This window comes from Geomicrobium sediminis, from assembly GCF_016908595.1.
In the GTDB taxonomy this organism is placed as follows: Bacteria; Bacillota; Bacilli; order Bacillales; family Marinococcaceae; genus Geomicrobium_A; species Geomicrobium_A sediminis.
Genome location: NZ_JAFBEC010000005.1, coordinates 229349 through 281348 on the forward strand (window position 1 = coordinate 229349; position 52000 = coordinate 281348).

At 41.6% G+C, this 52000-nt stretch carries 55 protein-coding genes and 1 pseudogene; 25 read left to right on the forward strand and 31 right to left on the reverse strand.

What is annotated here, in order from left to right:
* Window positions 1–270: 270 nt before the first annotated feature.
* Window positions 271–1407: a M28 family peptidase gene (locus JOD17_RS10195; protein ID WP_204697495.1), complete on the forward strand. Its 1137-nt coding sequence runs from the start codon at window positions 271–273 to the stop codon at window positions 1405–1407.
* Between the two features lie 123 nt (window positions 1408–1530).
* On the opposite strand, the gene JOD17_RS10200 is transcribed toward JOD17_RS10195, so the two are convergent.
* The 9 genes from JOD17_RS10200 to JOD17_RS10240 all read right to left on the reverse strand — a co-directional run bounded on the left by JOD17_RS10200 (window position 1531) and on the right by JOD17_RS10240 (window position 10045).
* Window positions 1531–2310 carry an MBL fold metallo-hydrolase gene (locus JOD17_RS10200; RefSeq protein WP_204697496.1) on the reverse strand — a complete coding sequence of 260 codons (780 nt, stop codon included), beginning with the start codon at window positions 2308–2310 and terminating at the stop codon, window positions 1531–1533.
* A 170-nt stretch (window positions 2311–2480) separates the two neighbouring features.
* Window positions 2481–3176 (reverse strand): metallophosphoesterase family protein, encoded by a 696-nt coding sequence (locus tag JOD17_RS10205; protein ID WP_204697497.1) that lies wholly within the window; start codon window positions 3174–3176, stop codon window positions 2481–2483.
* A 247-nt stretch (window positions 3177–3423) separates the two neighbouring features.
* Window positions 3424–4437, reverse strand: coding sequence for an NAD-dependent epimerase/dehydratase family protein (locus JOD17_RS10210; RefSeq protein WP_204697498.1), 1014 nt, complete (start codon window positions 4435–4437; stop codon window positions 3424–3426).
* A gap of 1465 nt (window positions 4438–5902) precedes the next feature.
* Window positions 5903–6694 carry an SDR family oxidoreductase gene (locus tag JOD17_RS10215; protein ID WP_204697499.1) on the reverse strand — a complete coding sequence of 264 codons (792 nt, stop codon included), beginning with the start codon at window positions 6692–6694 and terminating at the stop codon, window positions 5903–5905.
* A 12-nt stretch (window positions 6695–6706) separates the two neighbouring features.
* A complete protein-coding gene (locus JOD17_RS10220; RefSeq protein ID WP_204697502.1) occupies window positions 6707–7588 on the reverse strand; it encodes a fumarylacetoacetate hydrolase family protein in 882 nt (293 codons plus the stop codon).
* Window positions 7589–7610: 22 nt separating this feature from the next.
* Window positions 7611–8630, reverse strand: a complete 1020-nt coding sequence (locus JOD17_RS10225; RefSeq protein ID WP_204697504.1) for a homoserine dehydrogenase — start codon at window positions 8628–8630, stop codon at window positions 7611–7613.
* A gap of 12 nt (window positions 8631–8642) precedes the next feature.
* Window positions 8643–9374: a hypothetical protein gene (locus tag JOD17_RS10230; protein WP_204697506.1), complete on the reverse strand. Its 732-nt coding sequence runs from the start codon at window positions 9372–9374 to the stop codon at window positions 8643–8645.
* Between the two features lie 15 nt (window positions 9375–9389).
* Window positions 9390–9659, reverse strand: coding sequence for an SDR family NAD(P)-dependent oxidoreductase (locus JOD17_RS10235; RefSeq protein WP_204697507.1), 270 nt, complete (start codon window positions 9657–9659; stop codon window positions 9390–9392).
* Window positions 9656–10045, reverse strand: coding sequence for a Rid family hydrolase (locus tag JOD17_RS10240; protein WP_204697508.1), 390 nt, complete (start codon window positions 10043–10045; stop codon window positions 9656–9658). Before JOD17_RS10240 ends, JOD17_RS10235 begins: the two co-directional genes overlap by 4 nt.
* Window positions 10046–10199: 154 nt before the next feature.
* On the opposite strand from JOD17_RS10240, the gene JOD17_RS10245 reads away from it, so the two are divergent.
* Together JOD17_RS10245 and JOD17_RS10250 are read left to right on the forward strand one after the other, a co-directional pair.
* Window positions 10200–10607 carry an RrF2 family transcriptional regulator gene (locus JOD17_RS10245; RefSeq protein ID WP_204697509.1) on the forward strand — a complete coding sequence of 136 codons (408 nt, stop codon included), beginning with the start codon at window positions 10200–10202 and terminating at the stop codon, window positions 10605–10607.
* A gap of 70 nt (window positions 10608–10677) precedes the next feature.
* The gene (locus JOD17_RS10250) at window positions 10678–11577 is read left to right on the forward strand and encodes an NAD(P)/FAD-dependent oxidoreductase (protein WP_204697510.1); all 900 of its coding nucleotides are present in this window, start codon (window positions 10678–10680) and stop codon (window positions 11575–11577) included.
* On the opposite strand, the gene JOD17_RS10255 is transcribed toward JOD17_RS10250, so the two are convergent.
* Both JOD17_RS10255 and JOD17_RS10260 read right to left on the reverse strand, forming a co-directional pair.
* The gene (locus JOD17_RS10255) at window positions 11574–11951 is read right to left on the reverse strand and encodes a hypothetical protein (RefSeq protein WP_239575414.1); all 378 of its coding nucleotides are present in this window, start codon (window positions 11949–11951) and stop codon (window positions 11574–11576) included. The two genes, JOD17_RS10250 and JOD17_RS10255, sit on opposite strands and share 4 nt — an antisense overlap.
* Before the next feature lie 277 nt (window positions 11952–12228).
* Window positions 12229–13305: a response regulator aspartate phosphatase gene (locus tag JOD17_RS10260; RefSeq protein WP_204697511.1), complete on the reverse strand. Its 1077-nt coding sequence runs from the start codon at window positions 13303–13305 to the stop codon at window positions 12229–12231.
* A 237-nt stretch (window positions 13306–13542) separates the two neighbouring features.
* Between JOD17_RS10260 and JOD17_RS10265 the strand changes: the two genes are divergently transcribed.
* On the forward strand, window positions 13543–13914 hold the full coding sequence (locus JOD17_RS10265; RefSeq protein ID WP_204697512.1) for a hypothetical protein: 372 nt from the start codon (window positions 13543–13545) through the stop codon (window positions 13912–13914).
* 72 nt (window positions 13915–13986) lie between these two features.
* On the opposite strand, the gene JOD17_RS10270 is transcribed toward JOD17_RS10265, so the two are convergent.
* Window positions 13987–16077, reverse strand: coding sequence for an SH3 domain-containing protein (locus tag JOD17_RS10270; RefSeq protein WP_204697514.1), 2091 nt, complete (start codon window positions 16075–16077; stop codon window positions 13987–13989).
* 273 nt (window positions 16078–16350) lie between these two features.
* Between JOD17_RS10270 and JOD17_RS10275 the strand changes: the two genes are divergently transcribed.
* Complete coding sequence (locus tag JOD17_RS10275) at window positions 16351–17220, forward strand: M23 family metallopeptidase (RefSeq protein WP_204697516.1); 870 nt, start codon at window positions 16351–16353, stop codon at window positions 17218–17220.
* Here the strand turns inward: JOD17_RS10275 and JOD17_RS10280 are convergent.
* The 4 genes from JOD17_RS10280 to JOD17_RS10295 all read right to left on the reverse strand — a co-directional run bounded on the left by JOD17_RS10280 (window position 17192) and on the right by JOD17_RS10295 (window position 20385).
* A complete protein-coding gene (locus tag JOD17_RS10280) occupies window positions 17192–18013 on the reverse strand; it encodes an AAC(3) family N-acetyltransferase (protein WP_204697518.1) in 822 nt (273 codons plus the stop codon). The genes JOD17_RS10275 and JOD17_RS10280 overlap by 29 nt on opposite strands.
* Before the next feature lie 38 nt (window positions 18014–18051).
* The gene (locus tag JOD17_RS10285) at window positions 18052–18552 is read right to left on the reverse strand and encodes an ECF transporter S component (RefSeq protein ID WP_204697520.1); all 501 of its coding nucleotides are present in this window, start codon (window positions 18550–18552) and stop codon (window positions 18052–18054) included.
* A gap of 10 nt (window positions 18553–18562) precedes the next feature.
* On the reverse strand, window positions 18563–19126 hold the full coding sequence (locus JOD17_RS10290; protein WP_204697590.1) for a TIGR00730 family Rossman fold protein: 564 nt from the start codon (window positions 19124–19126) through the stop codon (window positions 18563–18565).
* A 77-nt stretch (window positions 19127–19203) separates the two neighbouring features.
* The gene (locus tag JOD17_RS10295; RefSeq protein WP_204697522.1) at window positions 19204–20385 is read right to left on the reverse strand and encodes a globin domain-containing protein; all 1182 of its coding nucleotides are present in this window, start codon (window positions 20383–20385) and stop codon (window positions 19204–19206) included.
* A gap of 193 nt (window positions 20386–20578) precedes the next feature.
* Between JOD17_RS10295 and JOD17_RS10300 the strand changes: the two genes are divergently transcribed.
* Entirely contained in the window at window positions 20579–20908 is a 330-nt protein-coding gene (locus JOD17_RS10300; RefSeq protein WP_169965213.1) for a DHCW motif cupin fold protein, read from the forward strand.
* Between the two features lie 222 nt (window positions 20909–21130).
* On the opposite strand, the gene JOD17_RS10305 is transcribed toward JOD17_RS10300, so the two are convergent.
* Window positions 21131–22951: a YhgE/Pip domain-containing protein gene (locus JOD17_RS10305; protein ID WP_204697524.1), complete on the reverse strand. Its 1821-nt coding sequence runs from the start codon at window positions 22949–22951 to the stop codon at window positions 21131–21133.
* On the reverse strand, window positions 22948–25005 hold the full coding sequence (locus JOD17_RS10310; RefSeq protein WP_204697526.1) for an efflux RND transporter permease subunit: 2058 nt from the start codon (window positions 25003–25005) through the stop codon (window positions 22948–22950). The genes JOD17_RS10305 and JOD17_RS10310 overlap by 4 nt, the downstream gene beginning before the upstream one ends.
* A 154-nt stretch (window positions 25006–25159) precedes the next feature.
* Between JOD17_RS10310 and JOD17_RS10315 the strand changes: the two genes are divergently transcribed.
* Entirely contained in the window at window positions 25160–25726 is a 567-nt protein-coding gene (locus tag JOD17_RS10315) for a TetR/AcrR family transcriptional regulator (protein ID WP_204697528.1), read from the forward strand.
* On the opposite strand, the gene JOD17_RS10320 is transcribed toward JOD17_RS10315, so the two are convergent.
* Window positions 25718–26338, reverse strand: a complete 621-nt coding sequence (locus JOD17_RS10320; protein ID WP_204697531.1) for a LysE/ArgO family amino acid transporter — start codon at window positions 26336–26338, stop codon at window positions 25718–25720. The genes JOD17_RS10315 and JOD17_RS10320 overlap by 9 nt on opposite strands.
* A gap of 103 nt (window positions 26339–26441) precedes the next feature.
* Here JOD17_RS10320 and JOD17_RS10325 point away from each other — a divergent pair, with 103 nt between their 5' ends.
* Complete coding sequence (locus JOD17_RS10325) at window positions 26442–27836, forward strand: aminotransferase-like domain-containing protein (RefSeq protein ID WP_204697533.1); 1395 nt, start codon at window positions 26442–26444, stop codon at window positions 27834–27836.
* On the opposite strand, the gene JOD17_RS10330 is transcribed toward JOD17_RS10325, so the two are convergent.
* A complete protein-coding gene (locus JOD17_RS10330; protein WP_204697535.1) occupies window positions 27833–29095 on the reverse strand; it encodes a cytosine permease in 1263 nt (420 codons plus the stop codon). The two genes, JOD17_RS10325 and JOD17_RS10330, sit on opposite strands and share 4 nt — an antisense overlap.
* A gap of 224 nt (window positions 29096–29319) precedes the next feature.
* Between JOD17_RS10330 and JOD17_RS10335 the strand changes: the two genes are divergently transcribed.
* The 6 genes from JOD17_RS10335 (at window position 29320) to JOD17_RS10360 (ending at window position 33171) form a co-directional block, all read left to right on the forward strand.
* On the forward strand, window positions 29320–29976 hold the full coding sequence (locus tag JOD17_RS10335) for a GntR family transcriptional regulator (RefSeq protein WP_204697537.1): 657 nt from the start codon (window positions 29320–29322) through the stop codon (window positions 29974–29976).
* 2 nt (window positions 29977–29978) lie between these two features.
* On the forward strand, window positions 29979–30680 hold the full coding sequence (gene biuH / locus JOD17_RS10340; protein ID WP_204697538.1) for a biuret amidohydrolase: 702 nt from the start codon (window positions 29979–29981) through the stop codon (window positions 30678–30680).
* A complete protein-coding gene (locus tag JOD17_RS10345; protein WP_204697539.1) occupies window positions 30677–31093 on the forward strand; it encodes a cupin domain-containing protein in 417 nt (138 codons plus the stop codon). The genes biuH and JOD17_RS10345 overlap by 4 nt, the downstream gene beginning before the upstream one ends.
* Window positions 31086–31763: an isochorismatase family protein gene (locus JOD17_RS10350; protein WP_204697540.1), complete on the forward strand. Its 678-nt coding sequence runs from the start codon at window positions 31086–31088 to the stop codon at window positions 31761–31763. The genes JOD17_RS10345 and JOD17_RS10350 overlap by 8 nt, the downstream gene beginning before the upstream one ends.
* 121 nt (window positions 31764–31884) lie before the next feature.
* Window positions 31885–32190 carry an ArsR/SmtB family transcription factor gene (locus JOD17_RS10355; RefSeq protein ID WP_169965195.1) on the forward strand — a complete coding sequence of 102 codons (306 nt, stop codon included), beginning with the start codon at window positions 31885–31887 and terminating at the stop codon, window positions 32188–32190.
* Window positions 32191–32271: 81 nt separating this feature from the next.
* Window positions 32272–33171, forward strand: a complete 900-nt coding sequence (locus tag JOD17_RS10360) for a cation diffusion facilitator family transporter (RefSeq protein ID WP_204697541.1) — start codon at window positions 32272–32274, stop codon at window positions 33169–33171.
* A gap of 181 nt (window positions 33172–33352) precedes the next feature.
* Here JOD17_RS10360 and JOD17_RS10365 read toward each other — a convergent pair whose 3' ends face one another.
* The 5 genes from JOD17_RS10365 to JOD17_RS10385 all read right to left on the reverse strand — a co-directional run bounded on the left by JOD17_RS10365 (window position 33353) and on the right by JOD17_RS10385 (window position 37581).
* Complete coding sequence (locus tag JOD17_RS10365; RefSeq protein ID WP_204697542.1) at window positions 33353–33838, reverse strand: winged helix DNA-binding protein; 486 nt, start codon at window positions 33836–33838, stop codon at window positions 33353–33355.
* A 17-nt stretch (window positions 33839–33855) separates the two neighbouring features.
* Complete coding sequence (locus JOD17_RS10370; protein WP_204697543.1) at window positions 33856–34656, reverse strand: N-acyl homoserine lactonase family protein; 801 nt, start codon at window positions 34654–34656, stop codon at window positions 33856–33858.
* Between the two features lie 295 nt (window positions 34657–34951).
* Window positions 34952–35881 carry a YitT family protein gene (locus JOD17_RS10375; RefSeq protein WP_204697545.1) on the reverse strand — a complete coding sequence of 310 codons (930 nt, stop codon included), beginning with the start codon at window positions 35879–35881 and terminating at the stop codon, window positions 34952–34954.
* Between the two features lie 30 nt (window positions 35882–35911).
* Window positions 35912–36826 carry a YitT family protein gene (locus tag JOD17_RS10380; RefSeq protein WP_204697547.1) on the reverse strand — a complete coding sequence of 305 codons (915 nt, stop codon included), beginning with the start codon at window positions 36824–36826 and terminating at the stop codon, window positions 35912–35914.
* A gap of 101 nt (window positions 36827–36927) precedes the next feature.
* On the reverse strand, window positions 36928–37581 hold the full coding sequence (locus tag JOD17_RS10385; RefSeq protein ID WP_204697549.1) for a TetR/AcrR family transcriptional regulator: 654 nt from the start codon (window positions 37579–37581) through the stop codon (window positions 36928–36930).
* Between the two features lie 128 nt (window positions 37582–37709).
* Between JOD17_RS10385 and JOD17_RS10390 the strand changes: the two genes are divergently transcribed.
* The 3 genes from JOD17_RS10390 to JOD17_RS10400 all read left to right on the forward strand — a co-directional run bounded on the left by JOD17_RS10390 (window position 37710) and on the right by JOD17_RS10400 (window position 39656).
* Window positions 37710–38450, forward strand: a complete 741-nt coding sequence (locus JOD17_RS10390) for an SDR family NAD(P)-dependent oxidoreductase (RefSeq protein ID WP_204697551.1) — start codon at window positions 37710–37712, stop codon at window positions 38448–38450.
* Window positions 38451–38730: 280 nt separating this feature from the next.
* Window positions 38731–38895: a hypothetical protein gene (locus tag JOD17_RS10395; RefSeq protein ID WP_204697553.1), complete on the forward strand. Its 165-nt coding sequence runs from the start codon at window positions 38731–38733 to the stop codon at window positions 38893–38895.
* Window positions 38896–38924: 29 nt separating this feature from the next.
* Complete coding sequence (locus tag JOD17_RS10400) at window positions 38925–39656, forward strand: class I SAM-dependent methyltransferase (RefSeq protein WP_204697555.1); 732 nt, start codon at window positions 38925–38927, stop codon at window positions 39654–39656.
* On the opposite strand, the gene JOD17_RS10405 is transcribed toward JOD17_RS10400, so the two are convergent.
* The gene (locus JOD17_RS10405) at window positions 39653–40375 is read right to left on the reverse strand and encodes a gamma-glutamyl-gamma-aminobutyrate hydrolase family protein (RefSeq protein WP_204697557.1); all 723 of its coding nucleotides are present in this window, start codon (window positions 40373–40375) and stop codon (window positions 39653–39655) included. The genes JOD17_RS10400 and JOD17_RS10405 overlap by 4 nt on opposite strands.
* A gap of 91 nt (window positions 40376–40466) precedes the next feature.
* Between JOD17_RS10405 and JOD17_RS10410 the strand changes: the two genes are divergently transcribed.
* On the forward strand, window positions 40467–41921 hold the full coding sequence (locus JOD17_RS10410; protein WP_204697559.1) for a phospholipase D-like domain-containing protein: 1455 nt from the start codon (window positions 40467–40469) through the stop codon (window positions 41919–41921).
* A 107-nt stretch (window positions 41922–42028) separates the two neighbouring features.
* Complete coding sequence (locus JOD17_RS10415; protein ID WP_204697560.1) at window positions 42029–42502, forward strand: hypothetical protein; 474 nt, start codon at window positions 42029–42031, stop codon at window positions 42500–42502.
* A 148-nt stretch (window positions 42503–42650) separates the two neighbouring features.
* Here the strand turns inward: JOD17_RS10415 and tatC are convergent, their stop codons facing one another.
* From tatC to JOD17_RS10430, 3 genes and pseudogenes are all read right to left on the reverse strand, one after another.
* Window positions 42651–43403 (reverse strand): twin-arginine translocase subunit TatC, encoded by a 753-nt coding sequence (gene tatC / locus JOD17_RS10420; protein ID WP_204697562.1) that lies wholly within the window; start codon window positions 43401–43403, stop codon window positions 42651–42653.
* A 443-nt stretch (window positions 43404–43846) separates the two neighbouring features.
* Window positions 43847–44080 carry a twin-arginine translocase TatA/TatE family subunit gene (gene tatA, locus JOD17_RS10425; RefSeq protein ID WP_204697564.1) on the reverse strand — a complete coding sequence of 78 codons (234 nt, stop codon included), beginning with the start codon at window positions 44078–44080 and terminating at the stop codon, window positions 43847–43849.
* A 13-nt stretch (window positions 44081–44093) separates the two neighbouring features.
* Window positions 44094–44370 (reverse strand): annotated as a pseudogene (locus JOD17_RS10430) (GMC family oxidoreductase); the annotation flags it as partial.
* A gap of 268 nt (window positions 44371–44638) precedes the next feature.
* Between JOD17_RS10430 and JOD17_RS10435 the strand changes: the two are divergent.
* The 6 genes from JOD17_RS10435 to JOD17_RS10460 all read left to right on the forward strand — a co-directional run bounded on the left by JOD17_RS10435 (window position 44639) and on the right by JOD17_RS10460 (window position 49521).
* A complete protein-coding gene (locus tag JOD17_RS10435) occupies window positions 44639–44911 on the forward strand; it encodes a hypothetical protein (RefSeq protein ID WP_204697565.1) in 273 nt (90 codons plus the stop codon).
* A 44-nt stretch (window positions 44912–44955) separates the two neighbouring features.
* Window positions 44956–45168 carry a hypothetical protein gene (locus JOD17_RS10440; RefSeq protein WP_204697566.1) on the forward strand — a complete coding sequence of 71 codons (213 nt, stop codon included), beginning with the start codon at window positions 44956–44958 and terminating at the stop codon, window positions 45166–45168.
* 433 nt (window positions 45169–45601) lie between these two features.
* Window positions 45602–46660 carry an iron-siderophore ABC transporter substrate-binding protein gene (locus tag JOD17_RS10445; protein ID WP_204697567.1) on the forward strand — a complete coding sequence of 353 codons (1059 nt, stop codon included), beginning with the start codon at window positions 45602–45604 and terminating at the stop codon, window positions 46658–46660.
* Window positions 46653–47690, forward strand: a complete 1038-nt coding sequence (locus JOD17_RS10450; RefSeq protein WP_204697568.1) for a FecCD family ABC transporter permease — start codon at window positions 46653–46655, stop codon at window positions 47688–47690. The genes JOD17_RS10445 and JOD17_RS10450 overlap by 8 nt, the downstream gene beginning before the upstream one ends.
* Complete coding sequence (locus tag JOD17_RS10455; RefSeq protein ID WP_204697569.1) at window positions 47687–48718, forward strand: FecCD family ABC transporter permease; 1032 nt, start codon at window positions 47687–47689, stop codon at window positions 48716–48718. Before JOD17_RS10450 ends, JOD17_RS10455 begins: the two co-directional genes overlap by 4 nt.
* A complete protein-coding gene (locus tag JOD17_RS10460; RefSeq protein WP_204697592.1) occupies window positions 48718–49521 on the forward strand; it encodes an ATP-binding cassette domain-containing protein in 804 nt (267 codons plus the stop codon). Before JOD17_RS10455 ends, JOD17_RS10460 begins: the two co-directional genes overlap by 1 nt.
* 723 nt (window positions 49522–50244) lie before the next feature.
* On the opposite strand, the gene JOD17_RS10465 is transcribed toward JOD17_RS10460, so the two are convergent.
* Together JOD17_RS10465 and JOD17_RS10470 are read right to left on the reverse strand one after the other, a co-directional pair.
* Window positions 50245–50946 carry a LysE family translocator gene (locus JOD17_RS10465; RefSeq protein WP_204697570.1) on the reverse strand — a complete coding sequence of 234 codons (702 nt, stop codon included), beginning with the start codon at window positions 50944–50946 and terminating at the stop codon, window positions 50245–50247.
* A gap of 290 nt (window positions 50947–51236) precedes the next feature.
* Window positions 51237–51716 (reverse strand): DinB family protein, encoded by a 480-nt coding sequence (locus JOD17_RS10470; RefSeq protein WP_204697571.1) that lies wholly within the window; start codon window positions 51714–51716, stop codon window positions 51237–51239.
* Window positions 51717–52000: the final 284 nt, after the last annotated feature.

Here is a 52000-nt window from a genome sequence, read left to right on the forward strand (position 1 = left end):
GAGTACTCGTTTCATAGATAGTCATAAAGTACGCAATAACAGCAACATATCCCTAGAAAGGATTTTCTCAACATGATTTTAGACCTTCTCCTACAGATCCTATGACCCTATTGAATGTTCTACCTTTAGTCTTTTTAAGATATTTTGACATAGTCTCTTACTCATACTTTTGTCATTCAACCCCTCCTTTCTCAAGTGCCAAATGATTGATATGGTACGATTTAATTACTCAAAATTCTAATAATTATAAAAGAGGGAGTTGTTCTTTACATGAAAATGTTTTCACGTTTAGCAATGATTGTCTTAGCCGGGGGCTTGATGACGACCACTCCTAGTTATGCAGCTGAAGATTCTCCGTATACCGCTTCAGAGCTCCAATCGTTGATTACTGATTTAGAAGCTGAGGGTCATTTTGATTCTAGTCACGTATACCGTCAGCTCTCTGTGCATGCGACAACACTCTCACATTATGAAAACCAAGGGAGTAATGAAAAGCTCGTTCGTCACACTGGTGGGTTCCATAACTTGCTCCATCACCAAAAAGATGCGATCTCTGATCATGCTTTCGAACTGCTATTTCATCACGGTGAATCGTTAAGAGCAGCATACTTACCATTTGATGAAGATCTTGCGCTGGAACATATCGAACACTTAAGTGTAGAAATCGGTCCGCGTGTCGCTGGTAGCTTAGAAGAAGTTGAGGCCGCAGAATACATTGAAGATATTTTTATTGACCTTGGCTACGAAACGGCCATCGAATACTTCGATATCAGAAACGGTACTGAAGAATCACAAAATGTCATTGCCATTAAAGAAGCTGAGGGCGTTGAGGACCCAGAGATTGTCTATTTGACGGCTCATTATGATAGTGTTCCAAATGCCCCTGGTGCAAATGACAACGGTTCCGGCACGGCAGCATTACTAGAACTGGCACGTGTCATGCAAGACATTCCTGTTGATAAGGAAGTCCGATTTGTCGCTCTTGGCGCTGAGGAAATCGGTCTCGTTGGGGCCTATCGTTATGCAGAGACACTCACTGAAGAAGAAATCAACCGCAGCTTCGGAAACTTTAATATGGATATGGTCGCAACCAATTGGGAACCTGCAGACACACTGTATGTAAATGTCGTCGATGGACAAGCAAATAACGTGTGGCATCAGGCACACGCTGCCTCAAACACGTTAAACAATGACATCTTGTTCCTATTCCAACGTGGCGCGTCCGATCACGTTGCCTTCCACCAAGTCGGCATCGATGCAGCCAACTTTATTTGGAGAGAACCAGGCACACATAGCTTAGAGCCATGGTACCACACGCCAGAGGATACCATCGATAAAATCAGCACCGAGAAACTTAAAATGGTCGGCGACTTGATTTATACATCTGTGACAGAATTGGATTATTAGAGAGTCATGCAGGATCCCTCTGAGCTGGTTAAGGAACACGCACTATTATGAGCAACGTTCTTAAGTGACAACCTTTATGTTTGATTGATAGGGGTTGTCTTTTTTTTGCTAAAACTAATAATCCTAAAACCGAATTTCTACCAAACCATATGTATGTACACCTGTCCCAAAATGCGCCAAGTCTTTTTCACGCAAATCGCGAACAGCTTCGGTTACGTCGGTCCAAATGTTATTTGGTATGCTCAAAGTGTTGTGTGAACCATATACGTTGTTAATGTTCGGAATACGAGAGACGTACGCCAGCGAATCGAGCAGTTTCACTGGATCCGTCGTCGGATAAAACGCATATATCGGAGATTCGATATACAATAAGTCGCCTGTGAATAACAAGCCATTTGTCAGATCTTCAACAACTAGGTGACCTGGTGAATGGCCAGGCGTATGATGAACGACAAGCGTGCGACCGCCAAGATCAAGTCGATCTTTGTGTTCTAGAAGTCCTGTCGGTTTGCCAGTAAAGGGCGTATACGTGTCTGGATTGAAAGATGGTGGTGGGCTCTTTGTTAAATCTCGTCCAATATCTTTTCGAATTTGATCGAGTGTTAAGCCTTTAATTCCTTCTTCCAACCAATCTGCTTCTTCTGAATGGACGTACAATCGTTCGAACTCCCCATGACCCCCAATGTGATCAACGTGAACATGCGTAGTGATCACATCGATTGGCAAATCTGTTAATTGATCCGTCATTCGCTTAATTGAATCAATGCCAAGACCCGTATCAATTAATGATGCTCGCCTCTCTCCAATTAGTAAAAAAGAATGCACCTTTTCCCAATGTCCGTATTCACTTATGGCATATGTATTCGGATGAAGTTCTTGAACGGAAAACCATAGATCGTGCATCGTAAAACCTCCTCAGTAGCTAATCAACTCACTTGATTTCTTTCTTTACTACGATGCGAAATCCTTTATTTTTTATTAATTTCTCTCGATTAACAGACTGACTTGTTTTGCAATGGAATACGTAGATTCATAAAGTAATTCTATCTAGATAATAGTAGGCGCTTAACTTTTTATGGTCCCTGAAATGGAGGGTTTCTGACATGGGCTGCAAACTCTTCTTTGTGCGGTGCGTTCTCCTGAAGAATCTCTTTAGCTGCAAGTTCCACATCATATTCTGTCATTCGCAATTCGATCTCCTTTGAATTCATACATAACCAGCAAGCGCCTCGTAATCGACTCTGAAGGCCTACACTTCCTGCATTAATGATGTTTTTCGAAGCAATCATTCGCTTAAATTGAATGTGCGTATGACCACACACAATCGTCGATTGCTTCGTTTTACTTATCATCTGTTCCACTTCGTTAGCAGGTGTGTCGATTCTTATCGCTTCAACATCGCTTCTCGGCGAACCATGTACAAACAGGACGTCTTCTTCACCATGAGAAAATCCAAACGAACCTAACCACTCCAATTGCTCATCCGATAATTGCTCAATACACCATTGATTTACTTCTTCTGCCATCGTATGAATAGCTCGAGGAGGTATTTTGTATTGCTCATAAATCTCTCGATCACTATTTCCCATAACAAAATGATACTCATCTTTCTTAGCATAAAGTCGTTCCACTACTTGCCTCGGCTGCGGTCCCCAAGCTATGTCTCCTCCCACAATCACTTTATCGACCTTCTCTTTCTCGATTACGTGTAAGACAGCCTCTAGCGCCCGAAAGTTCCCATGAATATCATAGATCGCAGCAATTTTCATTTGGTTACCCTCCTAATCACTTCAACAATCATAGACTAAGGCACTCACAAACTGCTAAGTTTTGTGAGCAAACCGGTACAAATTACTAACATGTCAGCCTGTTCTGCCACCATAACTAACGTTTTGTGTGCAGAACGCTTCATTATGTGAGTAGAAGCCCTCATTGCGTTCACTTTTTGTGCTACGCTGCTCACAAACTGACGGATTTGTGAGCAGCGCTAAACAGCGATCACCTATTTATTAACAACTACTTCGCATTCCACGCTGAAATGACCTCTAGTTCCCTTTCTTTACTCATTCCTGCCTTAAGATTGGAAAGTGTCAAATTTTCAACGGTACTTAACCAATCATGTGTGTCTTGAATGGTCTTATTTAAAGGTGAAAATGACAACCCTTTGTTGATCGCTTTTTCATTATTCGCTGAAGCTGCGCCGCTTAATGACGATGGCAACCAAAAAGGGAGCTCTTCCCACGGCAATACGTGTTTATCAATCAGAAATCCATCATCGATCCAGACAAAATTTGCGTTGTTGTTGCAGACACGGTTGCATGCCTTTAATACGTCTTCCATCGTCATCACGTGCGATGGACCGGTAACATTATAGATCCCAGTAACTTGCTGCTCTACACTACTGACGATCCACCTTGCCAAGTCTCGCACGTCGATAAACTGGACTTGTTGCTTTGGATTTCCAGGCGCAATCACATCGCCACCTTGTTTTATTCTCAGAAGCCAATAAGGCAATCGGTCGCTATAATCATTCGGTCCAACGACTAAGCCAGCTCGAATGATTAGTGTACGGCCTGGTATATTTCTTTCTGCAACGATCTCACCCGCTGCTTTTAATCCCCCATAGTGCGGTCCGTAAATAGGCCCTGCCGTTCCTTTTGTTAACTCTGTGATTTCACCCTCCAAAAGTTGCTTTGTCGCATCTTCTTCTGTTAAGCCCACCTTCGAGAAGTCCTCATAAACGGAAATGCTAGAAATGTACGTGTAATGAGCAACAACCTGAGCTAAACGTGCACTTGCTTTATCAACCGTCCTCGGAATATAACCAGAAACATCAATCGCGGCATCCCACGTTCTACCTTTTAGAGCGTCTAAATCACCGTCTCGATCACCAATTAATTGCTCAACATTTGAAGATGTATACGAATGATTTCCGCGATTCAAGACGGTAACGGTATGACCATGATGAAGTAAGTGATCAACGATGTGCTTTCCTATAAACCTTGATCCTCCGAGCACTAATACGTTCATGACAAATCATCTCCTTCAATTATTTAGCCTTTGCTATTTGCTATAACGAAAGAAACGTTTATAAAGATACGCCCTTCACCAAAAAAAGGCGTACCCTGGTTAACAAGGAACGCCTTTGGAGGTTTAATTTCCATACAGAGAATGAGACAGAAATCACCTCAACTTTACCACTAGGCATTTGATACGCGGATACGATTCGCACGTTTTCCTAAGCTCCTTTCGCTCATCTGTTGACAACTGCATTTGCGTTTTTCTCTTTATCAAATTACATGATTTACTGCCTTACCTAATTTGCTACAATCTGCTCCATCTGCTACACTACACGTATAATGAATCGAGAATTCGCATAATTTAAAAGCACTCCTGGATGCTGATACATCCAAGAGCGCTACAGAACAAGTCCCTTTTGGGGCGATGTTCACCAGTGACGGTGACTACCCGCTAGTTTGGAAGCCAGGGGTGGTCACTTTTTTGTGTTGTTCGCGTCTTTTGCGATCATATATACGAAGGTTGCCACAAGTACGATTAACGTAGCAGCTTCGTAAGTGAGATACATAAACGCCTCACCCCCTCCCAGTCGTCAGCACCGACGAATAAACCTTAGACGTGACGAGAGGAATAAAGGTGAACAACCACCCCTGAAACTTATTCTGTTCGTTTCACTATATCATATTGAAACTTCAAACTTATCTGCCATTTGCACTAAGACGTTCTACCACTGAAAAACAGCTTTTTGCTCCTAAAAGACCAGAGCATATAAAAAAACAGATGCACATCTCCATATGATTTTAGAATTTCTTTGAAATTTATAACCACATTAACTTGAGAATTCGTTTAATGTTCACCGTCAATATGGCAAAAGCATCCTTCAACTCCATACTTAAGAGTCCCGAGAATGAAGCGATTTCATACCCGTATTGGTGCTTGAGTTCAAGGTACTTGCCGATGGAATACCGCTTCGTATGGTGCCATCCCTAGAAAGTACTTAAACGACATGTCATATTTCAATTGACAAGGTTAACGTCAGACAACGGATAGATAAGTATTTGAACATTCGTATGGGGGGCGATGACTGAACGCCCATAAATCAAGCTATACGTTCATGACGAACACCGCTTTTTTCGGTTATTTATTTTATGACCTCTGTGCGTCACCGAGCTCTTCTTCTAACAAACACCCTTGATTGGAACGGAAGGCGGTGACGCCTGCGGAAAGGGGGCGAGACGAGACCCGAATGGCGAAGCCTGAGGAGGCTCGGCCGTTCCTCCGCGGCATAGAAAACACGGTGACTGCGAAGCAGGAGCCGATGTTGCCCTTATGCCAGGGGTGCAAGCATCCGCCTGCAGTGGAAATCATGACTCTAGTATAGTTTATCAAAAAAGAACGTACGCTCGAAAATTCAAGGGTACGTTCTTTAGTCAAAGACTATTTCAGCGGTCCAATTTGATTAGAGGGGGTTTCGACATTAAAGGGCTTTAACTAAGCCACCATCAACGAGCAATGATTGTCCGGTAACATACGTATTGGCACCTGAGCATAGGAATACCGCTTGTTTTGCGAATTCTTCTGGTTGGCCGTAGCGTCCCATCGGGATGCTCTTCTCGGAGTTCTCTTTCACTTGATCATATGAGAGACCAACTTTGTCGGCTTTAATCTTGTCTAGACTTTCAACTCTGCCTGTAGCGATCCGTCCTGGGCCAAGTGTATTAATTAAAATATTGTCTTCCGCTAATTCTTGAGAGAGACTTTTCGCAAGTCCGACGATGCCTGCTCTGAATGTGTTGGACAGCAGCAAATTATCGAGCGTTTGTTTGATGGAAGAAGATGCGAAATTAAGAATATGTCCACCGCCTTGTTTACGCATGTGCGGTAACACTTCACGTATTGCTCGAACGAAACTTAATAAGTTCAGTTCAAATGCATTCTGCCATTGTTCATCTGAAAATTTATCGAACCCGCCGGCTGGAGGTCCGCCAGCATTATTAATGAGCACGTCAACCGTGCCGTACTGATCGGCCGCTGACTGGACGAGGTTTTTAATGTCGTCGCCTTTGGTGATGTCACATACTTTATACATGACACTTGCAGATGGTGCTGCTTCTTGGATGTGTTCAACGGCACGTTGCAATTCTTCTTCGTTGCGACTTGAAATGACAACGTTAGCCCCTTCTTTTGCGAATTCTAAGGCTGTTGCTTTACCTAATCCTTGGCTTGCAGCCATAACGATCACTGTTTTGTTTGTTAAATTCAAATCCATTGGTTCCACCTCTTATGCATGAGTTTTAATTTTCAAATCTTGACACTTATTTTTCAACGATGCGAAACCGTTAATCTGGCATTCGACTTCGTCACCTTCATGAATGTGTACCGCACCTGGCGTACCTGTTGAAATCAGATCTCCAGGTAAAAGAGACATGACTTTGGAGTGAAACGACACGAGGTTAAACGGTGTAAATGTCATATGATCGACGGTGTTCTTACGGTGTAGCTTCCCGTTGATCACTGTGCTAACTTCTAGTTTCATCACGTCTTCCACTTCATCTTTCGTAACAAACTGAGGTCCGAAGCTAAAGAACGTATCAAAGCTTTTAGAACGTGTTAAGTACCGTGGGTTCTTTTCCAAAATATCTTCTGCGGTCATATCAATAATCGTTGTGTATCCTGCAATATAATCAAGCACATCCGCTTCTTCGACATCTTTACACGGCTTTCCAATAATCACACCTAGCTCAGCTTCAGCTGTCGTACGTTCTGATTGCAAAGGGATCTGAATCGTATCCCCACTGCCGATGATTGTCGTATCAGGCTTCATAAAACTCGCAGGTTCTGTATTCGGAGCTACTTCACTTAAATCAGCTGCATGTTCCACATAGTTTAGACCAATGCCCCAAATCTTGCTCGGATGACGGTATAGTGGCTTTACGACATAATCCGTAACAAACGCATACTCTCCATTTTCAATCGCTGATAAGCCCGTCTCATTGTACCAAGTCGTTAACGCTTCGAGCTTACCACTTCGCAGAAGTTCGAGCAATTCTGTTGCATAAGCTCCCCCGACTTTTTCATTCACTTCTTCGACGAGCACTAGACCTTTCTCTGTTATGATGGCGAGTGTTTCCTTCTCATTCAATGCAATGGTTGATAAACGCATGACAATCACCTCTTTTACGAATTTAGAAGTTCGCTTGTACTAGATTAATCATGTCTTTCAGAGCAGCTCCCGCTGCTCCAACGGGGCTTGATGCACCGCCTATGACCGCTACTCTTCCCATTTCTTCTGTGTAAAAGCAAATCCCTTTTTCTTTTGGAGCAAGATTTGCGAGCGGATGAGCCGTCGGTATTGATGTCGGTTGAACGTTCATATGAATCGTTTGCTTGTCCAAAACGGCAGATGCTAAAAGAACAATTTTATGATCAGACGCTTTGGCATCTGCGATTTGTTCTTTTGTGACAGCCATAATTCCTGTCACATCAACGTCTTGAATGTGGTTATTCAGGCTAAAAAAACGATACGCTAGTAAGAGGAGTTTATTCGCACTATCTTTCCCACTAACGTCCATCTCTGGGTCTTTTTCTGCAATACCAGCTTCTTGAGCACGTTGCAAAGACATCGAAAGGTCCGTGTCCTGTTCATGCATATCGTCAAGGATATAACTCGTTGTTCCATTTAATACCCCTTCAAAACGAGTAAGTGTCATACCTGCAAGGCTATATTCTCCAACATCCAGTGTTGGTAACGCCGCAGCTGTCGCTCCACTAAATTTAATTCTTCGATTAACAGATTTACTTAACTGCATAAGTTCCTCGTAATGATGAACGAGCGCACCTTTTGAGATTGAAACGACATCCATGTGCGACGTTAACGCTTGCTTGATATACGAGTAAGCAGGCTCTCCGTCATTGCCATTCGTAGATGTCGCTTCAACAAGCACATGACCGCTCATCTGATCAATTGGTTGAATTGGGTAATGTGAATCTTTCGCATAATCTTTAATCGCCATCGTCCCAACACCATAGTCAAGTAATCGCGGAAGATCTAAGCCATCTTCACTTTGAACGATCCCTTCTCGGATGATAATTCCTTTGATTTTCGGTTTGATCGTATACCGAGATGCAATCGTTTCTGCTTTATCGTGGATTAGTTGCACAAATTCTTTTGCGACAACACCGTAACCACTTATGTAGATGTCCAACTGATCCACTCCTTACTTTGCTTTCATCTTCTGAACAGGCAAATCTTGAACCGTTGCCATTTGCCAGGGCTCGACGACACCGTTCACTTTGTTTATTAAAACGAGAGGAATTAGCCCTGTTACAACGAGCGACGTCGCTTCATAATCTGATGTAACAGTCAGTTGCCGTTCTGACTTGGTCCGTTTTTGATTGCGCAATCCTGTTAGTTCTACAAAGAGTGTCGCTTCTTCTGATTGGTCGGGGCGATGCTTTGCAAATCGCGCAAATAAATGACGGTACTTCGGCAAAGCCCGAAGAGCAATTAACGTCGAAACGAGCTTATTAAATGGTGCTATATCCCAAGACGTCCAATAGTGACTCGTCGCCTTATTAAATACGTTTTTCATAACGGCTTGCTCCGAATGATTAATCTTTCGTAGAGTTAAAGACTTTCTTCCGTTAGTGAATACTCGTTTTTCTTTAAATCCCCTATGCCCATTCGGAAGTTTCGAAGAAGCTATCTCGAGCATGTCCGCTGCACCTTGTGCACCTGCCAAAGCATTCGCGCTTTGTAAAAACCCTACGTGTACTTCGTCTACGATGCTTAATTCCTTAGCGGCTTCAATTGCCAAGATGACAGATAAACCAGGAAGTAATCCTGCCATCATTACATTCGTCGTACCCTGTTGATTGTCTAATTCCTTCACTCGCTCGGCAAAAGTATTAAATGCATTCACGTCAATGGTCGGAACATTGACTTTCATACAGATGTACTGTATTTAGGGTTCGCGTTGTGAAACAGCAATGATTACAAGATCAGCATGTGATACAACATTGGCAATGTCATCTTCACTCGTAACATCTAGTTTCATAAATTCGCAATGAAATCCTTGACTCTTCCATCGCTCAGCAACCCGTTCCCCCCGTCCTACTTTATAGTCTGTAACAATATAATTGAACGTTTCATTATACGTAGACATCACATGGTGACAAACGAGTTGACCGAGTGTTCCAGTTGCCCCAATAATAGCAATTGTCGGTTGATTCATTCGTTAGGGGCAAATGCTTCAGCGTCGATTTCCACTTTAAATTGTGGTGCCGCAAGTGCAGCAACATAGAGTAATGTCGTACACGGCAAACCATCTCCTACATAACCTTGAATCACATCGCGACGTTCTGACAATGGAAATTCACCAACAAGATAGAACGTTAACTTGGTAAGGTGAGAGCGATTCATATTCGCTTCTTGTAAATTATAATCGATGTTTTGCAAGGCCAACTTCAATTGCTCCATCGGCTGTTCTGGAACTTCTCCGTTTTGTTGCATACCGAGTTGTCCCGAAAGAATTAATCGCCGTCCAGGTTCATTCACTTCAATTTGATGGACATAAGGTGCGACCGGTTGATGAACAAGCTCTGGGTTTCTTTTCTCCACGTCACCTCCACCTTTCTAAAAAGAGGGAATTTACGAACATTTTATTTCTCTCTTAGTTTAGCATATCAGTGAAAATCTAGAAAAAGAGAATGCTTGACTCTCTTGATCAACGTTGCTATTATAGACACACATTATCTATAATAGGTGATTCGTTATGAAACTATCGAAATCTACACATTATGCACTTCACACGATGCTCCATTTAACATTAAGTCATGCCGAGGGACACACGAGTGTTTCAAAACTTGCAGGTCATCAACAAGTGTCAACGACATACTTATCCAAAATCTTAACGAAGTTAGTTAAAGCTGGATTAATCGTGTCCGTTCCTGGCGCAAACGGTGGTTACAAGTTGAAGGCAAATTGGAAAGAGACGACATTGCTTGATGTAATTCAAGCGGTAGAAGGTCTTCCGCCAATCTTTGATTACTGCGAAGACCATAACCCAAGTTGCATTATTCAACAGTCCATCCAAAAAGCTGAAAAGAATTTTCTTGAAGAATTAGGCACGATGAAGATTGCTGATCTTGCAGAGGACGCAAGAAACGTACCACATCATTAATTGTGGTGCTTTTCTTCACACCTATTATAGATATAAAGAATCCATGATAGAGATAAAAGGAGACGATACGATGAATTTTGATGTGGTTGTTATTGGTGGAGGAGCTGCAGGGTTGCAAGCAACCCTTACACTAGCCCGTTCCCGCCAACACGTTGCTTTGTTTGATAATGACACGAATCGAAATCGCGTGACTGAGGAATCTCACAATTTCATTACACAAGACGGAACTTCACCGACTGAATTTAGAGCAATCGCAAACGAAGACCTCTCTCGTTATCCGCATGTCACGAGAAAAGCAGAGACCGTTGCAACAATTGAAGAGACTGGAGAATATTTTACTGTGACAACAAAAAGTGGCGCCACACACACGAGTCGTCGCATTCTGTTAGCAACTGGAATTCAAGAACGTTTCTCTTATGAACCTATACGTAACTATTACGGTAAAAGCATATTCCATTGTCCATTTTGTGATGGCTATGAATTACGTGACGCCGCGCTTGCCATCTTTGCTTCTAATGAACAAGCCATCTTACACGTAACGAAATTGCTGTACAATTGGTCAACGGATCTTGCCATCTTTACGAATGGCGTCACGCTAGATCAAGAGTTATTACAGCCCATCTTAGACAAGAATATATCGATCTATAGCGACGCCATTAAGAACCTTCACGGAGATTCCGGGCAACTCTCAGCAGTTGAATTAGCAGATGGTTCGTTCGTTTCCCGTAACGGCGGCTTCGTTGTCCCTGATTATGTTCGTAGCAATACGTTCATTGAGCAACTTCGTTTGGAAGTTGATGATAATGAAATTTCAACGGACGGTTTTGGACGGACGAGTCATCCACGCATCTACGTCGCTGGAGAGATGGTCAAAAACGCATCATCATCCCTTCTCGTAGCAAGTACAGAAGGAGCAACGACAGCTTCCATGATCGTATTTGATCGTGCAAATGAACAATTTCATTCTTAAGTGAGGATTAGAAGGCTGAAGGTACCGATGACGAGAAAAGCAGCGATCGGTGTCATCACCCTTCTTTCTTTTGTACTTTTTGACAGCAGGTTTGCAATCGTATTGAGTATGAAAAAGATTGCGATCCCCCATAACAACGGTGTTGTAGGTAGCCAAAGAAATGAAATCCATTGTACATGGCTCAAGTACACCACAATAATTAGAAGTAGTACGACACTACTCAAAGCGCTGACGAAGCGGAGTGGCAATGGCAAAACGGTATAATATCCACCTAACGTGTACACTCCTAAAGGCTTTCCTATTGCAAGTAATAGTTGAAACATAGCCACCAATAGCAACACAACCGTCATTGTACTAACGAGTATACTTATCATTTTTGTTCATCCTCCTTTTGTATCTTAATCATAAATCCATACGTTACGTTCGTTTCAATCGTTGATTTCAATTTTATCAATACAAAAAACCCTAGGCGTTAGTGACTCCTAACGTCTAGGGTTCTAAGTGATAACTCGTATTCACAATTTAGTGATGGCTACAATTATCTTAGGCCATCGATTTTGTCGAGTACGGTGATGAGATCATATGCAGCTGCACTGTTCTCAAAGCCTGTAAAAATAAGAAGAGTAAGGAATGAAAGCACTAGAAACTTCTTCATGATATCGTCACCCCCTTTCTACGTTCCATCGTTTCCGATTGATTGGCTTTAATTAAATACTCGTATGCAATCTTATAGTCACCCTTTGCTTGATAATGCTCTGACACGTGCTCACAGATTTCTTTTATTTCAAAGTTCAAGTTATTCGTTTCAAGATGCTGAATTGCCATCTCTACAAGAGCAAGATCGTCCATCGTGTAAAGACCCCTAAGAACCATACACCTTGCAATATATTCCTCGAGTCCATGCTCACACGCTAACGTTTGAGCTTCTTCTAAGTAGTAGACACCTTCATTATTGTTATTCATCTTGAAACATACGTGAGCAAGATTCGTCATCGTCTTAATGTGAACCATACGATTTCCGTGATCTCGTAAGGCATCCAAAAAATAAGATTTCGCTTCTGGGTAATTGCGTTGACGCAACCGATTTAACCCAATGGCTCGATTTAGCAACGAGAGTTGATAAGGGTCCCTTACTTTCGGGAATATCTCTTGATAAATCTCTTCTGCCTCGTCATAAAAGTGCAACTCTGTATGAATGGCACCAATAAATGAAAGGCTATTCAACTTCCGCATTTCTAGGTTGGCTTCTTCAAATAACAGTACTGCCTTTTTTAAATACCAGAGTGCAAACGTATACTCATTCATTCGATATAACGTCTCACCTAGATTGTGAAATAATTCTGCTTTATCTTCATTTCTAATTGAAAACGCATATTCTTCTGCTTTGCGGTAATAATCTAGCGCATAACTAAAACGTGAATTAACAAACTCAAATTGTCCCTCCATAAAGTAGTGAAGGTAATTTAGCATTTGATCGGTTTTCTTTAGAGAGTCATGTTTAATCTGTTGACCAATCTTAGGATTCTTCATAAAATCTTCGGTAAGGATACTATGTCTAAAATCGACTAATCGATAGTATTTAGAAAGCTGTTCGTCATCTGCACTAATGTTACGAAGCAACATATCAACTTCTTCTTTGTATGCAAATGCTTCTTCTGTATCGTGCTTTAATATGGAGTGATACCACTGGCCTATTAAACTTTTCAATTGCTGAATGTGTTCTGCCATATGCATATCCCCAATCCATCGTCTCTATTTAAATTATAACTCTATTGAGAATATTAAACTAGTAATTTATAGTTATTTTTTGAATTAATTGAAAAAATATCAGTATAAATTCATATACTATTGCTACTGATATTAGGTTACATCCTATTTAAATGGATTTTGTTTGGTACATACTCAAAATCTTGGTATATTGGAATGACGGAATTTCTTAAGACCGATATCTTTGGAGGAACTTGTATGCAAAAGAAAGACTCTCAAAATGACGAGATTAAGCGAGAGCAAGAACAATCTAAAAAAGAGCTCTTAAAAATGATTCGGAATGAACAATACGTTCAACGTCTTAAACGAATCCGCACGCCACTATTATCGTTGATTTTTGTTGTATTCCTTACAGGAATTTTTGCCGTCCTTGGCTATGTAGATTATCTTGTCATGAATGTACTAAATCTCATCTTACTGTCACTCAGTTTATATTTGATGTTTGCATTTATGAAAACAAAACCGAAAGGAAAAATGCTTGCCTTTGGAATTGTAGCCATCGTATTCAATATCCTCGTGTTGTTAGCAACCATGCTAAGCATCTATATTAATGTTATCGGCTACCTATAAACTCTCATCTAGACGTATGGGAGTTTTTTTCAATACTAATTAAAAAACCGCACCAATTAGGCGCGGTTTTGCTTAACGATAATAATCTAAAAATCCTTGATGTAGTGCCTCACCTGCTCTTGCTGCATATCCAGGTTGTCTCATAATTGCAGCGTCACCGCTGTTTGTAAGAAAACCTAATTCAACGAGCGTTGCTGGCATTGTCGTTTGTCGTAGTACAGCAAAGTTCGCTGGAGCTACACGTCGGTAACTCATACCCGTATCGCTTACGAGGCGATCTTGCATAACATTTGCTAAGCGTACACTATCAGGGTTTGCCGAAGTATGGTAGAACGTCTCTGCTCCCCTAGCAGAAGAGTTAAATGCATTGGCGTGAACGCTAATAAAAAGATCTGCATTGGCACGGTTTGCAATGTTCGCTCGTTCTGACAAGCTAAGGAACGTATCGTTCGTACGTGTCATGATTACTTCTGCCCCACTACCTTCAAGGCGCTGAGCAAGTTCACGAGAGACTTCCAAATTCACCGTTTTTTCTACTAGTCCATTTCCTTGTGCCCCCGAATCATGAGCACCGTGACCAGCGTCAACTACGATGAGTCGACCAGCAAGAAGACCTGTATTGCCAGAGTGAAGATTCAAATGATCAAGATGAGTGTAGCCACTCTTACCGTTGTAGTTTACTTCTACCCATGGACCGCCATTAACAAATTTGATAATCTCAACGCGATCTCCTGTTGTGAGTCGATCAATGGTGTCATGGCTTGCACCTGGACCACTACGTACAGACAGTCGATGATGTGTAACGGTTGCCGTATCAATCACTTCGCCCATCTGTGTCACATTCATATAATCACTATGTGTGTAGGCTACTTGTCCTTCATAATCAATTTTAACCCACGGTCCACCGTTCATATATTCATAGATCTGAACAATATCGCCGTTTTGTAAATGACCAAGAGATTCACTAGAGCCGCTTGGTGTTGTACGGACTGCCAATCGACCATGATGGTCAACAATCCCCGTCGCAATCACGTCACCAAGCTCCCCATCAGAAGGAGGCTCTGGAGTTGGTTCAGGAGGTGTATTGTCTACGACATCGATATGGTCAATATGCGTATATGCAATCCCACCTTTAAATGTAAATGAAACCCATGGACCCCCGTTCACATAGTCGTGAATGTGAATGTCCGTACCTTCCGTAAGCGTACCAATTCGTTCAGCTGAACCGCTAGGATTCTGGCGAACCGCTAACGCACGATGAGTGACTGTTCCCTCGTCAACGACAGGTAAGTCAGCTGATGCCGGTTCGATCTCTACAAAGTAATCACTATGTGTATACGCAATGTTTCCATCATAACGAATACTAACCCACGGGCCACCGTTCACTGTTTCAATAATTTCGAGCGCATCACCCTCAGTGGCGCCACCAACACGAGCGCTTGAACCACTTGCTCGCTCACGGATTGCCAAGTTGTGGTGAGTGACAATCCCAATCGCAGAAACTGAGGCGTTACTTGCCGATTTTGTTTCGACGGTCTCTTCTTGAGAAGGTTCAGTTTCTTCCTGCTCTTCTTCCTCTTCTTGAGTTGCTTCCGTTAAGTAATCCGTATGCGTATACGCAAATTGTTCCTCATACTTAATGAGAACCCAAGGAGCATGATCAAGGTTGTAGATGTCAACTTCGTCGCCATCATGCAATGTCCCTAATCGTTCAGACGTGCCTGATGCTTCAGCACGTACCGCTAAAGAATGGTGATTTACAACGAGTGTCTCAATAACTTCTAGTTTTTCATTTGCTGCGTCGTCTACTGCTTCTTCATTTGCTTCGTCTATTAGTGAAATATAAGAGTTATGTACAAACCCTGTTTCTTCGTCATAAGTAATTTCATACCATTCATCTTCGTGTTCATTGACTACAGTTACGCTATGACCTTCTTCAAGCTGACCGATTGCATCATATGTCGTATCAGGGCCTGTTCGAACATTCAAATTGCCCGAAGATTCCACGATTCCCTCGCGCTCCTCTTCAGCAGCTTGCACATTCTGATCTACGATCCCGACGCTCAATACCATCGCAAATGCTGCGATTGCGGGCTTGATTATGGTTTTGCGTAAACCTTGGTTAACGATGAACTTGTCTTTGTTGCGGATAACGATCGTCACTCCTTCCTGCTAGATTGTGTGAAATTTCAGCAAAAAAATGTACTTAGCTAAAATTTCCCATGAAAAAAAGCACATAAATGATGTACTCTCTGTCCTGAAATTAACATATTTACTATAAAATGCAAATCCATGTCATCGTTTTGTAATAATATTGAAAAATATGTATAAATCGATCGATTTGAGAACAACTCTGTCAACGAACCGCGAAAATTGACGAAAAACAATCCTACGATCATAATCTAGACTAATAAAGATGAATGGAGATGAGCATGAATGACCCCTGATTTTTTTCGTGACTGTCTTCAAAAAGGAGACTATGAGCAACTCTATCAAAAAACGAGTAACCGTTTTAAAAAGAAAGTGTCAAATCAAGAATTCCATACGATCTTATCTACGTTTTTCGAAAAACAACCGACGCTTACACTACAATCGCGTTTCATTCATGATCAAGAAACGGAGTATTCTTGGATCGATGAATCAAAAACTCGAGGTGTCGTCGCATTATTCCAAGATGAAGGTACAATCTCAGGCATGTACGTCCTTCCCTTAACGAATAAAGTCGAACCTAATCACGCTTGGACAAAAAACAACTATTACCTTCCTTTTACTGACAAATGGTTTACCTATTGGGGTGGAGATAATGAACTCGTCAATTATCACTACACTTCCCCACATCAACGTCACGCCTATGACTTTATCAAACACAATGGTCGCAAGTCGCACGATGGACCTGCAACTAAAAACCGCTCCTATCTTGCATTTGGAAAGCCGGTGATCGCTTCTGCACCTGGGCGCGTCGTTGAGGCGATTACTCACGTTCCTGATAATAAACCTGTCGGTAAGATGAATGAGAAGCAACCCTTAGGTAATTACGTTGTGATTGAGCATGAGCATGGCGAATATAGTTTCACTGCCCATTTGCAACAATTTTCTGTTCTCGTGCGCGTTGGCGAATCTGTTAAAGCAGGTCAAAAAATCGGAAATTGTGGTAATTCAGGGAATTCAAGTGAGGCACATATTCACTTTCAAGTGAGTGATGGACCAGACTTTCAATCAAGCACCTCATTACGCATTCAGTTTCAAACTGCCATTGCGCCGATTCGCGGTCAATTTATTAATTCTGATCAGAACCCTCGAACCTAGCTAATTCTATGGCTGTAAAGTCAACGATTGCTCGTTGCGAAAAAAGCTTAGAAGCGGCGTCACCAACGTTTCCAGTATGTACAACATGTGTCTCTTCGAATTTCACACCGATCTCTGAGAATCGTTCCTCATCATAATCAAGCTCTTGAAAGTCTTTCCAGACTTTTTGACCGTCTTCCATCATTGGACTCATTCGTTCAATGATTCTTTGTTGTGTGTCTGCTCGGTGCTCTCCTAAATGCATCGATGTGTTCGTTCCATAGTCCGTCCCAATCATCAGCACAAATCCGTCTTGATCATAAATGTAAGACAAAGGTGATACCTCACCTAAACCGTGATTCAAAGCGTGGTGTTTAATGACCTCTGCGCTGTTCTTGCCCCACACTGAAAAGGAATGCATCGGATGATGGCTTCGCACTACGTGTGGTGATGTTCGAAACGCCTCCGGAATTGCACCCATCATAAACGTAGGTGTACGTAAAGGATCGAACGCTGGCATTTCGATCATCACTTCTTCAATCCACTCTTTTGGAATAGAAGGATTTTGCCAATCACGAGGATCTGATACGTCAGCACTATGAGCTGGCATAATCAACGTGCCTTCTTCTGTGAGCACTTCTTGCAACGCTGCTACAACTGTAACTGCGCCCCCAACGACCCATCCAATTGATTTTAGAGATGAATGGACGATGATTGTCATCCCACTCGACACACCGAGTGATCGTAAATCACGAACGAGTGATGTTTTCGTTTGTGGCATCTTACTTTGTTTCATAACGTCAAATTGCCCCATAATTTTCCTCTCCTCTAGGAAATTCTATCATACATGCACTAGTCATAATTCTGTTTTTTATAATCTAATAATAGCTTTTTTAAGAAAGGATATAGCAATAAGATAAACGCTACATTTCCGATGGCGTGATACGTATCAAAAGGCAACCCTGCAAGGTAGTACGCCCAAAAATAGTCGGTCACGACCAAGATATTCAATGAGACGATTAGGCCGTACAAATAACCGAACAACGCGCCAAAAATTGCAATCACAATGATTTTCATATTCGGAAAGGCTTTTCCTAACAAGCCACTTACAATCCCAATGAACGCCCACGCTAGTATTTGGAACACCGTCCAAATGCCTGTCCCTAAAAAAAGATTCGTTAAGATCGCGCTTCCAGTTGCCAAAATAATGCCAAACACTGGCCCCATAAAAAATGAACTAATAATAATGATGGCACTGACAGGTTGAACGTTTGGAATGTAAACAAAAACGAGGCGGCCGACAACACACAAAGCCATAAGTACAGCAAGTAACGTAATCTTCTTCGTTTTCATCGTTTACTTCTTACCATTTTGAAACGTGACCACCTTTATAACGATCCATCTTATAAAGCAGTTCCTCAGCATCGGAAGAAACGAGAATCATCTCTTTGTATTCTTGTCTCATAAACTCTTGCTCTACTGTATGATCAATCATCTCTAGCAACGGATCATAAAAATGGTTAACATTCAAGAGACCGAAAGGCTTCTCATGGTAGCCGATTTGCGCCCATGTAAACACTTCAAACCACTCTTCAAGTGTTCCTGCTCCTCCTGGCAACGCAACAAATCCGTCAGATAACGCCGCCATCTTTGCTTTACGTTCGTGCATCGTCTCTACGACATGTAGTTCATCTAATCCACGATGAGCAATTTCTACAGATATTAACTTTTCAGGGATCACGCCAATTGCCTTTCCACCACAGGCTTTCACTTCATTAGCAATGGCCCCCATACATCCTACTTGTGCGCCACCATAAATGAGCGTTTTATGTTGAGATGCTAGCACGTAGCCGAAATTTCTGGCTGCCTCGGCGTAGACATCCGTTTTGCCATTACTTGAACCACAGAATACCGCTAACGACTGGATCATTGTTAAATTCCCCCTCTTCAATCACTTCATTTAGTGTAATAGAAAAGACACAGAATGTCTTCTGTGTCTCATAGTTAAAGTGACATCGCTTGTGGGCGAAACCCTTCATAATAACGTTGGTCTTTAGGGATGCCGATTTCTTCCAAAGCTTGCGAGATCGCACGTAAAAATGGTGTTGATCCGCAGACGTACACATCGCTGTTTAGGTTTTGAACAATACTCGTAAGCCTACTAGCATCAATCATTCCTTCGTTCACAAACGGTTCGGCATCTTGAACAGACGTTTCGGTGTAGAAGATGTGCCTGGTTGCCTGACCTGACTTGGAAAGGATCGCATCTACTTCCTCTTTTAGAATATGAGTATCATGACTCTTCGTCACATGAATCCACGTGACCGCTTGATCCTTATCAATTTGTGATTGAAGCATACTAATTAGCGGCGTTACTCCAATCCCTTCGCTTATAAACACAGCCGGTCTTTGTGAGTCCACCACCGTAAATGCGCCAGCTGGCGCTGCTAACTTCAATTCACTTCCAATAACGATATTGTTATGGATCTGAGAAGATACGACACCTGGTTCGTGTTGAATTGTTAGTCGAAATTCATTTCCATCAGAAATTTTAGATAGACTGTAATGGCGTTTATGAACATATGACTGTTCACCAAAATCCATTTCAAGTGTCACATATTGACCAGGTAAAAATGGCGGAAGCGGTTCGTGATCCACTGGCTTCATATAAAGAGAGATCACTTCAGCTGTCTCTTGAACTCGATTGGTTACGTAAAATGTACGATTCCCTGTCCAACCACCTCTAACATTTGCAACTTGTTCATACGATTGTCGCTCAACTTCGATGAATTGGGCGGAAATGACCGCATAGGCTTTCCCCCAGCTCTCGAGTACGTCGTCTGTCACATTCGTACCGAGTACATCACGAACCGTTTGCAAAAGAATAGTACCGACAACTTCATAATGTTCAGGTTGCACACCTAGCGCTCGGTGCTTCTCTGCGACGTGTGTAATCATTGGTCCTAGTGATTCTAATTCATCGATGTGAATACCTGCTTTGTACACACTATCCACAAGTGCTCTTTGTTGAATGCCTCGTTTTTGATTCGCTTCATTAAAAAGGTTATGCAGTTCTGGATGTTGTTCAAACAGCGTTTCATAGAAACGCTCACCAATTTCTCTTCCATACTCTTTAAATACAAAAGCCGTTTCTTTTACATTCTTGATGTCTCGTTCTTGAAGCATACGTGCCCCCTTTTTCATCACCAACTCAACCATAGCGTACGCATTCACACAACACAATTCGACACCGATGAAAGTAGAGGAATACCTCAGTTTGAACTAGGAATGAATGCCTATCTAGCATCTATATTTGGACAATGGCGCGAGTTCAACTTATACTTGTATTATTAACAAAAAATTCAGACGGGGTGACGCAATGATTATTCAAGAAATTCCCTTCGATGTCGTAGACTGGGATTCGATTACCGAAGAGACCATTCAAGGTACAGAAGGACACGGCACACGAAAAGCCGTTCAATTGAACAAAATTACCTTAGCCAAAGTTACTTATTCTAAAGGCTACATTGCTGACCATTGGTGTGAAAAAGGTCACATCATACACGTTCTTGAAGGAACTTATATTATGGAAACAAAAGACGGCGAACGCCGAGAAGTAGAAGCTGGTCAGACGCTTCATGTGAGTGATGAACAGAACTCTCATCGTTCAGTAACTGACACCGGTGTCTCACTATTTATTATTGAGTAATAATAAAAGCCCATTCTCATGGGCTTTTATTACATCTTTTTAAGAATGAATTTGTTCACTAAACGGTTGACGACCGCGATGACAACCGTTGTGACGACTGAGGCAAAAATTCTACGAAACATATGAATCATTCCTTTCATTAGTTCTATTCCCGTTCTTGCATCTTGTCATTCATTATTCTTTTATTTACAAGTCAAAAAGACGAATTCAAAGAATTCGTCCTTACAATCCGAACAATTGTAAAAAGCGTTGCCACATGCTCGGCTCTTCTTCAATATCCTCTTCTTGTTCATCATCAGGCATGTGTAAACTCTCTGTATGAACAACAAATTGAACGCTATTGATGTACTCATTGTTCTGCTCTGAACTAAAAGAAATGGCCTCGTAATCCGATTTATCATATTGAGAGATCATCTCATCGATTTCTTCTTGCATTTGCTCAGGAATTTCTTCAGTCGCATTCGTTAACTCTGTCATGCCGTTTGATAAGCTTTCCGTACCTGCTGCAAGTTCATTGGCACCCGAAGAAGATTCGGCTATTCCGCTGTCCACCTCACCATACGCACTCGATAATTGTTCAACACCACTCGTATAATCACGAAGCCCTTCGTGGAACATTCCATACTGATTTGCCAATTGATCAATCCCGCCAGTTAGCGATTGTAGCCCGTCTCCTACATCGATGTTTCCAAGCTCACTTGAAGCAGCCTTTGCGAATTGTCGCAGTCCTGACTCCACGTCTTCAACAGATCCTTCAAGTTCTTGAAGCGCTTGTGAGGTCGAAGAAAGTCCAGCTTCAATTTCCGCATAAGTTCCCTTTACACGTTGGGCACCTTCGTAGAATTGAACCAATTGCCCAAGTGCTTGTGAATCAGGATTCTCTTGCATTAATTGACCAAGCTCCTCTTCTAGAATTGCCTCGTCTGGAATCGACTGAACTGCGGCGTTAAGTGCATCATTCATGCCATCATAACCCGTACGTACAGTTGAAAGCGCCCCATTAATTTCTGACAATCCGTCAGCTAGTTCTTCTAACGCTCCGAACATATTCCCATCAATATCGATTTCTAGATCTGATTGTCCCGAGAGTCCGTTTTGAAGAGCTTGAAGCCCTTCGTTAATTTCTGAAGACGCCGTTCGTAACTCTGAGCCAGCATTTGCTGTTTCTTGAATTCCCGAAGCGTACTCACTTGAACCCGATTCCAGTTGATGTAATCCGTCAGTAAATTCGACTAGACCAGCATGCACATCACCGAGTCCGTCGTTCAACTGCACTAATGCACCCGTTAACGATTCGAACTCACCGGTTAGCTCCTCTGTATCAGGCGGATCAATGGCAACAGACGAAGGCATACCACTCATTTGAATGCCTTCTAATTCAAATTGTGACGTTGATGCTTGAACCGTGACTGTTTCTTCTGTTTCAGGCATTACGGTAAACACCACTTGTTTATCTTGCCCTGCGTTAGCAATGGTCGCCCCTTCTGCTTGAATGTCGCTAAACTGGGCATTGGAAAACGGGACGGTAATTTGCATCATATAGTTTTCAAAGAACTCAGGTTCTACATCTTTATTTTGTTTTACATCGATTTGTATTTCGACGTCTCCACTCTCACCAATGAGCGATTGACCGTCAATGGGTTGACCGTTCAATGAATAGCTAATCTCAAACTCCCAAGGTAACGCAACGTCTTGCTTTAAATTGCCTTGATAATAAAACGTCTCTTCTGTTGCTTCAATCTGGATCGTTTCGTTTGCAGATTGTTGAATCGCACTCGTATCCGTTAAGTTAATTACTTCATCATACGCCCCATAATCTGTTACCTTACCCTGTGATTCTAGATGTAAGGCATTTACGATATAAAGTTCTTCTGCCACACCGTCTGCTCGAAGGTTCGCATAGACAACTTCATCTTTTTGCTCAATAACACCTTCGCTAGAAACCGTTGACGTAACACCTTCGTCAATACTACTTGCTGACATAATGATAGCTGGATGCATAACAAGCACTGTTGCAAGTGACGCTGCTAGCATTCGTTTCATTCTTTTTCCCCCTTATAAAAGTTCGCTCGGTACGTTGTCTTTTTTATAAAGCGATCACTTAACAATGTGATCGCTGGCAAGAAGAAAATCACGAGTAAAAAGGCAATGGCAGCCCCGCGTCCGAGTAATAAGCCAATTGAAGCAACCGTTGGATTTGAGGAAACAAACCACAGAACAAAACCAACACTTGATAAAATCCCTGCTGAAATGGTGACTGGAAACACTTTTTCATCTAATGACTTCTTCATCGCTGGCACTTTCGGCATTGTCGTTCGATGATGTTTGTACGTCTCCATAATTAAGATCGCATAGTCAATCGTTACCGCAAGTTGAACCGTACTTACAATCAAATATCCGATAAATACGAGCGAATCGTTCGTAAAATACGGAATCGATAAATTGATCCATACCGATGCTTGAATCGTTACGAGAAGTACGATCGGGATTGAAAAAGATCGAAAGGCGATCATTAAAATTATTGCGATCGTCGCCACTGTCATCGTCATTACAATCGTGTTGTCGTCGGTGACAACATCTCTCATGTCGTAGAGCGCGACACTTTCCCCAAGCGTATACACATTGTCACCGTAGTAGGCAGTAGCAAGTTCTCTCGTTTGTTCAACGAGCTCAAATGCCGCTTCCCCTTCGACGCCTGCATTGGTGAACACCATGATCCGACTGTAATTATCCGAGAAGAAATCACTTGTCACCTGTTCACTAAGAAATTCAGACGGGATTAAGCTTCCAACGGCGGTTGCATACGACATGACGGAATCCACATGGGGCAACTGTTCCAATGACTTGGCAAGGGCTTCTTCTTTTGCAATATCATCGTTTGGTACGAGCACAACCATCGGTGTCGACTCTCCAAACGTTTCTTCAATCTGTTTTGCATCGGCACCTGCACGAGTATCAAGTGGCAGTTCGCCTAATCCATACGTAAACGATGTACTGCTTTGTGCAAGGAAGCTCGGTACGATTAACGCTAAAACGAGAATGAGAGCAGGAATTCTAAGCTTCAGAATTTTAGCGCCGATTCCTTCAAAGCTCGGCACGAAGTTGCGATGCTCAGTCTTCTTCATCCACCGGTAACCGATTAACGTTAATGCCGGTAAGAACACAATGACTGCTAGGTAGCTAAAGGCAATTCCTTTTACTAGATTAAAGCCAAGGTCTGAACCAATTTCAAAGTCCATCAGCATTAACGTCATAAACCCGAAAAACGTCGTTAGTGCGCTCATCGTAATGACCGGAAACGATGATTTCATCGCTTTTGACATCGCGGTTTCTGGCTTATGACCTCGTCTTAGTTCGTCAGAGAAATTGTGAAGTAAAAAGATTGCATAATCTAGAGACACCGCTAGTTGCAAAATCGGTGCTACGGACTGGGTTACGTACGAGATTTCGCCGATAAAAATGTTCGTACCAAGATTCATTAAGACTGAGACACCAATCGCAGTTAAGAAAAAGACAGGCTCGATCCATGACTTCGTCGACACAATAAGAAACAACAATATAATTGGGATTAGAAATGACGCAGCAAACACCGTTTCAGTCGTTGCCATCGTTTGAGATGTTGCGGTGTTCGCCGCCTCACCTGACACGGCGTTTTCCTCTCCAATCACCTCATAAATCTCTTCGATTGCATCGACTTCATAACCAAGCTCAATCGTTAGTGAGTAAAGCGCATCGTGATCTTTATAATACGTCTCCACAATACTGTCATCGATAAATTCAAGGGGGATGACAACGTCTAAAACGTCATCTAACCACATGACGTCGGTAACCCCTTCAATGGTATGTAAACGTTCATTGTAGTGAAGCGCTTCTTGTAACGTTACATCTTGCACGAGTACGTTCGTATTAGGGATTGAGGCCGTGAATTCATCTTCCATTACTTCTTGGCTCTTCGTTGATGGCGCTTCGTCTGGCATGTAATCTGCCATATTGTAATTGACCGACACAAAAAATTGTGCGATTACTGACAATACAGTTAGAATCGCAAACACAATTACGATCGCCCGACGATGTTGTATAATCTTCTCGTTAAACATCCCATCCACCTTACTTTTGTTGACGTTACAAAAAATATCTTTATCATTATATAAACACAGTGTTGGGAAAACAACACACAGTTGCTTAACATTTGTTAGTTTTCCAACAATTAATGCTATATTGTTGGTTAACTCTTGAATAAGGGGATGGAAAATGGATCGACGAAAGAAATATACGCAATCGACGCTAAAGGAATGTTTAGTTGATTTACTCAAACAAAAACCGATTACATCGATTACTGTCAAAGAACTTTGTGAAGCAGCGGATGTGAATCGGTCGACGTTTTATAGCCATTATGACAACCACTTCGACTTACTTGAGAAGATCGGTGAAGATGTAATCTTTGATATGGAGCAGGCACTTGCGGAGTTTAATTTCGGAACTGAGCGGGAGTCACTTCAAATGACAGAACGTGCACTACAGTACATTGCAGAGAAGTACGATGTATGCGAAGTGCTACTGAGCTCACATGGAGATATGAACTTTAAAAAACGCGTCATGGATTTACTATTGCCCGTGATTTTAAAGAAATTCAATGCAGAACTTCACCTAAAAGGGAAACTATCTGAGTACATCCCTTTGCTTGTTATTAGCGGAAGTATCGCTGTCATTGAACGCTGGCTTGAGAACGGCAGACAAGAAACACCCGAACAAATCGCCGCCCTCATCCACCAATTCACGAACCACGGCCTCGTCGGGGACAGTCCCCCGTTACGATAGTGCACGAAAGCCATTAACGAGCAAGTAAATTGCTACACCCCAAATGAACAGTGCAGACAGCTTATGAATGATATGTAATGCATTCCCGCTTCGATCGAGTCGTCTTAGCAACCGTCCGGCAACAGCTAAGGCAAAAAATGCAACCCAAGAGACGAGTACGCAAGAAAACCAAAATGCCCATCGCTCAGATGATAATTCATAAACAACCGCATTCGTTCCAATCACACCTACCGTGTCCATAATGGCGTGAGGATTTAATAACGATACTGAAATGGCAAAGGTGATTTGTTTACGCTTGGATAACGCCTTCACTTCTTGATCTTTCACACGTGGAGTACGCCAGATCGATCTTCCAATTAGAAGTAGAAAGACAAACCCTACGAGATACAATAATCCTTGTAAAATCGGAATAGCCATAATCATCACAGATATTCCTATGATCGCTAGACTAATTAAAATCAAGTCACAAATCCCAGCGGTTACAACGACAGGTATGGCTTGTTTAAATCGAGGTTGATTTGCACCTTGGCTAAATATAAATAAATTTTGTGGACCCATTGGCAAGATCAATCCAATTGATAATATAAGTCCGTGCAGAAACGCTTGTAGCAACTCATGCCACCCCCTTTTGACTTAACAGTAACTTGTTCCTACCATGAACTGTAGGACCAATTCCAAGTGTATTTAGCCAACCAATTCTTTTGAGGAGATAACGATGAGCGAGAAGATATCAAAACATTCAAGTAAAACTCTTGTTGAACAATTGATGGCTTGGATTCTAAGAAAAATAGATCAGAATGAATGGCCAGCAGGTACAAAACTGCCCTCACAACGGGCACTCGCAGAATTGCTTCATGTTAACCGATCGACCGTAGTCGAAGCTCTTGATGAATTGAAAGCTGAAGACGTATTAGAAAGTCGTCAAGGAAGTGGTGTTTTTGTTAAGCAACCGTTTTCAACCATTTATCACAATCGACCAGTGGATTGGCGTGGTCGCATGACAAATTCACATGTAGAAGCCAATGTACATACGATTCAACTCATTAACGAGTATGAAACAAAGAAACATGTCATCCGTCTTGGAACAGGGGAATTGTCACCTGAACTAATTCCCACAGCACAATTACAACGACTGATGCATACCTCTTACTTAACAAACATTGACTTGGGCTATTCAGAACCAAAAGGAAATGAAGCATTGCGTGAAGCAATCGTTCAGAGATTAAAAAAGCGTGGGATTGAAACGTCTAAAGACGGGATTTTAATTGTTTCTGGAGCGCTGCAAGCATTACAGCTCATTTCATTAGGATTGTTAGAGCAAGGCTCTCATCTTTATTTTGATGCCCCTTCTTACATTCCTTCAATTCCGTCGTTGCAGGCGACACCTTTAGAAACCCCTATAAATCGGTTAAAGAAAGGGATTTTATACACAGTTCCAACGTTAAATAATCCTACTGGGCAAACGATGAATGAACATGAACGCATACAACTTCTTCAAGATGCAAGCAAACGAGGAATTCCGATCATTGAAGACGATGTGTATCATGACCTTTCATTTGAATCGTCTCCAAAAGCATTAAAATCCATGGACACTACTGGCCAAGTTATCTATATAAGTAGTGTTTCAAAGACTGTAAGCCCAGGATTACGCATCGGCTGGGTAGTTGCACCAACACCAGTTATCGAGCGTCTCGCTGATGTGAAGATGCAGCTTGATTATGGTAGTAACGCACTTTCACAACACATCGTAACAAGGCTGCTTTCATCGGATGACTATGACGATCATATTCAACAACTACGCAGAGAGCTTAAAAAGCGAGCCGATTACACAGAACATGTATTGATGACCTACTTATCCCACATTGCACATTGGCAAAGTCCAAAAGGAGGATTCTACATCTGGGTAACATTTAAAGAGCCAATCGTGACCAAATCGCTCTTTCTTCGATTGCTCAAACGTAACGTCTTAATCAACCCTGGTTATGTGTACAATCCTCGAGACCTCTATAGTCTACGAATTTCATTCGCTTACTGTACTAACGAGCAACTACGAGCAGGGCTTCAAATACTTGCGGAGGAAGTCTCCGGGGACAGTCCCCCACTGCGTTAAAGCGCCGGGGGACTGTCCCCGTCTGGAATTGCTTTTGTTAACGTTACCTTAGAATATAATGCGTAAATGAAGAACGCAGAAACGATCCCTACAACCGCATTTGGTATAAATGGATAAAACTGAAGTGAAAGAAATGACAATACTGCTCCTGCACCTGCAGAACTTAATGCTGCGACATTAACTCCCGAACGCATTGGATCGTATGAAGCTGTTACTCGAGCATTTAGATAATACTCTGCAATAATAACAGCACCAATCGGCGGTACGATGATTCCTAATAAATCCATCCATGCTTGTAAATTAGATATAACACCCGTAGCAGCAACAAACGCCCCGAGCACTCCACCGAAAACCACAGCATGCTTCCATTTTATTTTGCTACTCAAATTCGCATAACCCATTGTTGCATTATACAGACAACTATCCGACGTCGACCAGTTACTCAGACAAACTGCAATTACAACTGGAACTCCACCAAGTATCGCTGTCATACCGAAATACGTATCAATTCCAGGGGCTGCCGAACTTGCGAGCGCTCCTAAAGATAAAGCACCACAATTTCCTAAGAAAAACGCAATGCATGTAACTATAATTGCATGTCGACTATTTTTGGCATAACGAACTATATCACCTGTCATCGTACCACTAACAATAAACAACCCTAGCGCTATACTCATCCCAACACTAAATGGTTGTTCTACTGCTGGTGTACTCGTCCAAGCATCCGCTCCGGCAGGTACAACAATGACAAAAATTAAGTAAAGCGCAAGCAATGCGATTGCCGGTAAAGCTAAATAACGCAGATACAACATAAGTCGATAAGACAAGGCTGATAATAAGAATAACAATCCAAATAAAAGCCCCCATATAAAAGTATTGCCATTCCAAAGCACTCCAATAAGATCTGCCATTAACCAAGGTTGATATGCAAACCAGCCGTTTACGATGAGCGCCATAATTAATATTGGAATCCATGCCCCTTTAACCCCGAAAGTTGCTTTTACCATCATAGGAAAAGAAAAACCTGTCCGGGCTGCAATAACTGCAATAAAACTTGAAAAAATGACTAGCACAATGCTTCCTGCAAGAATAGCAAAAAGTGCATTCGGCATCCCTAGGGCTTGTTCAATTTCTCCTCCAACCCAAAAACTCATGAAACTTACAGCAAAGCCAAGCCATATGAGTGACGGTTTGTACAGCGGTTCACGTTGGTCTTTCGGAACTGCTTGATCATGTCTTTCTTCTACTTTTGCAGCCATTGTAGCCTCCTATTTTGTGATCACAAAATTTATGAGACTGACTATAGCACCTTCATTAATTCTTCTGTTTAATTGTGTAAGTTTGTCTAACAGTTTTTTTATTTTACTACTGATTAGACTACAAGCTATTACCAAAAACCATGTTAGAGAATGTCACAAATCAATTGAGAACCTATAAAACTGACTATAAACTAACTAAAATGTGATCACAAAAAGGAGTGGGCATGGAAAAGATAAGTAAAAGAAAATCCGATGAAATCTACTCGAAACTTAAAGAAGATATTATTACCGGTGTCTTAACACCTGGAGAGAAACTATCATTTCGAAAAGTCGCGCAGAATTACAATGTAAGTATGATGCCTGTACGTGAAGCGATGACACGCTTACACGTTCAAGACCTTATCACTATCAATAAAAAAACAATCCGTATTAAAAAATTGACAGCTTCAGAAGTTGAGGACATTTTTCAAATGCGATTCAAGCTTGAAGCTATGGCTGTAGAAAAAGCCATGTTCAATATTGGTGATCAGGAGAAAGATGAATTGCTAAATACTGTTGCAGCCATGGATCGTATGCGTCACCAACCTGCAGAATGGCAAAAGCTTAACAAACAATTTCACTTACAATTATATCGATATGCAAATTCGAAAATCTTACAGTCAACTTTAGAGAATTTATGGTCATCAGTTGAAGCCTACATGCACCTTTATGTTGTTTCACGTTCTACTGACCATACTCTGGATATTTCTCACAAGGAACATCTTGAGTTAATTTATTTAGTCTACCGTAAAGAAGCAGCGCAATCTGTTGACTTGTTATACCGACATTTAATGAATACAAAGCAAGTTATTTTACAAGAACTAAAGCAATTAGGAGGGTGAACATGACCATCGACGCTCAACCCTACAATTGGCCGTATCATGGTCAATTATCATTCGAAGAAACGGCTCTCATTATTATTGATATGCAAATTGATTTTTGTGGAGAAGGTGGTTATGTTGACCGTATGGGCTATGATCTTTCTCTTACAAGAAAAGCAATTCAACCAATTAAAAGCTTGCTATCTGCTTATCGAGAACAAGACTTAACGATTATTCACACTCGTGAAGGTCACCGCCCAGATTTATCTGACTTACCCGACAATAAACGTTGGAGAAGCAAAAACATTGGAGCAGAAATCGGAAGTCATGGACCGGCAGGAAAAATTCTCGTTCGAGGTGAGAAAGGCTGGGGAATTATCCCAGAACTTGAACCTCTACAAGGCGAAATAATTATCGATAAACCTGGTAAAGGAAGCTTTTATGCTACAGACCTTGATTTAGTGTTACGTACCCGTGGCATAAAAAATTTAATATTAACAGGAATTACGACAGATGTTTGTGTCCACACAACGATGCGCGAAGCCAATGATCGAGGATTTGAGTGTCTCATTTTAGAAGATTGCACAGGTGCTACCAAAAAATCCAATCATGATGCGGCTATTGATATGGTCAAAATGCAAGGTGGGGTTTTTGGCAGTATAAGTCATTCTGATCATGTCTTAAAAGCATTAAATTCCAATAAACAGGAGGCAATAAGTCTATGAAACAAGCATCAGTAAACACTTATGAATCACTAGAGTGGAACAAATTCACAGAACATATCGACGTGTACAATCAAGAAATTTTTTCTGCAGAAGAAGCTAACAACATTCAAGTCAATGTTAGTTCTATTTTACGAGAACATTTAAAGCCCGGCGGGCAAGTTGTTCCACATTATCACAGTGTTGCAGAAGTGATTCATATTACAACAGGTGAAGTTGAGCTTTTAAAAAATGGTGAATGGGTGCCTTATCAAGCAGGAGACACCTTTATTATTCCAAAAGAAGTCGTTCACTCAGTTAGAAACGTTGGAAATAAACCATCAGAACAAATAAGCGTTTTTCTGCCTGTAGAAGACACCACAACAGATAACTCTTTCTTTGATACCGTACTTGTAGAGTCTGAAACGAGTGTCTGAAATTGTTGTAAAGAAAAGCGAGCCCCACTCAATCCAGTTTGAGTTTGAAAAGTCTGCACTACTAATCATCGATATGCAAAATGATTTTTTGTTGCCCGGAGGTTTTGGAGAAAGGTTGGGAAACTCTCTAGCAAATATCCAGTCTTGTATCGAACCCATTCAAGCAATCTTACAAAGCTACAGAAGACTAAATGGAATGGTAATCCACACCAAAGAAGGACATTCTCCTGATCTTTCTGACTGTAACCAATCTAAATTAGAGCGTAGTCGTTTACAAGGTGCCGAAATAGGGAGTGAGGGTCCTTTAGGTCGTCTTCTCATCGCTGGGGAATATGGGAACGAGATCATCGACAAACTCAAACCTATTGAATCTGAATGGGTGATACAAAAGCCTGGGAAAGGTGCCTTCTATAATACAAACCTTAAAGAAACCCTAAGAGACAATAACATAACTCACCTTATAGTAACCGGAGTGACAACCCATGTATGCGTACATTCTACCGTTAGAGAAGCCAATGATCGAGGGTTTAATTGTCTTATTATTACTGATGGTACAGCTGCATTCGACCTCCAAGATCATCACTCTGCATTGCATATGATTACACAACAAGGTGGCATTTTCGGTTGGACAACCTCTGCCAAGCAACTCATTCAAGCAATGCCCTCATAACCTCCGGGGACAGCCCCCCACTGCGTTTAAAGCGCCGGGGGACTGTCCCCTGAATTTGCTCTTGAACCTCTATTCTTATAATGATAATATGAGCATATGCTCATATAAAGGGAGTGGGTTCATGGAACATTCATACATAGACCTCGATGAGGAAACACTATTTATCGTATCTCAAACATTTAAAGCACTCGGCGACCCGACGAGAATAAGAATCTTGCATTTGTTAGCGGAAAAGGAATGTTCGGTCGGAGAAATTGTGGAGCATTTATCACTTGGCCAATCAACGGTTTCGCATCAACTACGCTTTCTAAAAAACCTCCGTCTCGTAAAATCACGACGGGCAGGGACGTCGATTTATTACTCACCCGAAGATGAACATGTGTTAAAAATTCTAGAAAAAACGATTCAACACGCGACGCACGATTAAGAACTTTCCCATCTGCGTCGTTTCTTAACACACATTATATGCACACATGATCATATAAGACAGATAGAAAGGAGTACACTCATGGGACACCATCATCATCACGGACATCACCACCATCATCATGCCACCGGTGAGGCAAATAAGAAAAACTTAGTCTATGCCATGATCATAATTGGTAGTTGGATGATCATTCAACTTTTCGGAGGACTTTGGACGGGAAGCTTGGCTTTACTTGCTGATGCCGTGCACATGTTCAACGATTTCTCCAATTTACTTATCAGCTTCTTTGCGATCGTACTTGCCAGTAAAGCGGCAACGGCAACACGAACGTTTGGTAACCATCGTTATGAAGTGCTCTCATCACTTTTAAATAGTGTCATGCTCCTCGTAATTGCATTTTTCATTATCCGTGAAGCAATACAACGTTTTATTGAACCACAAGCCGTAATGGGTGGTGCAATGATCGTTATTGCTTTTATCGGTCTCATTGCAAACGTTGTTGCATTGTTTGTTTTAATGCGTGGCGATGTGAAAAACAACTTAAATATGCGCGGAGCTTATTTGCATGTATTGTCAGACACACTCGGTTCGGTCGCTGCGGTCGTAGCTGGAATTATTATTTTAACGACAGGGTGGTACTTCGCAGACCCAATCTTAAGTATTGTTATAGCTCTGATGATTTCTCTATCAGCATTTCGATTATTAAAAGATACCGTCCACGTTCTGCTTGAAGGAACGCCAGCTCACCTTGATGTCGGCGAGATTAAGAATGAATTGCTTTCGATTGAAGGGGTTGCAACGGTTAGTGATTTGCACATTTGGACAATTACTTCTGGAATCGAGAAACTAACCGTCCATTTAAAAATCAACTCAGATCAACCCTCAACTCACGACGACGTCCTCCATAAAGCAAAAACGTACGTTCATGATTCCCTACACATTGCTAAAAGTACAATTCAAATCGAGAGAGACCCCCATTAAGGCCTCTCTCGATGTTTTGCGTTTTTAATGATCTTTACGATGATGCGAGATAGTAAGCCGAGCATAAAAAATGCGATGAATGGTAAAAGTGCTACGTCTGGATATGCCAACAACAGAAAGAAAAAATACACACTTAATAAAAGACAACACCAACTAATGATTTGTAACAGTGTAGCTAAAATCATAATTCCCCCGAATCGGGGTCACCCTCATATAACGAACGTTTTCTAAAGACAGAATGAAAATCGGTCTGCTCAATGTATTTTGTAAATAATTGATTCAAGATCTTCAACTCTTCTTCTGTGTAAATTGATTGAATGTGTTTATACAACCGGTCTTCAATCTGTTTTACCGCTGTGCATTTTTGTTTTCCTTGATTGCTAAGACGATATCTTCTTGCCCTTTGATCTTGTTCATCGGTCTTGCCTTCAACGAGCCCGTTTTTCACTAACGTGTTTACCAATCGTGAAGGACTGCCCGTTTCACAAATTAAATGTTGTCCAATTTCTTTTAGTGTGAGCATTGAGCGTTCATTTAACACGGTCAGTACTTCTGCTTGAGATGGTGTTAAATCTAATTCTTTCAATTGAACAGTTAGTTCACGATTGCCCGCCCGTTGCATCGCTAAAATATGATAACGAAATTGTTCTTCTTGTTGATAATACACCGAATCCCTCACTTTCGTTACAACGTTATCGTCATCGGCTTTATAGTAGGGTCGTGATTTGCAAATACATAATCGACTTGACTTGCTTGTTGTTGAACCCAGCGCAATGACTGTTTTGCTTGCTGATCATCGACCGTAATCCCCGGTACGACTAATTCTTCCCACGACTGAGGACAATAGCCTGTATCATTCACGAGCAGCATCGATGCACGACTCGTTTTCAGTAAAACGCTGAACATGCCTCGGCTATGACCCGGCGTATGGATGAGTGTAACACTGCCGTCACCAAACAGATCATAACTTCTATCGACAGGTCCTAGACCACTCTCTTCAAAATCAAACGTAATGAGCGATGCGCCTTTCCACATCGTTTTATTATAACGCATTCCTCGATTCGCAGCCGCCCACTCTTCTCTACTAACGAGGATGGACGATGCGCCCTGCACATGGTTTAGACCGCTAACATGGTCTGCATCAAGATGACTAAGCAGTACGTAGTCGAGGTCTTCCGCACGGTATCCTCGAGTTTGCAGTAACTCTCGAATTGACTCACCTTCTGGCAAGAAACCCTTAAACATAGAATGTGCTAACGTGCCTAAATGTTTTCGCTGATTCGTTCGGATTTCTTCATGCCACCCCGTATCAAGTAGTAATAGGCCTTTTTGATGTTCAATTAAGTATGTAGAAACAGGTACCCATATCTTCCTCTTTGAACTTCTCAACCAACCGGTATACGGTGCTGGATGCCACCCCTTTTCTTTGAGTGCTAACGCTTGGTCAATTTGCACTTTACCTGTGTGCATAAGATGTACGTTCAATTGGTCTCGCTCCCTTTTACATGACGTGTCATTCAATTATAGATGACGCATCATGTAAACACAAAGAAAAACAGCCTCTCGTACCAAAGAGGCTGTCTTCCTTTACCCAAAGGGCATGTGGGATTTTTATATAGATCTAAAGGGGTCTTCTTCACAGTACAAAAATTCCCCCCTAGATACAATAGAATTAACGAACACTAAACAAAAAATTGAAACAATTTACATTCGCGCGGGGACAGACCCCCAGCGCGGTGATGCGTTACACTACCGGGGGACTGTCCAACTCGGTAACGCTTTACACTACTGGGGGACTGTCCCCTTGAGTTGTTCGGTTTTCTTCGTTGTTCTCGTCTTCGCTTAGTGCTTCGACTTCTTCCTCGATTTCTTCCTCTGTCGTCTCGACGGGTGGGGCGAAGAAAGTTCCGCCTGACACGTCTTTCACGTTGTGAACGACAACAAATGAATTCGGATCCACTTCTCGGATCAGGCGCTTTAACATGAGCAATCGGTAACTCGGTACAACGACATACAAAATGTAATGTTCCTTTTCTGTAAACGTCCCTGAACCGTTGAAATACGTCGCACTTGAAGTCATATTGACGGTAACACGCTTTGCAATTTCACGATACTCTGGTGAAACAATCGTGACAGCTTTCTTCGCATCAAAACCACCAATCACGTAGTCACTTGCAACTTTACCGATAAACAAAGCAATGATCGTGTAGAGTGTATACAACGGTCCAATAATGAACACACCGGCAAACACAATGACTGCATCCATAATAAACGTCGTTAAAATTACATTCCACTCGTAACGTTGGGCGAGTAACCTGGCAATCGTTGACGTACCGCCAATTGAGCTTCCTGCTTGAATGATAAATCCGAATCCGATCCCCATCGTGAGCCCGGCAAATATCGCAGCAACTAAAGGATCACCAAGTGGGGTTGTTACCATTCCCTCTGTTATAAAAATAAATAATGATAGCAGCGGAACGTTAATCATCGTCTTCATGAACATGTTACGCGGTAAAAACTTATAGCTCACCAGTTGTAGCAAGATAAATGAAATAAATGTGATCACACCTGGGGACCATCCAAATGCGTAAAACAAAAGTAAAGCAATCCCCAAAATCCCGCCATCGGCGATTTGGTTTGGCATGGCAAACACCGTGACAGAGAGCGCACAAAGCGCCGTCCCGAATAATACGAATATGGCTTGTTTCATATTGCACCTCCACCTAAAACAAGTGAAACTCTAGCGCCCTTTAAAGACGTTCGTTCGACCCGCTTGTTTTTCATAATATCGTTGTTCTTTTTGATCCGTTTGAAACGTTTTCTGTGAAGGGTCATGCGCTTCATTAAAACTCCCCCCACTCACATCTTTAACCGTGTGCACGACGGTAAACGCGTTCTCATCCACTTGTCGAACGATTTTCTTTAAGTAAAACAGACGTTGCTTAGGAATGGCAACATAGATTAAGTTTTCTTCTGAATTATCATGGTCGTTCGTCCCTTTCAAAATTGTCGTATGCGATCCGAGGCTTGTCCGTATCGCTTCCGCAACTTCCACCGTTTTCGGCGTGAAAATGTGAACAACCTTCTTTGACTCAAAGCCTTCAAGCACATAGTCTGTCACTTTTTTTCCGACGAACAATGCAAGTACCGTATACATCGTCATTAACGGTCCGATAATAAATACCCCTGAAAGTACAATGAGCGCATCTAATACGAAATTCGTCCCCGTTAGTTCCCAGCCGAACTTGTAATTGAGCATACGAGCAATCGTGGAGGTGCCTCCAGTCGTACTTCCAGATCGAAAGATAAATCCAAAACCGATTCCAGAAAAGAGACCTGTGAACAACGCCGCAAGCATAGGATCCGGAATGCTCTGACCTGTACCTTCAAATATGTAAATGAATAAAGAGAAAAGCGGGATTGTGACAAGCGATTTAATAATCATATCCCTTGGTAAATAGCGATAGCCAATTAATAGCGTGACTCCATTTGCAACGAGCGTTACGAGCGCTGGTGAGAGACCGAAACCATGATAAAGCAAAAGCGCCAACCCTGGAACTCCCCCCTCAGCAAGATTGTTCGGCATCGCAAACAACGTGACAGATAAAGAGAAAAATAAAATTCCGGTAACGAGAAATACATAGTTTTTAAGCATAAAACAACCTACTTTCACAAAATCAACACAAGCACAGTTTATGATTCCCGTTTTGCCAGAGAAAAACACGTAAAAAACCGACAGGAACCTGATCCTGTCGGCTAAATTGGGGATGAATCGCTACATACATAAGAAAGTATCATCTCTTTGAGCATTTCTTGTTGCTTGTGTGGGGCAATGTCTTCTTCTGAAAACGTAATGGGTGACTTTAATGTAATGTTGCTTCCGAACGTTCCATAACTATTAACCGCAGTGATTATCGCCTCTTTTATCGGAATGTCACGGCGAAAAGAACCGTCTTCTGTCCCGTCGTCAACAAGATGCATAACGAGGTCGGCGATGCGTTTTTGCGTCTCTATATACTCCTCAATCGTGTCGAGAGGCTCGTCTGAGAACGAGGCATAGCTTTCAAATGCTTCACGAAACGTTGCACTCTGAGTGAGTGTATCATCTTCTCGAATCGTTAATAAGTCAAAAATCTTTACGAGTCGCTCGAAAGCTGTCGTCTGTTGGTTCACAACGAACTCAAACGAGTGAATGTGCTTTTCAAGGTTGTAACTTGCAACAGCAACAATTAAGCGATCTTTCTTCGGAAAGTAACGAAATAACGTTGCAACGCCTATATCTGCTTTATCGGCAACTTCTTGCATTTGCACTCGATCAAACCCTCGCTCAAGAAAAAGCTGCTCAGCCGCTTGAACGATGCTTTCATAACGTCTCGTTTTATTTTGCATGCGTTTTCCGTTAGTGGTCATAATAATCTCCTTTACTACAAACGATACCTTATTGTAGAGTACAAAATTATTGCCTGCAGGGAAAGCAAAGGGTATAATTAAAAATGATAGTCGGGCTATCACAATTGTAAATAGGGAGGCTGTTTCAAATGAGACTTCAAAATAAAATTGCTTTGATTACAGGTGCCGGTAGCGGAATGGGTGAAGCAGAAGCCCTTCGTTTTGCTAAAGAAGGTGCAACAGTCATTGCCACAGACATTAATGAAGAAGCTGTACAACAAGTTGTAAAAACAATCACTGCAGCAGGTGGACAAGCTACTGCTTATAAACATAACGTCGCTTCACATGAAGATTGGAAGCAGATCATGGCTGATGTTAAGGATCAATTTGGACGACTTGATATTCTCGTTAATAACGCAGGAATTTCATTACCAACTCCTTTTGAGCAACAAACGGAAGAAGATTGGTCAAGAACGTACGGAATTAACATCAACGGCGTCATGTTCGGAATGCAACAAGCCCTTCCACTAATGGAAGAGGATGGTGGTTCAATCGTGAACATTTCATCCATCTCTGCATTAACCGGAATGGCTGGCGCTGGAGCGTACACAGCATCCAAAGGGGCTGTTCGCTCAATTACAAAGGCTGCAGCTGTTGATTATGGAAAGAAGAACATTCGGGTTAATTCCGTTCATCCAGGGTACATCGTTACACCGATGAGCGCCCCTTCTATGGAACAATATAAAGATTATTTCTTAACGCAAGTCGCATTACCGCAACTTGGAAATGCTGAAGAAGTCGCAAATGCCGTCCTCTTCCTCGCTTCTGATGAAGCGAATCACATCACCGGTATTGAACTGCCCGTAGATGGCGGCGTAACGGCAAAGTAAGTACTCAAAAAGAACGTTGTCTCCCTCGACAACGTTCTTTTACTGTTAATCGAACTAAAACAAGAAAGATTCCATCATAAAACATGAAAATCATCACATAACTGGTTTTATGGTAGAATTTCACGCTTAAATTGACCAAAATTTATTAAAATCCCCACATAAACCACCTGGACTATTCTGTTTCTCAGACCAAGGGATTCCTCGATCAACTAAGAACGTTCTCTTTTCAACGTGTACATGATACGATACGCTTGACTGAACGATTGGATTAGGTGATTTTATGTCTAGACGAATTGTCGTTGCACTTTTAGCTGGAGTGAGTACACTACTCACATTTATAATTCTGCGTTATTTCTCAATTGAGCTTACAACCCTCGAACATTGGCTACTTCTTGCCATCATTGTAGGGCTTGCTGTCTTGTTTGGCGCAAAACCTGCAAAGTAATTTTACATAGTAGAAAAGGATGACCACCGATGAATAACATCACAGCGTATTGGGATGAACGAGCACTTGGCTACTCTAAATCGAGTGTTGAAGAACTATCCGATGAAACGAAACACAAATGGCAACAGTATTTACTACACTACATCCCTGCCGGTCAGCAGTTGAAATGTCTCGATCTCGGTTGTGGACCTGGTTTTCTTGCCCTCTTACTTCAAGAGATGGGCCATACGGTTTATGGTGTTGACACGTCTGAATCGATGATTGAACATGCCAACGCAAATGCGGTGACAAAAGGATTAACAATTGATTTCTCTGTTATGGACGCACAGTCGTTGCAATTTGACTCGGACACGTTTGACTTCATTGTCACTAGAAACGTGACGTGGAACCTTTCTTCACCGGAACAAGCATACGATGAATGGTTACGTGTATTAAAACCTGGCGGTCGCTTTCTTAACTTTGATGGCAACCATTATTTGCACCTTTTTGATGATCGCTATGCGAATTTTCGTAAATCAAACGTGTACGAAGACCCTCATCAAACGGTACACCTTAAAGGAATTAATACGAATACCATTGAAGAAATTGCACGGCAACAGCCTCTAAGTTCAGTTGAGCGACCTGCATGGGATCTCGCTTTCTTTCAAGATCAATCGGTGAAAATAATCGATGTACAAACGACACCAATAACGTTCACGAATGATAGCTTAGAAACTGAGACGGTCATCGATCGCTTCCACCTTTGTGTAGAAAAGTTTTAAACCGGCATGTTCACTTTCGCATGATCCACAAAAGCACGGAATAACGCTTGGCTGGAAGGACTTTGCACATGAAATTCAGGATGCCATTGCACCGCTAGCACAAATTCGTGATCTCGATGACCAATCGCTTCAACAAGTCCATCATCTGCGACCGCATAAGGTTCAAAGCCTTCTGCTAAGTCCTTAATGCCTTGATGATGATAACTATTAACCTTCAATGTGGTCGTTTGAACGATATGATACAGGGAAGAATTAGGATGAATAGACACTTGATGGATTGGACGATCATACGGTGGCTCTTGCTTATGTAGGATGGGTTCATCTTGCGCAATGTCCGTTGGTAGATCTTGATAAAGGCTCCCCCCTAAAGCAACATTCATAAGTTGTAGACCACGACAAATACCGAAGGCAGGCTTATTCATGTTTAACACTTCATGGAATAGCGCATACTCTAATTCATCTTTCTCTTTACATACTTCACCACACAGATTGCTTTTCACTTCTCCATATAACGCCGGGTTCACATCGTGACCACCCGTAAATAGAAAACCGTCATACATACTCGTTAGCTGCTGAATCGAAGCCTGATCATTCATAAAAGGTAAGACGACAGGGATTCCACCTGCAAGTTCAATGGCTTCCATGTATCCTGGAAGCATCCAATAGCTATTCTTTTCATAATCATAAAGTGGCGTAACTCCAATTACTGGTTTCGTCATCACTAATACTCCTTTTTAGCTACAAGCATTTCACATTATTAGATAATTCACAAGAGTTGATCTGAAGACCATGAAACGAGGTGCTTTTGTTTTGAGATCCTTAAAACAGCGACCCCTTAAACGATATACTGTTGGCAAATTCCTATTGCTTTTGCTTCCGTTTTACATTGTGTTTATGATTTATGGCATTTACAAACCTTTTCCTGATGAATCATTAAGCTACGATAGTGGGTGGCACGATGTATCCTCGGCACAACTTTTGCTTGATGAAACGTTTACGGATAACGGGGCGACCGTTCATGACCATGTGATTTTTGAGAAAGTCGAAGAAATGATCAATGAAGCAGAGTCTTTCATTCTCGTTGATATGTTCCTTTTTAATGATGAATACCCAGCTGACCTGGACTTCCCTACACTTTCCAATTGGCTTAGTGCTCAACTAGCTTTAAAGAAACAAGAAAACCCTGATATGACCATTGTTGTTACGACAGATCGCATAAATAGCTTCTATGATAGTCGTGAACCAGCACATATAGAGTTTATGAGAAGTGTGGGTATTCATATTGTCTGGACGGACATGTCAAAAGCTCCTGACTCTAACCCGATTTACTCCGGAGCTTGGCGTGCGTTTATGCAATGGTTTGGGACACCAGCGGGTGGGTATTTGCCGAGTCCATTTAGCTCGGAAGCCGAGCCCGTTACACTACGAGGATACCTTGATTTGCTTAATTCAAAAGCAAACCACCGTAAAGTCGTGCTAACTGAACAAAGCGGGCTCGTCACATCCGCAAACGCTCACGATGCGAGTGCTTACCATTCAAACGTTGCCTTTTATGTAGAAGGGGAACTTGTTCATCATTTATTAGAAACAGAAAAAGCAGTCGCTCGTTTCTCTGGAGCAGAAGACGTGCTAGAAACGTTAGAAGCCAACCCAACAAATCAGGGAGCAGACGAAAACATTCAAGGCAAAGTCGTCACAGAGTATGCCATTAAAGCGGAAATTTTGCGCACCCTTCAAGAAAGTGGTGAAGGAAGCGAAGTCTGGCTTGGCTTGTTCTATCTCTCCGATCGTGATGTGATTAATGAATTGAAGGATGTTGCAGAAAGAGGCGCCATCGTTCGATTGATTTTAGATGGGAATAGCGAAGCGTTTGGGCATGAGAAAAACGGGGTACCCAACCGTCCTGTTGCAGATGAACTTGAGCGAGCCCATTCGAACATTCAAGTTCGTTGGTACAATACGGACGGTGAACAATACCATACAAAAATGATGTACATTACAAATGGTAATCAAGCCGTCGTTACTGGTGGTTCAGCTAACTTTACGAGACGAAACTTAGATGACTACAACTTAGAAACAAACGTGATGTTTGCAGGATCTACTGACCATGAGATGATGCAACAACTAGATAAGTACTTCGTTCGCTTATGGAATAACGAAGAAGATCAGCAATACACTTTACCGTACGCTCATTACGGTGAACAATCCCAATGGAAATATTGGCTATATCGTGTTCAAGAAAGCACTGGTTTATCAGCGTTTTAACCAAAATAAACGCGTTGCCTTCAATAGGGGTGCAGACATAAATGAACGTAGTCTGCACCGTTTATTCGTCGACTGGCCTTACCAACCTTGCTCAATAAGGAGAATTTATGTTACTTATTGCTTCTTACCTCATCGTCTTATTGTTACTTAGTGTTGTATCCGGCGTGTTTCTCCTCGCCTTAGGGTTTGCAGGTTCGTTAACGCCATTTCAACTCGTCATCGCCTTAAGCGTTGCACTCATCATGTCCTTTTTAACGTTCAACTCTTATTTCCGTCGGCACATGCCAGAATCCGATGTGCTTGAAGAGCTGAGGACTCGCAACTTCCATGTTATGTTGCTCTTCATAAGCCTTTGGTTAGCAACATGTAGCACCTTGCTCTCTTCGTTGTTCGTTACACCCTATCACGTATGGATCTTTTATCTAACCCCTTTTCTCCTAACGTTTGTCTGCCTTCTTCTCGTCCGTTATGTTCTTCAGAAAAAAGTTCAGTACTCACTTGCTTTTCCTACGATCGTCTTTGTTGTTACCGTCACGTATACGGTACATCTGTTCATCATTTATTTCAAAGAGCTCATGTGATGATGAAAGATCAATTAACGATAAGTAAAGCGAGTATTTCTCAACATCTCACGATTTTATATCTAGCGTAGTTAGTGTATGCCAAACAGGGCAGTAAGTCTTATTAAAAAAGCCAGAATCGATGGTTTGTCGATTCTGGCTTTTTCGCTTATGCCTCTGTGCTTTCTTCCTTGTTTGCTTCTTTGCTTGCTTTTCTCTTAATTACCTTTTTCGATACGTATATTCCGACTTCGTACAAGATAATAAACGGAATTACCACAAGAAATGGTGTAAAGAAATCTGGTGGTGTAATTAACGTTGAAATGACTAAGAGAAAGAAGTACGCATATTTTCTTGATTTTGCAAAGGTCTCTGGTTCAACAATACCTAAAGACGTTAAAGCCATAATGATTAACGGCAATTGAAAAACAAAACCTATTGGGATCGTCGTCATCATGAGAAATGAAAAGTACTCAGACGCTGTGATCATCATGTTAAAATGCATTTCACCTAGCTCAATAAAGAACATAAACGCAATCGGATGGATGACAAAATAACCAAACGAGAGTCCTAAGACGAAGCAAAGAAATACAGCAGGTATGTAGTTGAACATCAGTTTAGACTCACGGTCACTTAACGCAGGTTTAACAAATCGCCATGCTTCAAAAACGATGTATGGCAGTGATAAACCAACACTAAGTATTCCAGACAAATAAAAATACAATTTAATGGCATCTAGCGGACCGAGCATAACGAGCTCAAAGTCACCGACTAAGATATCCATGTAAAATCTCAACAATATAAACATGGTAATAAAAAGTAATGAAAAAATGATGAGTGTTCGAATGACAGCTCCTCGTAACACGGAGATATGATCCAATGTTGGCTGTCGATCCATTTCCTCAGTTGTAGTTCCACTCATGGCAACAGACCTGTTACTAATAACGCGTAAAAAGCCTCTTTCGTAACTCCGAGAGACATTCTTCGCTTTGAAACTGTTACTAGTAACAGTTTCACCTCGCTTTCCTATGTTAATCATTACGAGCGTTTTTTGATAGATTCCCTTCAGCATGAGCATCCATTAAGGTTCAATCCACTTTCATTTAATCAACCGTGTTTATGACCGATGCTTATGTTCGACTCGTATCGTTTCTTAAGTAGACTATTGTGACTTGCCCCTTAAATTAGTTGTATGTATTCGTTCAAACGAAAAAAGTTAATATCGTTTACATGCTATGAAAATATAATAGATTGAACAGGAACCCCAACTATTAAATATAGCGATACTCCATCCATCTGTCTATACTTATCTTCTTTAATTTCATGCTAAATACGAGGAAAAGCTGAGAACAAAGTTCTCAGCAATTAATCTTTCTTTTGATCATCATGAGCAATCGTCGTAACTTGAGCATCTTTCGGAACGTTCTGTTCAGACTTAGGCTCTTCATCATCCATTAACTTGTTCGTCGTCTTCTTAAATTTTGAAATCGTTTGCCCAAACGCTCCACCGATTTCTGGTAACTTCTTCGGCCCAAAGATCAACAATGCTAATAGTAGAATAAGAATCAAACTCGGAATTCCGATGTTTAATGGACTCATACTCATTCCCTCCTTAGTGATCGTCTTCAACTAATAGTCTAGGGTCATCAATATAATCAAGAATGCCTTCTGCTGCTCGGTAAGCAAGCGCTGCAACCGTCGGGTTATTTCCGCCATTATGTGAAAACGTAGACGCTCCTGCAACAAACAACGGATGTATCACTAGATGCCCCTATAATCGTACCACCGGTATTATGAGTCGTTTGATACGGAACAATATCATAATCTCCAGTCGCATGGTTTACTTCTTCAACAATATCAGCACCCATCTGCTTCATGACCTTGCACTTTCTGACTAGTCATTGATAAAAAAAGATTCACATAGAGGTCTTTACTCTGTTACGTTTCTACGTTTATTTTTCTCCAATTAATGGAATAAGGGTACTACGAACTATAAAGCAGGAACGCCTTTTAACAATTCTTATTATTCAATATAAGAGGTCCTAATCGGGAGGATCGTACTTGCAAAAACGTTTTGTCTGTTCATTCGTCGTCGTTGCACTTTTGGCTGGCTGTTCTCAAATTTTACAGAAGAGTGATGAAGGGTAGTCTTGGGAAGTGGAATTTCAAGCGGATCAAACGGTTGATGCGGAAGAAACCAGTACCATTACTTTCAAGTATTTAGAGGATCCCGAAGAAGTTGAAGAATTTAGTTTTGACTCAAATACGGGTGTTACGGTTAGTGGCGCCTCCTTACATGGAAGCGAGACGTTTACATCCGGAAGCGAATGCTCAAGGTGTATGCAAACCCCTGATCAACCGATTGAGGTCGATATTCATTGGTTAACTGTTGAAGGTGAAGAATTCGAAGAATCGTTCACCCTTGATTAATGGGATTTTCTCTTACGTTTCATCTACATTTCGGAGGTGTACAGATGAGTAATTTTAAAAAAGGAATGAGGCATTCAAGATATCGCACTGTGCTCTTAAGTATTACGGCAATGCCAGTGATTGCTGTTTTAGGTTTCCTTGATGTCATACCAGTCTCCAATACGCTAGCTTGGTTAGCCCTCGCTGCGTTCATCGTTGGTTTAATCGTCTTCTTCGTTTCATTTAACGGTAAGCAATCTGCAGACTCTAAAGGCTGAACGCCTCTTACGATTGCTAGATGGTGGTGGTATTCATTAAGAAAAAATACATGCTTTACTTCGGACTCGCATTCATCGGTGCACTGATCGGCATCGCCATTTCTCAAATGACCTTTACTTAACGCCAAAGCACAATTTGGCGTTTTTAATTTGCATTTTCATAACCGTTCAATTTATTTCTTTTCTTTTTTTTTCATGCTTTTTAATAACGAATGTTTTATCGCTCACTTCCTCCTAGAGTGCTTCAGTGATATGGTATCCAGGATTTCAATTGCTAACTTACAACCTTATTAACCATGACAACCTTTTAACAATAGTGAAAAAATTTAATTGACAATCGTTATCAGTCGCTATACACTGGCTGAGAATGATTATCATTTTCGAATTCATTGCTGTCATTCGCAATTACATACACAAAGGGGTTTCGATTAGTATGAAACGTTCTCATCTTTTATTTTCATCCGCTTTACTCTCACTTGCTTTAGTCGCATGTTCCGATGAATCGAGCGATACGACTTCTGCAACAACATCTGATGATGAAGGAGAAGAAGCTGCTACACCTGAAGAAAGCTCTGATGAACAAATTGTCATTGAGCATGCCTTTGGAGAAACGGTTTTGGACGAAAAACCTGAACGAGTTGCTACAGTTCAATGGGGAAATCAAGACATTGCCCTCGCATTAGGGGTTGAGCCAGTTGGCTTCTCAGCCGCAAACTATGGCGTTCAAGACGACAGTGGTCTTCTGCCGTGGACGAAAGACCAGCTCGATGAACTCGGTGTTACCGATCCGAATATTTATCAAGATACGGATGGCTTAGACTTTGAAGCGATCTCTGACTCCAACCCTGATGTAATTCTTGCAAGTTATTCTGGTATTACACAGGAGGATTATGACTTACTTACGCAAATTGCTCCGGTCGTTGCTTACCCTACCACGCCTTGGACAACACCTTGGCGAGAGCAAGTGCTCATGAACGCTGAAGGAATGGGAATGAAAGCCGAAGGCGAGCAATTGATTGAAGATACAGAAGCAACCATTGATGACGCTCTTGAAGATTATCCAGAAATTAAGGGAAAAAGTGTCGTTTGGGTAAACTTCTCTGCAGATGATCTATCGAACCTACACTTATATACACCTGCTGATACGCGTGTTTCATTCTTAAAAGAGGAATTAGGCTTAAATACACCTGACGAAGTTGAAGCGATGATTGAAAATAAAGATGAATTTTACCTTAGTTTAAGTGCAGAAAATGCCGACGTGCTAAATGATGCTGACATTATTATCGGTTATGGCGATGAAGACTTGTATGAAGCTGTAAAAGCCGATTCAAGACTCGGTCAAATTCCTGCCATTGAACGAGGGTCTGTCGTGATGGTCGGCAATGCAACACCACTCGCTGCCGCTGGTACTCCGAATCCACTTTCAATTGAATACACGATTGAAGAATATGTAGAACTTCTTGGAGACGCAGTCGAAAAAGTTGATGAGTAATTCCCGTATTTCATCGCAAGAAAATCACGTATTTGTTCCAAAAAGGTTAACGAAAACGATTGTAATTTCCGTTGTATTGCTGATCATCGTCAGTGCTCTCTCCCTTGCCTTTGGTTCTCGTTTCGTGACTTGGAATGAACTGATGACTGGGCTCTTTTATCCTAAACAAGATTCGTACGGGGCAAGCGTCGTTCGCGAACGCATTCCCCGTACGGTTTTTGCTCTCTTTTGTGGTGCTGCACTCGGCGTGTCTGGTGCACTTATGCAGGCGATCACTCGCAATCCAATTGCTGATCCTAGTATTTTAGGCGTCAATACGGGTGCTGCACTATTTGTTGTTAGTGGCTTAGCCTTTTTTAATATAAGCACTGCCAGTGAATACATTTGGTTTGCGATTGTAGGAGCGATGCTAACTGCCATCTTCGTTTATGCGATTGGATCTCTTGGACGGACTGGTGCAACACCTTTAAAGCTTGTCTTAGCCGGTGCAGCCACAAGTGCCGCTCTGTCATCGCTCGTAAGCGCCGTATTAATTCCTCGAACCGATGTAATGGATCAATTCCGTTTCTGGCAAGTAGGAAGCCTAGGATCCGCAAGCTGGAATGCAATTCTTACGTTTTTGCCGTTTCTTATAGTTGGCGTCATACTAGCAATCTGTACTGCACCTGCGTTAAATGCGCTTGCACTCGGTGATGACGTGGCAAAGAGTCAAGGTGTTCAGCTCACAACGTTGCGCATTTTCTCTGCGTTTGCAGGTGTTGTGTTATGCGCAGTCGCAACGGCCCTAGCCGGTCCCATTGGCTTTATTGGGTTACTTGCCACCCACCTTGTTCGTTTATTGCTCGGCCCCGATTTACGTATTGTCATCCCGATGGCCGCCATTGCTGGTGCGGTGGTTTTAACGTTTGCTGACGTTGTTGGTCGTGTAATCGGAAGTCCTGGCGAGCTTGAAGTTGGCGTCGTTACCGCTCTAATTGGAGCTCCATTACTAATCTACTTAGCGATTAAATTGAAAGTGCGTTCACTATGACTACAAATTCTCTTATTACAATTAAACGCGGTCGTCAAAAAAGACAACGTCGCTGGTTACTCGTTAACCTTTTATTAATCATTACAGCTATGATTCTTTGTGTTGCCATGTTGTTGCTCGGGAATACGTTTCACCATCCTGCTGATGTATTTCGGGCTCTTACTGGTGAAACTGTTGAAGGCGTATCATTCGCTGTAAACAACATTCGTTTACCACGAATGCTCGCTGGGTTACTTGCTGGAATTGCATTTGGCATTGCCGGTAACACGTTCCAAACGATGTTACGTAACCCGCTGGCGAACCCTGAAATCCTTGGTATTACAGCGGGATCAAGTGTTGCTGCACTATTTTGTATTTTAATCTTGCAAACGAGCCAAACCGTTACATCGTTTAGTGCTGTAATCGCAGGATTACTTACCGTTATTGTTATTTATTTTCTTTCACGAAGTGGCTCGTTTTCCATCGGTCGACTCATTCTAGTCGGAATTGGGATTCAAGCGATGTTAAGTGCGGTTATCTCTTATTTACTTATGGTTGGGGGTCATCAAGATCTTCCTTCTGCTCTTCGCTGGCTAAGCGGAAGCCTTAACGGTGTACAGATGAATAGTCTTGCTCCACTCGTCCTTGTAGTCGTGATTTTCTTGCCGATCATTATCTTCTTAGGACGACACCTTCAATTGTTAGAACTCGGTGAACAAGCAGCAATTTCACTAGGGCTTCGAACGGACCTAACGCGCGTTCTACTTATCGTTAGTTCCGTATGCATGATTGCGTTTGCCACATCTGTTACAGGACCAATTGCTTTCGTTGCTTTCTTGGCAGGTCCAATTGCGAAACGGATCGCTGGCGTCGGGTATTCAAATGTTCTGCCCGCTGGACTTGTGGGTGCGAATTTAGTTCTTGCCGCTGACTTGATTGGTCAATTTGCATTTGACGTACGCTTTCCAGTTGGGATTATTACGGGAATTCTTGGTGCGCCATTCTTGCTATATTTATTGATTCGCATGAACCGAAGGGGAAGTTTATGATAAAACCGAAGCATGATTTTCAAGCAGAAGAAATTGTCGCAGGCTACGATCAGAAGACGATTCTAAACAACGTAAGTATTGCAATTCCGAGTCATAAGATCAACGTAATTATCGGTGCAAATGCGTGTGGGAAATCCACTTTGTTAAAAACGATGGCCAGACTGTTAAAACCAGACACAGGAGCGGTTACATTAGATGGGAAGTCCATTCACCAAATGCCATCTAAAAAACTCGCGAAATTGTTAGGCTTACTGCCGCAATCTCCGATTGTCCCCGAAGGGATTACGGTAACAGACCTTGTCGGCAGAGGACGTTACCCTCATCAATCGTTTTTTAAAGGGTGGTCAAAAGAAGATTATGCCGCAGTTGCTGAAGCGATGGATATGATGCAAATTACAGAACTTGCAAATCGAAATATTGATGAGTTGTCTGGCGGGCAACGTCAACGAGTCTGGATTGCTATGGCACTTACTCAACAAACGGACATCCTCTTTCTCGATGAACCAACAACGTATCTCGACATTACGTATCAAGTCGAGATCCTTGATCTCTTGACCGACCTGAATAAAAAGTACGGAACAACGATCGTGATGGTGTTACATGACATTAACCTAACTGCTCGTTATGCGGATTATATATTCGCATTACGCTCTGGTCAGCTTATAGCAGAAGGGACACCAACCGATGTGATTACGAGTACACGTGTGGAAGAGATCTTTGATATGAAAAGCGAAGTGATTCTAGATCCAGTATCAAAGACCCCACTCGTCGTTCCGATTGGAAGACACCATCAACATATGTAATAATAAACCCACCAAAGAAGCAGGTACCCTCCAAGTACCTGCTTCTTTGGTGGGTTTGATGTGGTTAATAGAAGACGCTTTTCTGTTAAGTTACTTCATGATGAAAATGAGAACCTACTTTGTATACAACATTTGTACATAGCAGTTATTCTAGTTATTCAGTCAATTGCAAGATGGACCAATAAGAGTAAAAACAAATAATTATGCCTTCATCTCGGTCGATCGTTGAATGTATGCTCATCTAAATAAGTTGAACTAAAGATTATCCCCTTATCCCATGATTTTCACTGCAGACGGATGCTTGCACCCCTGGCACAAGGGCAACATCGGCTCCTGCTTCACAGTCACCGTGTCTTCTATGCCGCGTAGTAGCGGCCGAACCTTCTCAGGCTTTTCGCCTTGCGGGGTCTCGACTCGCTCCTTCTTACGCAGGCGTCACCGACTTACGTTCCAACATTGATGTTCGTTTTAAGAACTCAATTATTCATGCAGGTCGTAATTGTATCTTCTCCGAATCAAGAAATTCATTTTTCATTCTATATAAAGGAGTTGAAGTTAAGCCATATTATCTGGAAGATTATCTTTCAGGAAAATATTTAACCATTCACATTTACTCTAATTTGCCTCTACAATTTAAAAAGCTCTTATTAAGAATCATGATCCAATTCACGAAGATGGGTGCAATCCTTATTATTACGAGTTAGCGCTCTTTTACGAAATTAATCATTTTGGTGGTCTTTCTGTCGCAAGCCAAGTTCCTAATCCGATCATCGTCAATCCTGATAATTGATTCACTCGTTTATCTTTATTGAAAGAGCTTCTATTCTTTGAGAGTAACCAGCCAGAAAGAGCATAAATCCAGGCACAGACAAATTCAATAAAGATATAAGCAATACCTGTAATGAAAATCAATACAGGAATATTGTTAGCTTGAACACTAATAAACTGAGGTAAAAATACTGCAAACAATATATAGGCCTTAGGGTTAGACATTGCCACAATAAATTCTTGTTTAATCGCCTTTTTTACGGATGTAATTTCCTCATCATATTTTATCGGATCACTTTTGCAAAGCATTTGTATTCCTAGATAAATTAAGTATACAACACCGATCCATTTTACAATCTGAAAGAAGGCTGATGATGCTGTTAATACTGTTCCTAAACCTAAAGCCACAGCTGTAACCATTATCAGAAAAGCACTAAATCGACCACTCACAGCACTTATTGCCACTTTTATACCGTGAGTATAGCTATTCCTTAATGATAAAATTTGATTTGGGCCAGGAGTAATTGCCATGATTATAGAGGCAACAATAAAGCTTCTCCATGTAATATCCCTCAAATTTGAGGCGTTAAAAAGAAATACCAGAGTAATAGAAGACAAAATTGAAAAAACAATGATTGATGACAATTTCAGCTTCATTGTTGCACCCCCATACTTTCTAGCTGTACCTGCTTCATTCGTTATCGAACATATAAATAAAGGAATTCGATGGGTGAATTACTCCATTGCTAGCGGTCTAGTGGCTTAATGCTTTTTCTTCAATAACTCCCCTATAGACTGGGGAATTTTTCTCTACTTTTTTGCGGGATTATCATTCTACGTTTCCTTGAAAGTACTAGAGGTAACTACACGCAAACTTATTTCTTCATAAATTAAAGCGCACACCCGATAATGGCATAAAGTGCTTAGATTAACGCGACCACTTTATTTCATGTATAAGAATGCTTTTTCATTTTTCTTATATAAGCAATTTGGCCAATATGATACGCATTATGGGTCGCAGCATTACCAATCAGGGCCCACCACTCAGCTTCTACAGGAAATCCAGCCACGGTTGATTCTAACGTATCTTCTTTTGTGATTAGTGCTTGCCATTGCAACAGCACATCTAATAGCTGATCTTTAAGTTCTCCAAATTTTTTCTCTTTAGAGACGATAAAACTGTCTGCATTATCCTCTAATGACTGTATAGCATTGAAGTTAGACTGAATATATCGTTTTTGCCACACCTCATTCCAATAAATAAGATGCTGGATGATTTCTGCAATACTATGACTTTCAGTGTCAGGCTTCCAAAATGCATCGTCGTCATTGATCCCTTCTACAACTTCTTTAAAAGAAACATACCAGCTTCGATCATTTGCATTTGCTAATAACTGATTTAATAGGACTGCTTTCGCATCAACCATAACATTTCATCCCCTATAGCATTTATGACCTTATAAACCTTTCGACCTTCCTCAATCATATCCTCTCAGTAGCCGATTTAAATCACAATCTTCCCATTCACAAAAAGCGCAATCCTTATTGCAGGATTGCGCCCGATTGCTGAAGATCAATGACTTAATTAACATTACCACTAATAAATAATAACTCTAAAAATCCATATATTATAGGATTTTCTTTTAATTATAAGTAGACATATAACTAAGCACGATTAATGACTTCTAACTTAGTTTATGTCTAATCTAAT

Coding starts and splice junctions, on each gene's coding strand:
- JOD17_RS10195 (WP_204697495.1), top strand. CDS start 271: ATGAAAATGTTTTCACGTTTAGCAATGATTGTCTTAGCCGGGGGCTTG.
- JOD17_RS10200 (WP_204697496.1), bottom strand. CDS start 2,310: ATGCACGATCTATGGTTTTCCGTTCAAGAACTTCATCCGAATACATAT.
- JOD17_RS10205 (WP_204697497.1), bottom strand. CDS start 3,176: ATGAAAATTGCTGCGATCTATGATATTCATGGGAACTTTCGGGCGCTA.
- JOD17_RS10210 (WP_204697498.1), bottom strand. CDS start 4,437: ATGAACGTATTAGTGCTCGGAGGATCAAGGTTTATAGGAAAGCACATC.
- JOD17_RS10215 (WP_204697499.1), bottom strand. CDS start 6,694: ATGGATTTGAATTTAACAAACAAAACAGTGATCGTTATGGCTGCAAGC.
- JOD17_RS10220 (WP_204697502.1), bottom strand. CDS start 7,588: ATGCGTTTATCAACCATTGCATTGAATGAGAAGGAAACACTCGCCATC.
- JOD17_RS10230 (WP_204697506.1), bottom strand. CDS start 9,374: ATGAAAGTCAATGTTCCGACCATTGACGTGAATGCATTTAATACTTTT.
- JOD17_RS10235 (WP_204697507.1), bottom strand. CDS start 9,659: ATGAATCAACCGACAATTGCTATTATTGGGGCAACTGGAACACTCGGT.
- JOD17_RS10245 (WP_204697509.1), top strand. CDS start 10,200: ATGAAACTATCGAAATCTACACATTATGCACTTCACACGATGCTCCAT.
- JOD17_RS10250 (WP_204697510.1), top strand. CDS start 10,678: ATGAATTTTGATGTGGTTGTTATTGGTGGAGGAGCTGCAGGGTTGCAA.
- JOD17_RS10255 (WP_239575414.1), bottom strand. CDS start 11,951: ATGATAAGTATACTCGTTAGTACAATGACGGTTGTGTTGCTATTGGTG.
- JOD17_RS10260 (WP_204697511.1), bottom strand. CDS start 13,305: ATGGCAGAACACATTCAGCAATTGAAAAGTTTAATAGGCCAGTGGTAT.
- JOD17_RS10265 (WP_204697512.1), top strand. CDS start 13,543: ATGCAAAAGAAAGACTCTCAAAATGACGAGATTAAGCGAGAGCAAGAA.
- JOD17_RS10275 (WP_204697516.1), top strand. CDS start 16,351: ATGACCCCTGATTTTTTTCGTGACTGTCTTCAAAAAGGAGACTATGAG.
- JOD17_RS10280 (WP_204697518.1), bottom strand. CDS start 18,013: ATGGGGCAATTTGACGTTATGAAACAAAGTAAGATGCCACAAACGAAA.
- JOD17_RS10285 (WP_204697520.1), bottom strand. CDS start 18,552: ATGAAAACGAAGAAGATTACGTTACTTGCTGTACTTATGGCTTTGTGT.
- JOD17_RS10295 (WP_204697522.1), bottom strand. CDS start 20,385: ATGCTTCAAGAACGAGACATCAAGAATGTAAAAGAAACGGCTTTTGTA.
- JOD17_RS10300 (WP_169965213.1), top strand. CDS start 20,579: ATGATTATTCAAGAAATTCCCTTCGATGTCGTAGACTGGGATTCGATT.
- JOD17_RS10305 (WP_204697524.1), bottom strand. CDS start 22,951: ATGAAACGAATGCTAGCAGCGTCACTTGCAACAGTGCTTGTTATGCAT.
- JOD17_RS10310 (WP_204697526.1), bottom strand. CDS start 25,005: ATGTTTAACGAGAAGATTATACAACATCGTCGGGCGATCGTAATTGTG.
- JOD17_RS10315 (WP_204697528.1), top strand. CDS start 25,160: ATGGATCGACGAAAGAAATATACGCAATCGACGCTAAAGGAATGTTTA.
- JOD17_RS10325 (WP_204697533.1), top strand. CDS start 26,442: ATGAGCGAGAAGATATCAAAACATTCAAGTAAAACTCTTGTTGAACAA.
- JOD17_RS10330 (WP_204697535.1), bottom strand. CDS start 29,095: ATGGCTGCAAAAGTAGAAGAAAGACATGATCAAGCAGTTCCGAAAGAC.
- JOD17_RS10335 (WP_204697537.1), top strand. CDS start 29,320: ATGGAAAAGATAAGTAAAAGAAAATCCGATGAAATCTACTCGAAACTT.
- biuH (WP_204697538.1), top strand. CDS start 29,979: ATGACCATCGACGCTCAACCCTACAATTGGCCGTATCATGGTCAATTA.
- JOD17_RS10345 (WP_204697539.1), top strand. CDS start 30,677: ATGAAACAAGCATCAGTAAACACTTATGAATCACTAGAGTGGAACAAA.
- JOD17_RS10355 (WP_169965195.1), top strand. CDS start 31,885: ATGGAACATTCATACATAGACCTCGATGAGGAAACACTATTTATCGTA.
- JOD17_RS10360 (WP_204697541.1), top strand. CDS start 32,272: ATGGGACACCATCATCATCACGGACATCACCACCATCATCATGCCACC.
- JOD17_RS10375 (WP_204697545.1), bottom strand. CDS start 35,881: ATGAAACAAGCCATATTCGTATTATTCGGGACGGCGCTTTGTGCGCTC.
- JOD17_RS10380 (WP_204697547.1), bottom strand. CDS start 36,826: ATGCTTAAAAACTATGTATTTCTCGTTACCGGAATTTTATTTTTCTCT.
- JOD17_RS10385 (WP_204697549.1), bottom strand. CDS start 37,581: ATGACCACTAACGGAAAACGCATGCAAAATAAAACGAGACGTTATGAA.
- JOD17_RS10390 (WP_204697551.1), top strand. CDS start 37,710: ATGAGACTTCAAAATAAAATTGCTTTGATTACAGGTGCCGGTAGCGGA.
- JOD17_RS10395 (WP_204697553.1), top strand. CDS start 38,731: ATGTCTAGACGAATTGTCGTTGCACTTTTAGCTGGAGTGAGTACACTA.
- JOD17_RS10400 (WP_204697555.1), top strand. CDS start 38,925: ATGAATAACATCACAGCGTATTGGGATGAACGAGCACTTGGCTACTCT.
- JOD17_RS10405 (WP_204697557.1), bottom strand. CDS start 40,375: ATGACGAAACCAGTAATTGGAGTTACGCCACTTTATGATTATGAAAAG.
- JOD17_RS10415 (WP_204697560.1), top strand. CDS start 42,029: ATGTTACTTATTGCTTCTTACCTCATCGTCTTATTGTTACTTAGTGTT.
- tatC (WP_204697562.1), bottom strand. CDS start 43,403: ATGAGTGGAACTACAACTGAGGAAATGGATCGACAGCCAACATTGGAT.
- tatA (WP_204697564.1), bottom strand. CDS start 44,080: ATGAGTCCATTAAACATCGGAATTCCGAGTTTGATTCTTATTCTACTA.
- JOD17_RS10440 (WP_204697566.1), top strand. CDS start 44,956: ATGAGTAATTTTAAAAAAGGAATGAGGCATTCAAGATATCGCACTGTG.
- JOD17_RS10445 (WP_204697567.1), top strand. CDS start 45,602: ATGAAACGTTCTCATCTTTTATTTTCATCCGCTTTACTCTCACTTGCT.
- JOD17_RS10450 (WP_204697568.1), top strand. CDS start 46,653: ATGAGTAATTCCCGTATTTCATCGCAAGAAAATCACGTATTTGTTCCA.
- JOD17_RS10455 (WP_204697569.1), top strand. CDS start 47,687: ATGACTACAAATTCTCTTATTACAATTAAACGCGGTCGTCAAAAAAGA.
- JOD17_RS10465 (WP_204697570.1), bottom strand. CDS start 50,946: ATGAAGCTGAAATTGTCATCAATCATTGTTTTTTCAATTTTGTCTTCT.
- JOD17_RS10470 (WP_204697571.1), bottom strand. CDS start 51,716: ATGGTTGATGCGAAAGCAGTCCTATTAAATCAGTTATTAGCAAATGCA.